Raw genomic sequence first — 56,242 nt, 5'->3', positions numbered from 1 at the left:
GCGTACGGCAACCACCAGGTAAGGCGTGTAGCCGTGATCGGAACACCACTCGTGAATGGCGCGCATCAGGTAAGGCTTGATCGGAACAGGTTTCATCGGGCTACCGCTAACAGAAGGCAACAGGAGCGGCCTGGCCGCTCCACCAGACCATGCTTACTTGCGCATGGCCTTTTCGTTCGGCGTCATCGAATCGATGAAAGCCTGGCGGCCGAACAGACGCTCGGCATACTTCAGGATCGGTGCCATCGGCTTGGAGACTTCCACGCCATAGTGCTCCAGACGCCACAGCAGCGGGGCAATGGCCACGTCCAGCATCGAGAACTCCTCACCCAGCATGTACTTCTGCTTGGCGAACAGCGGGGCGATCTGACCCAGGTTGTCACGAATGGTGGTACGTGCCTTTTCCAGGTCCTTCTTGCTGGAGGCACTGCTCTCCAGGGTACGGACATGCACGAACAACTCGCGCTCGAAGTTGAACAGCATCAGACGGGCACGACCACGCATGATGGGATCAGCCGGCATCAGCTGCGGGTGCGGGAAGCGCTCATCGATGTACTCGTTGATGATGTTCGACTCGTACAGGCACAGGTCACGCTCGACCAGTACCGGTACTTCGTTGTACGGATTCATCACCGCCAGGTCTTCCGGCTTGTTATGAATGTCCACGTCGACGATCTGGAAATCCATGCCCTTCTCGAACAGAACAATGCGGCAGCGATGGCTAAAAGGGCAGGATGTGCCGGAGTACAGGGTCATCATAAAAGGGGGATCTCCATCAACAGCGATTATCAAAACGCTCGATTTTAGCATTTTGCCTAGGGCAAAAGCCAGAAAAGCATCATAAGTACATGATTATGAAAAGAAAAACGGAAGGCAGAGCCTTCCGTTTCCTCTTCAAAACGATGCGAAATACCTGATCAATGAACGTCTTTCCAGTATTCCTTCTTCAGGAAATAGGTCATTGGCACCAGCAGGAACAACAGGAACAAGAGCACGCCGTAACCCACGCGCTCACGGGTCACCTGGGCCGGTTCGCCCATCCACACCAGATAGTTGGTCAGGTCGGCAACCTTGTTGTCGTAGTCGAAGGTATTGGCCTTGCCATCCGTCAGACGGGTCAGTTGGCCCGCCTTGGTCAGCACCAACTGATGGGTCTCGATCTTGGTCTTGCCGTCGACATGCTCCTCGGTCTCCCAGGAACGGGTCACGGCACCCTTCGCCTCGGCCTTGCCTTCCACCACGCGCAGCTCCTGGTCACCTTGCAGCTGCCAGAACACATGCGGCATGCCGACCTTGTCGAACACGGCATTGTTCCAGCCGGTCGGGCGGCTAGGATCGCGGTAGAAGCTGCGTAGATAGGTGTAGAGCCAATCGGCGCCGCGCGAGCGGGCAACCAGCGTCAGGTCCGGCGGCGTAGCGCCGAACCAGAGCTTGCCGTCCTTGGCCTGCATGGCCACGCGCATCGGCTCACCGACCTTTTCGGTGGCGAACATCAGGTTATCGCGGATCTGCTGCTCGGTCAGGCCGAGATCCTGCAGGCGGTTGTAGCGCAGCGAGCTAGCACCATGGCAGGAAAGGCAGTAGTTCACGAACAGCTTGGCGCCACGCTGCACCGATTCGGCATTGCGGACATCCAGCGGCGCCTTGTCCAGCGCAACTTCGGTATTGGCCTGTGCAGCCAGCGGCAGCAGCATGGCACAGGCGGTGAGAATCTGAGCGATCTTGTTTTTCATCTTGTCCGTCTCCCTTGATCAGATCAGCTTGCCGAACACGAACGAACCCACGATGGCGATGCCGGCATAGGCCAGGAAAGCCAGTTGACGCTGGGTGTTGGTGTCGGTGGTACGCGACGGAACCGGTACGCTGCCTACATCGTTCTTGGTGTAGAACGGCATCAGCAGGAAGAAGCCGAAGTAGATGAAGCTGAATACCTGTGCGAACAAGGTCCGGGTATTGGTCGAGGGCTTGGCACCCAGGATACCCAGGCCGATGAAGGCGATCAGGAACAGCACCAGGGCGATCTTGAAGTTGCGGCCACGGTAACGAATGGACTTGATCGGGCTACGATCCAGCCACGGCAGGAAGGCAATGATCACCACGGCGGCGCCCATGCCGATCACACCCCATACCTGGGTACCCAGGAAGGACGGGATCGCACGCAAGATGGCGTAGAACGGGGTGAAGTACCAGACCGGCGCGATGTGCGGCGGGGTCTTGAGCGGATCAGCCGGATCGAAGTTCGGGTGCTCCAGGAAGAAGCCGCCCATTTCCGGGGCAAAGAACAGCACATAGCTGAACACGGCCAGGAACACCGCCACGCCAAAGATATCCTTGATCGTGTAGTACGGGTGCATGGCGATGCCATCCAGCGGGATACCGGTCTTCGGGTCCTTGTTCTTCTTGATCTCGACGCCATCGGGGTTGTTGGAGCCGACTTCATGCAGGGCCACCAGGTGGGCCACCACGAGGCCCAGTAGCACCAGCGGCACGGCAATCACGTGCAGCGCAAAGAAGCGGTTCAGGGTGGCATCGGACACCACGAAGTCACCACGGATCCAGACCGACAGGTCAGGGCCGATAACCGGGATGGATGCGAACAGGTTCACGATCACCTGCGCACCCCAGAACGACATCTGGCCCCATGGCAGCAGATAGCCCAGGAAGGCTTCGGCCATCAGGCACAGGAAGATCAGCATGCCGAAGATCCAGATCAGTTCGCGTGGCTGCTTATAGGAGCCGTAGACCAGGCCGCGGAACATATGCAGGTAGACCACCACGAAGAACATGGAGGCGCCAGTGGAGTGCATGTAGCGGATGATCCAGCCGCCCGCCACGTCACGCATGATGTACTCGACCGAATTGAAGGCGACCGAGACATTGGTACCGGGGATCAACGAGCCATCCGGCTTGTAGTTCATCGTCAGGAAGATACCGGTGACGATCTGGATGACCAGCACCAGGAGGGCCAGCGAACCGAAGTAGTACCAGAAGTTGAAATTCTTGGGCGCATAGTACTCGGACATATGCGCCTTCCAGGAGGCCGTCACCGGGAAGCGGTCATCAACCCAACCCACTACGGACTTCGTCAGGGCTTGCAGCTTGCTCATGTCTGTCTTTCCCTCTTATTTGTCTTCGCCAATCAGCACCGACGTGGCGCTGAGGTACTTGTAGGGCGGGATGACGAGGTTCTTCGGGGCCGGCACGCCGGAATACACCCGACCGGCCAGGTCGAACTTGGAACCGTGGCATGGGCAGTAGAAACCACCCACCCATTCCGAACCGAGGTCGGCCGGAGCCAGGTCGGGACGGTAGGTCGGCGAGCACCCGAGGTGAGTACAGACGCCCAGGGCGATCCACAGGCTGGCGTGATCGGCCCGCGAACGCAGCTTGTTGTGCGCGTATTCGGGCTGCTCGCTGGCGTCCGAGGCCGGATCGACGAGCTTGGACTCGATCTTGGCCATGTTGTCGATCATCTCTTTGGTGCGGTTGACCAGCCATACCGGCTTGCCACGCCATTCGACATCGATTTTCTGACCGGGCTCGAGCTTGCTGATATCCACTTCCACCGGTGCGCCTGCTGCCTTGGCGCGCTCGGAGGGGAAGAAGCTGGCGATTAGGGGGGTGGCGACCCCGACCACGGCCACGCCACCCACAGCGCCAGTCGCGAGCGTCAGGAAGCGCCGCTTGCTGTTGTCCACTTGATTCGTCATACCCAGTCCCTGACTTTCTGACTTTTTAAGAATGTGGTGATAACCATCGGTTGCGGCCGGCAGCGCCTCAATTCGGTGCCGACAGAACCTAAACTAGACGATTTTAACCGATTCCCCCAGCTTGGATAAGCCTTTGCCGGAAAGGGGTTATTCGGCGGGGCTGCAATCAGATCGGATTACCCAGTTCCTGATAGCGATATTCGAGTGCAAAGCGCTCGGCAAGATGGGCCGCAAGCGCCTGTACGCCATAGCGTTCCGAGGCATGATGGCCTACCGCCATGAAGCCGACGTCGTACTCCAGCGCTGCATGATAGTTGGGTTCGGACGCTTCGCCGGTGAGATATAAGTCACAACCGGCATCGATCGCCGCCTGGAAATACCCCTGCGCGCCACCACTGCACCAGCCTATCCGCTGCAAGGAGCGGGCCGGGTTGCCGATCACCACCGGCCTGCGGCCCAGTGCCGCCTCGGCCGCTTCGGCAAATGCAGCCACGGTCTGCGCCTTGACCGGTCGCCCCAGCCAGACCATGTCCTGCTCGCCGGTCCGTCCCTCGGCCTGCAGGCCCAGCCGCAGCCCCAGCTGTGCGTTGTTGCCCAGCTCAGGATGGGCATCGAGCGGCAGGTGGTAGGCCAGCAGGCTGATATCGTGCCCCAGCAGCTTGGCCAGCCGCCGCTTCTTGCTGCCGATGACCCGAGCATCCTCGTTGCGCCAGAAATAGCCGTGATGGACCAGGATCGCATCGGCCTGCCAGGCGATGGCAGCATCGATCAGCGCCTCGCTCGCGGTCACGCCGCACAGCAGGCGCCGCACCTCGGCGCGCCCCTCAACCTGCACGCCATTGGGGGCGTAGTCCTTGTAGCGGTCTACCAGCAACAGTTGTCCGGTATAATTTTCTAATTCGCGCAATAACATAGCAGCGGCCCCGATTCGTTCGTCATACTCGATCCTGCCACTCATCCATTCCCGCGCGACAACACGACGACGAGCATTTCCCAGCAGAAACATGAAAAAACTTTGGCTGATTTTCGCACAAACCACCACGGCAGGCCTGGCGCTCTGGTTCCTGCTGACGCTGCTCAAGCCGGCCTGGTTGCCCAAGCAGGTAGCCGAAGTCGTGACGCTGACCCAGGCGGTGCCGACGGTGCCGGTCGGCGCAGGTGGTAGCACCAGCTATCGGGATGCGGTACGCCATGCCATGCCCAGCGTGGTCAACATCTACACCAGCAAACAGATCAAGAAGAAGTCCCACCCGCTGCTGAACGATCCGCTGTTCCGCCGTTTCTTCGGCGACCGTATCGACAATGGCGAAGGCCAGCGCACCGCCAGCCTGGGCTCGGGCGTCATCGTCTCGGCGCAGGGCTATATCGTCACCAACAACCATGTGGTCGCCTCGGCCGACGAGATCCAGGTCGCCCTGTCCGACGGCCGCAGCGCCGAAGCCACCGTGGTCGGCACCGATCCGGAAACCGACCTCGCCGTGATCAAGATCGAGCTCGACAAGCTGCCGGCCACCACCTTCGGCCAGGTCGAGAAGCTCAATGTCGGCGACGTGGTCCTCGCCATCGGCAACCCCTTCGGCGTGGGCCAGACCGTCACCATGGGCATCGTCTCCGCCCTGGGACGCAGCAACCTCGGCATCAACAACCCGGCCTTCGAGAACTTCATCCAGACCGACGCCGCGATCAACCCCGGCAACTCCGGCGGCGCCCTGGTCGATACCGCTGGCAACCTGGTCGGCATCAATAGCGCCATCTATTCGCAAACCAGCGGCAGCGTCGGCATCGGCTTCGCCATTCCCGCCAGCATGGTCAAGAACGTGATGGAGCAGATTATCAAGGACGGCGCGGTTACCCGCGGCTGGATCGGAGTCGACACCCAGGATCTGACGCCGGAACTGGCCGCCAGCTTCAATCTCAAGAGTGCTGATGGCGTGCTGATCAATGGCGTGGTGCGCGGCGGGCCGGCCGAGCGCGGTGGGGTGAAACCCGGGGATGTGTTGGTGGGGGTCAATGGGCAGCCGGTGGTGGACTTCACGGCCATGTTGAACCTGATTGCGGCTCAGCCGCCGGGGCAGGAGGCCAGCATCAAGGTGTTGCGTAATGGCAAGCCGACCGAGTTCAAGGTCAAGATAGGCAAGCGGCCCCGGTTTGAGATTCCGCAGCAGGAAGAAGAATAAATGCCGTTTGCATAGCAACAAGGCCACCTTAGGTGGCCTTGTTTTTTGGGCGGCGATCCAGTGCCGGGGATGCTTATTCTGGGGTAGCTTGCGGTCGCGGGGTGATCAGCCAGGCCGACAGCAGGACGCCCAGCTCGTAGAGCAGCCACAGCGGTACGGCCAGCATGACCTGCGACAGGACGTCCGGTGGCGTGACGATGGCGGCGATCACGAAGGCGCCGACGATCACATAGGGCCGCGCCTCGCGCAGCTTGGCTACGCTGACGATGCCCATGCGCACCAGCACGATCACCACGACCGGGGTCTCGAAGGTCACGCCGAAGGCCAGGAACATGCCGAGCACGAAGCTCAGGTATTTCTCGATATCGGTCATCATCGCCACGCCCTCTGGGGTGGCGGCATTCATGAAGCCGAATACCACCGGGAACACCAGGAAGTAGGCGAAGGCCATGCCGATGGCGAACAGCAGGAAGCTGGACGCGATCAGCGGCACGACCAGTTTCTTCTCGTGCTGGTACAGCCCTGGCGCGACAAAGGCCCAGGCCTGGTACAGCGTATGCGGCAAGGTGATCAGGAAGGCGGTCATGGCCGTGACCTTGAGCGGTACGAAGAAGCTCGAGGTCACGTCGGTCGCGATCATCTGGCTGCCGGCCTTCATGGTATTGAGCATGGGCAGCGCCAGGAAATGGTACAGATCGCCTGACCAGTGAAACAGGATCAGGAACACCACCAGCATGACGGCACAGGCTTTCACCAGGCGGGCACGCAATTCGATCAGGTGTTCGATCAGGGGTTGCAGGTCTTCTTGCATGGGGGCCTGTCAAATACGGCGCGTCAGCGCCGGTCTCGCTCTGGACGGGCCGTCTCGGACACCGCCGCCGGCGACGCGAACAGATCGAACTGCTTGTCGTCGACCGCCGGCGTGGCGACCGAGCCGGAATGGGTGGCCGGTTCACTCAAGGCGTCGTGCGTAGCCGTCGCGGTGTCCTGCAGACCTTCCTTGAGCGGCGTCAGACCATCGCTCAGATCCTGCCTCAGGTTGCGGCCCGCCTCGTTCATCTCGGCCTCGATCTGCCGCAGGTTATCGAGTTCCACCTCGCGCTGGATATCAGCCTTCACGCCGGCCACATAGCGCTTCATGCGCGCGACCATGGCGCCGGCCGTCCTGGCCACCTTGGGCAGCCGTTCGGGACCGATCACCACCAGTGCGACGGCACCGATGACCGCCAGCTCACCAAAACTGAAATCAAACACGGCTTAGCGCTTGTCCTTGGTCGTGTCGTTGTCGAACACGCGGCTGCCCTCGACCTGCTTCTCGGCGATCTTGGCCTGGTCTTCCTCGCCCTTCATGCCGTCCTTGAAGCCCTTCACGGCCGAACCGAGGTCCTTGCCCACGTTACCCAGCTTCTTGGTACCGAATACCAGCACCACGATCACCAACACAATCAGCCAATGCCAAATGCTGAACGAACCCATGGAATTACCCTCTCAAATCTGAAGAAAACCTGCTGCCTTGCGGCAAGAACGGGGGCGACGGTACCACCAACCCATGGCGGCCGCATCCCTCCATCCGGTTATTGAATAAGCTGCGCCATCATGCTCTCGGCCTTGCCGCCACCGCCGAACACGTGCAGGTGCAGATGGAATACCGACTGGCCACCCTTGGCGCCGGTATTGATCATGGTCCGGAAACCTTCGTCCAGGCCCTGTTCGCGCGCAAGCTGCGGCGCCAGCGCCAGCAGCTTGCCCAGGATGGGCTGGTGCACGGGTTCCACGCTCAGCAAGGATTCCACATGCAGCTTGGGCACGATCAGGAAGTGAACGTTCGCGATCGGATGGATATCGTGAAAAGCGATGACGTCATCGTCCTCGTAGACCTTCTTCGAGGGGATGTGTCCCGCTGCGATCTTGCAGAACAGGCAGTTGTCGCTCATGTCTTACTCTCCACGTGCCTTTTTTTCGTCTATGCCTGAGATCCCTTCGCGCCTGGCCAGTTCCGCCAGCACATCGTCGGGGCCCAGGCCCTGTTGCGATAACAGCACCAGGGTGTGAAACCACAAGTCAGCCACTTCGTAGACCAGGTGGCGCTGGTCCCCGTCCTTGGCCGCCATCACCGTCTCGACCGCTTCCTCGCCTACCTTTTTCAGGATGGCATCGAGGCCTTTGTGCATCAGCTTGGCCGTGTACGAACTCTCGGGGTCGGCCCCCTTGCGGTCTTCAAGCGTCTGCGCGATGCGATAGAGGATGTCGGGATTAACCATGACGGGTCTCGGAAGGACGGGCGATTATAGGCGTGGAAAAAGACAGTTGGGTGACAAGTCTGACGAGACTAGTGCCCATGCCCGTGGGTATAGATCTGGTTCGGGTCCTTCAGCACCGGGTCGGTCGTGACCCAGCGGCCCCCTTCCAGCCTGCGGTACAGGCAGCTCTCGCGGCCGGTATGGCAGGCGATGCCGCCCGCCTGCTCGATCTGCATGACGATCACGTCGCCATCGCAATCGAGGCGGAGCTCGCTGACCGTCTGCAGATGACCGGACTCCTCGCCCTTTTTCCACAATTTCTGGCGCGAGCGCGACCAGTAGTGGGCAATGCCGGTCTGTGCCGTCAGCATCAGTGATTCGCGGTTCATGTACGCCACCATCAGGATACGCTGGCTGCGACCATCCTGGGCAATGGCGGTGACCAGGCCCTTATCGTCCCAGCGGACCTCGTCCAGCCAGTTGCTCATAGCCGTACCTCGATGCCCTGCGCCTGCATCAGCTGCTTTGCCTCGCCGACCGTATGGTCGCCAAAGTGGAAAATGCTGGCGGCCAGCACGGCGTCAGCATGCCCCTGGGTGATACCGTCCACCAGATCCTGCAGCTTGCCCACCCCTCCGGAGGCGATGACCGGAATATCCACCGCATCGCTGACCGCACGGGTCAGCGCCAGATCGAAACCGGAACGGGTGCCATCGCGATCCATGCTGGTCAGCAATATCTCGCCCGCACCACGGCGCTGCATCTCCAGCGCCCATTGCACGGCGTCAAGGCCGGTCGCATTGCGGCCGCCGTGGGTGTAGACCTCCCAGCGCGGCGTGGCGCCCGGTTCGCTGACGCGCTTGGCGTCGATCGCCACGACAATCGCCTGCGAGCCAAAATAGCCTGCGGCATCCTCCACCACGGCCGGATTGGTCACCGCCGTGGTATTGATACCCACCTTGTCCGCGCCGGCATTGAGCAGCCGACGCACATCCTCGACCTTGCGCACCCCACCACCCACCGTCAACGGGATAAAGACCTGCTCGGCCACCGCCTCGATGATGTGCAGGATCAGGTCGCGATTGTCCGAACTGGCCGTGATATCCAGGAAGGTCAGTTCGTCGGCCCCCTGCTGGTCGTAGCGCCGGGCAATCTCGACCGGATCACCCGCGTCACGCAGGCCGACGAAATTGACGCCCTTGACCACGCGGCCATCGGTGACGTCGAGACAGGGGATGATGCGTTTGGCGAGCGGCATGGCGGCAATCAGGAAAAAGAAACAGAAGGGTGACGGATCAATCTTCGCCGTCCCAGTAGTCGACGGCGCCATCCTTGTCGAGGGCACGGAAACGGAAGCGGTGGGTGCCGCTGCCGTCGGCCGCGGCCATGCTGGAACGGACGCCGACCTTGCCTGAGTCCGGGTATTCGACGATCTCGGTCGGCGACCGCGTGCTGATCGAGAGGTAGACCAGGTCGGCCGCACTGTCGTTGATCAGGTGATGGGCCGTTTCGCGGCCACCGGTCGGCGCCGCGATGATGTCGCCAGCGCGCACCGGAAACTGATCCTCGCCCAGCCGGTAGGTGCCGGTACCGGACAGGACGATGAACAGCTCCTCTTCCTCCCAGTGGTTGTGGAAAGGACAGGAGCGCTTGCCCGGCGGTACCACGGTATGCGCGTAACCCAGCTTGCGTGCGCCGATCAGCTCGCTGATCCCCACATCAAACGACTCATAGCGGCTACCGTGCACATTGTGCTCAGGGGCCGGCAAGGCATCGAGATTGATGATGGGTGGCTTAGCCATTGAGTTCATCCGCCAGTTGCTGGGCCGCGGCGAAGTCCAGCGTCCCTTCGTAGATGGAGCGGCCGGCGATCACGCCGGCGACGCCCTCGCCTTCCACCGCACAGAGACGCTGCACGTCATCGAGATTGGTCAGCCCCCCGGAGGCGATGACCGGCACCGTCAGGTGCTGGGCCAGCTTGACCGTGGCGTCGATGTTCACGCCGCTGAGCATGCCGTCGCGACCGATATCGGTGTAGATGATCGACTCGACGCCATAATCCTCGAAGCGCTTGGCGAGATCGATCACGTCGTGGCCAGTGATCTTGCTCCAGCCATCGATCGCCACCTTGCCGTCCTTGGCATCGAGGCCGACGATGACCGAGCCTGGAAAGGCGTCGCACGCCTCATGCAGGAAGCCCGGCGTCTTGACCGCGGCGGTGCCGATGATGACGTAGCGCAGACCGGCTTCGAGGTATTTCTCGATGGTCTCCAGATCGCGGATACCACCGCCAAGCTGGACCGGAATATCGCTGCCGACTACCTCGAGGATGGCCTTGACCGCCTCCAGGTTCTTGGGCTTGCCGGCAAAGGCGCCATTCAGGTCAACCAGATGCAGGCGGCGGGCGCCAGCATCCAGCCAGCGCCGGGCCATCTCGGCGGGATCGCCGAAGACGTCGGCGGAATCCATTTCTCCCTGACGGAGACGTACACACTGACCATCCTTCAGGTCGATGGCGGGAATAATGAGCATGGTTTTTATCTAGCTGAACAGGTTAGGCCGTGCCATCCCAGGCAACGAAGTTCTTGAGCAACTGCAGGCCGGCAGCATGGCTTTTCTCGGGATGAAACTGGGTGGCAAAGATATTAGCGCGGGCCACTGCCACGGTGAAGGGGAAGGGGTAGCGGCTGGTTCCGACCGGCAGGGCGGCATCTGGCGTCTGCATGTAGTAGCTGTGGACAAAGTAGAAGCGCGCACCGTCGGGTATGTCGGCCCACAAGGGATGAGACCGGCTTTGCCAGACCTCGTTCCAGCCCATGTGGGGCACCTTGAGCTTGTTACCGGCCTCATCGTGCATGCGTGCTGCCGGAAAGCGCACCACCTCGCCCTCGAAGACACCGATGGCCGGGGTGTTGCCACCCTCCTCGCTCATTTGGAACAATAGCTGGGCGCCCACACAAATGCCGAGGAAAGGCTTGCTGGCTGCCGCCTGCTTGACCACCCCGCGCAGGCCGCGCTCGTCCACCTCGCGCATGCAGTCCCGCATGGCGCCCTGGCCGGGGAAGACCACCTTGTCGGCGCCGGCGATCACGTCAGGATCGCTGGTCAGGATGATCTGGTGCTCAGGGGCAACATGCTCCAGCGCGTGCGTGACCGAACGCAGATTGCCCATGCCGTAGTCGATGACGGCGATTTTCATAGCGTGTTCCCGGATGACATGGTCGGATCAGGCAGTCAGCGTGCCCTTGGTGGACGGCATGGCACCCGCCGCGCGCTCGTCCACCTCGATGGCCATGCGCAGGGCACGACCGAAGGCCTTGAAGATGGTCTCAGCCTGGTGGTGGGCGTTCGCCCCCTTGAGGTTGTCGATATGCAAGGTGACCATGCCGTGGTTGACGAAGCCGTGGAAGAACTCGCTGAACAGGTCGACATCGAACTGGCCGATGCTGGCGCGGGTGTATTCCACACCGTAGCTCAGGCCAGGCCGACCCGACAGGTCGATCACCACGCGGCTCAACGCCTCGTCCAACGGCACATAGGCGTGGCCGTAGCGGCGGATGCCCTTCTTGTCGCCGATCGCCTTGGCCAGGGCCTGCCCCAGGGTAATGCCGATATCCTCCACCGTGTGGTGGGCGTCGATATGCAGGTCCCCCTTGGCGACGATGTCCAGGTCAATCAAGCCGTGGCGCGCGACCTGGTCCAGCATGTGCTCCAGAAAGGGCACGCCGGTATCAAAACGGCTCTGGCCGCTGCCATCGAGATTGAGGCTGACGGTGATCTGGGTTTCCAGCGTGTTACGGGTGACAGTGACTTGGCGCATGGCAATGACTCAGAGACAGTTGGGAAGCGCAGCCAGCACGCGGTCGTTTTCGGCCGGTGTGCCTACGGTGAAGCGTAAACAATGATTGAGCAGCGGGTGACCGCCGTGCAAGTTCTTGATCAGGATGCCCGCCGCTTTGAGCGCAGCGAAGGTGCGTGGGGCATCCGCCACGCGGGCCAGCACGAAGTTGGCTTCCGACGGAAACACCATGACGCCCGGCAGCGCCGCCAGTGCAGCAGCCAAGCGGGCACGCTCCTGCCTGAGGATGGCGGCCTGGGTGTCGAACACCGCCAGGTGATCGAGCGCGAAATGGCTTGCGGCCTGGGTCAGGACATTGATGTTGTAGGGCGGCCGCACCTTGTCGAGTTCGTTGACCCAGTCGGCGTGACCGGCGGCATAGCCCAGCCGTATGCCGGCCAGGCCAAGCTTGGACAGGGTACGCATGACCAGCAACTTGGGATGGCTGCCGGCGAGGCCCATGAAGCTATCGTCGGCAAAGGCGGTGTAGGCCTCGTCGACCACCACCAGCCCGGGTGCCCGCTCGAGGATGACCTCGATATCGGCCCGCGCAAAACGGGGGCCGGTCGGGTTGTTCGGGTAGGCCAGGAACACCACGGCCGGCGCATGCGCCTCGATCGCCACCAGCATGGCCGGCAGATCCAGCGAGAAGTCCGGCTTGAGCGAAACACCGACATAGCGCAACTGGCTGAATACTGCGTTCATGCGGTACATCACAAAGGACGGCTCCGCGGCCAGCAAGGTGGCGCCGGGCTTTGCCAGCGCCTGGCAGACCAGGGTGATCAGCTCGTCCGAGCCATTGCCCAGGATCACGCTCGCCTCCGCCGGGATCTGAAAGGCCGTCTTCAGCTTGTCCTTCAAGCCGCCACCGTGCGGGTCCGGGTAGCGGTTCAGCGCCGCCGCCGCCAGTCGCCCGGCCAGTTGCTGCTGCAACTCGGGCGGTAGCGGGTATGGGTTCTCCATTGCGTCGAGCTTGATCAGACCGCTCGCATCGGCCACATGGTAGGCCGCCAGTTGCAGGATCTCAGGACGTACGAACTGTTGGGCGAGGCTCATCTCAACGCTCCCGCAGCCGGTATTCGGCCGAGCGGGCGTGGGCAGGCAGGCCTTCGCCCTCCGCCAGTTCACTGGCGATGCGACCCAGCGCCTGGGCGCCCACCTCCGACACATAGATCAGGCTCGAACGCTTCTGGAAGTCGTACACCCCCAGCGGACTGGCGAAGCGAGCGGTACGGGAGGTCGGTAGCACATGGTTGGGCCCGGCACAGTAGTCACCCAGCGATTCGGAAGCAAAGCGGCCGAGGAAGATGGCACCGGCGTGACGGATCAACGCCTGCAGCGCCCAGGGATCGGCCACCGACAACTCCAGGTGCTCCGGCGCGATCTGGTTGGCAATGGTGGCGGCCTCCTCCAGGTCACGCACCTGGATCAGCGCACCACGGTTGGCCAGGCTGGCGGCGATGATGTCGCGGCGCGGCATCTCCGGCAGCAGGCGTTCGATGCTGGCAGCGACCCGCTCGATATAGGCCGCATCCGGGCACAGTAGGATGGACTGGGCAATCTCATCGTGTTCGGCTTGGCTGAACAGGTCCATGGCGATCCAGTCTGGATCGGTGCCGCCGTCGGCGATCACCAGTATCTCGGACGGGCCGGCCACCATGTCGATACCGACGAGGCCAAATACGGCGCGCTTGGCGGCCGCTACGTACTGATTGCCCGGTCCAGTGACCTTGTCGACCTGCGGAATGGTGGCGGTACCGTAGGCCAGCGCGCCCACGGCCTGCGCGCCGCCGATGGTGAAGGCCCGGTCCACACCGGCGATATGGGCGGCGGCCAGCACCATGTCGTTGCGCTCGCCACGCGGCGTCGGTACGACCATGATGATCTCGCCCACACCGGCCACCTTGGCGGGAATCGCGTTCATCAGCACCGAACTCGGATAGCTGGCCTTGCCGCCCGGCACGTACAGGCCGACCCGGTCCAGCGGCGTGACGGCCTGGCCCAGTACCGTGCCGTCGTCCTCGGTGTACTGCCAGCTCACCTGCTGCTGCTTCTCATGGTAACGGCGGACCCGGGCGGCAGCGGCTTCCAGCGCCTCGCGCCGGGCCGCCGGCAGGCGGTGGTAGGCGGCAGCCAGCTCATCCTGGCTCAGTTCCAACTCGGCCATGCTCCGGGCCGCGACGCCATCGAAGCGGGCGGTGTATTCCAGCACTGCCGCATCACCGCGGACCTTGATATCGGCCAGGATGCGCGCGACGGCGGCATCGACCTCCGGGTTCTGGGCAGACTCGAAGGCCAGCAGCGCATCGAGTTGCGGCTGGAAGTCGGCTTCTTGGGTACTGAGACGTTTCATGGACTGGGCTCACTGTTCGTCGGGGCTGTCCCGACGTGTCATGTAACACGGACGGGTCGGCGAAAAGCGGACCCGTTCAGGCGTGGTGGTGGGCGCTCGCCGAGGCGAACGCATCGATGATCGGTTGCACGCGACTGCGCTTGAGCTTCAGTGCCGCCTGGTTCACCACAAGGCGCGAGCTGACCTCCTGCACATGCTCGACGGCTTCGAGGTTGTTGGCACGCAGCGTACCGCCGGTACTGACCAGGTCGACGATGGCGTCGGCCAGCCCGACCAGCGGCGCCAGCTCCATGGAACCGTACAGCTTGATCAGGTCCACGTGTACGCCCTTCTTGGCAAAGTGCTCGCGTGCCGATTCCACATACTTGGTGGCGACGCGTAGCCGGGCGCCCTGCTTCACGGCGGTGAAATAATCGAAGCCCTCGCGTACCGCGACCATGAGCTTGCAGGCAGCGATGCCCAGATCCAGCGGCTGGTAGAGACCGGCGCCGCCGTGTTCCAGCAATACATCGTAGCCGGCGATGCCGAGGTCAGCCGCGCCGTATTGCACATAGGTGGGTACATCGGTCGCGCGGACAATGACCAGCCGGACATCGTCACGGTTGGTGGACAGGATCAGCTTGCGGGAGGATTCCGGGTCTTCGAGCGGCACGATGCCCGCGGCGGCGAGCAGCGGGACGGTTTCTTCGAAGATGCGTCCTTTGGACAGGGCGATGGTGATCATGGTGAGGCGACAAACGGCAGAAGGACGATTATGCCGAGCGGCGGCCCGGCTGGCGAGCACTAGTTGTCTATCGAATAAATAGCCAATTGTTATTTACCCATCAGTTGCTTAGACAACATGGATGGCAACTTGTCTAGTCTAGCTACCCACCCAGGCCCGAACCGGCTCAGGCACGGCGATATTCCGGGTGCTTTTCGACAAAGCGCTGCAAACGCTGCCCCGCCGTCTTGCGCACCTTGTTCAGCAGCAACGGCGTCCAGCCCAGCAGCAGGCCGGACGTTCCCAGTGCCATGCGGCTCCAGGCCCAGAAGTCGAAGACATCGCGGTGGCGATAGATCAGTCCGTCCTTGAATTCGAAGCTGGCGCTGATGCGGTTATGCACATTGCGGCCGGTTTGCGAGAAGGGATAGACCGCCTCCCAGCGCGCTGAGCCCTGGCCCGCGTCGCCACTTACCTCGCTGAAACTGACCTGCAGGGAGGTCGCGCTTTCCAGCAGCATGCGCCACATGGCGCCGGGTTCCGGCCCGCGCAGGTCGGGAAAAACCGGGTCGCCGAACTGCACTTCCGGGTGGTAGCAGGCGGCCATGGTCGCCCAGTCCTTCTGCTGGAAGGCGGTGTAGAAGCGTTCGATCAGTTGGGTTTCGGCGGACATGGCGTTCTTTTATCGGGGCGGAAAACCTGCTTAAACCATAGACCACACCCACCACGCAAAGAAAACAGGCCGGGTTCAGCTTACTGACCCGGCCTGTATCGATTACGCACCAGTTGTTGCACTGGCGAGTCGGTGTTTACTGCACGCGCTCGATATGGGCGCCCACGCCGCCGAGCTTGGCTTCGATGTGTTCGTAGCCACGGTCAAGATGATAGATGCGGTCGACGATGGTCTCGCCTTCGGCCGCAAGGCCGGCAATGACCAGCGAGGCCGAAGCCCGCAGGTCGGTCGCCATCACGGTCGCGCCGGAGAGCTTTTCCACACCACGGACGACGGCGGTATGACCGTCAACGTGGATGTCGGCGCCCATGCGGGCCAGCTCGGAGACGTGCATGAAGCGGTTCTCGAAAATGGTCTCGGTAATCACGCCCGTGCCCTGAGCCAGCGTATTGACGGCCATGAACTGCGCCTGCATGTCGGTCGGGAAAGCCGGGTAGGGCAGCGTACGCAGGTCTACCGCCTTGGGACGCTCACGCATTTCAATGGCAATCCAGCCGTCACCGGCCTCGATATAGGCACCGGCTTCGCGCAGCTTGTCCAGCACGCTTTCCAGGATGCCGGCGCGGGTGTTGCGCAGCACTACCTTGCCACGAGCCAGCATGACCGCGCACAGGAAGGTACCGGTCTCGATCCGGTCCGGCATGACCGCATGGTCGGCACCATGCAGGCTGCTCACGCCTTCGACGGTAATGGTATCGGTACCGTGCCCACTGATCCTGGCCCCCATCTTGATCAGGCACTCGGCCAGATCGACGACTTCGGGCTCACGGGCGGCGTTCTCCAGCACGGTGACGCCATCCGCCAGCGTGGCGGCCATCAGCAGGTTCTCGGTACCCGTCACGGTCACCATGTCGGAACCGAAGCGGGCACCCTTCAGGCGCTTGGCGCGGGCATGGATGTAGCCGTGCTCGATATTGATCTCGGCGCCCATGGCCTGCAGGCCCTTGATGTGCTGGTCCACCGGCCGGCTGCCAATGGCGCAACCGCCGGGCAGCGAGACACGGGCTTCGCCGAAGCGGGCCAGCATGGGGCCGAGCACCAGGATGGACGCGCGCATGGTCTTGACCAGCTCGTAGGGCGCTTCGAGCTTGTCGATGCTGGCACCGGTGAGTTCGAACTCATGGACGTTGTCGGTCATCACCCGCATACCCATGCCCTGCAGCAGCTTCTGGGTGGTCAGCACGTCACGCAGTTGCGGAACGTTGGTCAGGCGCAGCGTGTCCGGCGTCAGCAGCGAGGCGCACAGGATGGGCAGCGCCGCATTCTTGGCGCCGGAGATGACGATCTCGCCGCTGAGCGGGCCGTTACCGGTGATCTTGAGTTTATCCATGTCGTTTCAATCTTTTAGGTCGGATCAGGTCCGGCGATATAAGGGCGGGCAAGGTGCAGGGATGGTTGCGTTCAGGACGCCGACCACCAAAGCCACCACACCAGCAGCAGAAGCAGCCAGGGCAGGTTGATCAGCAGGACACCCAGCCGATCGACACGCTTGGGCCGCACCGGCGCGGCAGGCTTCAGGCCCGGTTTTTCCATTCGTGCGGGCTGTAGGTTTTCATCGACAGCGCATGGATTTCCTCGCGCATGCGCTCACCCAGCGCCTGATAGACCAGCTGATGCTGGCGTACCCGCGGCAGGCCGTCGAACGCACGGGCAACGATCACCGCTTCGAAATGGTGACCATCGCCACTGACTTCCAGCACCTCGCAGGCGAGGCCGGTGGCAATGTACTGTTTGACTTGTTCAGGAGTAACCATGACGTTTCTTATCAATATGCCAGGCGGGGGCTACCCACCCGGGTTCAGTGTTTGAGCTTGTAGCCGGTCCGTAGCAGGTGCAGCGTAAAGCTGGCCAGCAGGATAAAGGTACCGCCCACCACGGTCAGGCTCAGCCAGGGCGAAACATCGCTGGCGCCAAAGAAACCGTAGCGGAAACCGTCGATCGCATAGAAGACCGGGTTCAGATGCGATACGCCCAACCAGAATGATGGCAGGGAATGGATCGAGTAGAACACCCCACTCAGGAAGGTGAGCGGGACGATGATGAAATTCTGGAAGGCCGCGAGCTGGTCGAACTTCTCCGCCCAGATACCCGCGATCAGGCCCAGTACCGCCATCAGGCCGGAGCCCAACACGGCAAACATCAATATCCAAAGCGGGTATTTGAAATCCGGCAGCGCGAACAGCAGGGTGATCAGCAGCACGCCACAGCCTACCACCACGCCACGCACCACAGCCGCCAGCACATAGGCCGAGAAGAATTCCAGGTGCGACAGGGGCGGCAGCAGGATATAAATGATATTGCCGGTGATCTTGGACTGGATCAGGCTGCTGGAACTGTTGGCAAAGGCATTCTGAAGCATCGACATCATGGCGAGGCCCGGGATCAGGAAGGCCGTGTAGGGCACGCCCGGATAGGCCTCGACATGCGAATCGAGCACATGCGAGAAGATCATCAGGTAGAGCACGGCGGTCAGGACCGGTGCCGCCACGGTCTGGAAGCTGACCTTCCAGAAGCGCAGGATCTCTTTGTAGAAAAGGGTGCTAAAGCCTTGCATTGTTGTCTGGCGTCGCCATTGCCGCTGCGGTTTGCTTACCGCGGCGTCGGCATTCAGGCGCCACGCTTCCTTCCCATCACGTCGAGGAATACCGATTCAAGATCGGGTTTGAGGATTTCAATATCGCGTACGCTGATGCCAGCCTCACGCAGGCTGGCCAGTATCGCTTCCAGCGTCGAGGTGTCGTCCAGCTTAAGGTGGTAGTTGCCGTCACGCTCGGCGACCAGCATCGGTTGCAGCGCGGCCGGCAAAACATCCGGGAACAGCTTCAGCGACAGGGTACGGGCCAAATGCGAGGCCATCAAGGCCGCCTTGTCGTCCAGCGCAACCAGTTCACCGTGCTTGAGCATGGCGATGCGATTGCACAGTGTCTCGGCTTCTTCGAGGTAATGCGTGGTCAGCACGATGGTGTGACCGTCGCGATTGAGGCGCTGGATGAATTCCCACAGCGTCTGCCGCAATTCCACGTCCACCCCGGCCGTCGGTTCGTCGAGCACGATGACCGGCGGCTTGTGCACCAGCGCCTGCGCCACCATGACGCGGCGTTTCATGCCACCCGACAAGGACCGCATATTGGCGTTGGCCTTGTTGCTCAGGCCCAGGTGCTCCAGCAGCTCGTCGATCCAGGCGTCGTTCTTGCGCAGGCCAAAGTAGCCAGACTGGAACTGCAAGGTCTCGCGCACGGTAAAGAACGGATCGAAGGTCAGCTCCTGCGGCACGATGCCGACCTTGCGGCGGGCTGCGCGATAGTCGCGATGCACATCGCTGCCCAGCACCTCGGCGCTGCCGCTGTCCGGGCGTGTCAAACCGCCCAGCACCGAAATCAGCGTGGTCTTGCCGGCCCCGTTGGGTCCCAGCAGCGCGAAAAACTCGCCTTCGCGCACTTCGAGATCAACACCCTTGAGGGCTTCGAGCTCGCCGAAACGCTTCTTGACGGCAGAAAAACGGATGGCAACAGACATGATGGCGGGCGGTGGAAAACGCTGATTCTACCCGACTTGCACCTTGCTAAGGTGCTGGCCGGAAATGGAAAAGCGGCCCAAGGGCACTGCCAGCAACCCCACTTTCGTCGCGATGCGGCGTTGCTCATGAAAAATTTCTACTCACATATCAGACCTATGCTGCGTAGAAATTTTTCACTCGCGCCTTGCCTCGCTTAGAAACTGATGCTGCTGGAAGCGCCCTCACGAGCCGCTTCGGGATTTGCTCAACTGCTGGCTTGCTGCTGCGGATCGGCCTCAGCCTTGGGTTCCAGCGGTTTTTCCGCAGCGGGCGCCGCCGCGGTATCGCTGGGTGCCGCCGTGACATCGGCAGGTGCGACCGAACTGGTGGCAGCGGGTACGGCCGGTGTAGTAGCCGGTGGCGTGGCTGCATCCGGCGCGGCCGGATCAAAGTCGTCGTCATCACCCAGTGGCAAGGGCTTGGGCGGCGCACCGTCCCAGACCAGGTTGTAGCGGCGCTGCAGATAGCTGTCACGCACAAAGCTGTACTCGTCGCCCACATTGGCCGACTCGATCAGCGATTCGGCCGCGAACAGCTTGGTACGGGTATCTACCAGGCGCAACACCGTCAGCGCGTTCTTTGCGCCCTGGTCCTGAATCGCCTTGAGCGGATCCAGGTAGTAGCTGCCGACCACATCGCTGGTATCACGCAGCGTCTTCGGCCCCATCAAGGGCAGTACCAGGTAGGCCCCCGAGGGCACGCCCCAGGCACCCAGCACCTGGCCGAAGTCCTCGTCATGCTTGGTCAAGCCCATTGGGGTTGCCACGTCGATCAGGCCCAGGATACCGAAGGTGGTGTTGAACACGACCCGGCCGGTATCGCTGGCGGCATCCTTGACCTTGCCTTGCAGCAGGTTGGAGACGCCGACATAGACATCGCCCAGGTTGCTGAAGAAGTTGGACACACCGGTACGCACCGGTTGCGGCGTCACTGCTTCGTAACCCTTGGCGACCGGCTTCAGTACCGCCTTGTCGATCGCGCTGTTGAAGGCGTAGACCTTGCGGTTGACCGGCTCGATCGGATCATAGTGATTGGCCGGCGTGGCACAGGCTGCCAGCAATAGCGGGCTGAACAGCAAGGGAAGCGAATAACGCATACAGGGGCTCCGGAGCAGGCATGCCTGCAGCTTGGACGACGGTGAACTCAGGCTTGCGCCTTGGGCAGAAAATCCTCGACCCCATACAGGGCCGCCAGGCTGGTCAGGTTGTCCGGCGCACGGGCGAGGCTGAGGCTACGACCCGCCGCCGCCGCATCCCGCTGCCAGTGCAGCAACATGCTGATCGCGGTGGAATCGATCTCGGTCACCTCGGCCAGGTCCAGCACCAGCTCCGGCAGCGCCAGGCGGTCGGACAACTCGCCGTGCACCCGGCAAATCGAATCCAGCGTCAGCGCGCCGCTGAGTTTGACGACTTCAGCCATGATTACTTGCCAGCCGCCTTGGAAGGCTGGGTGGCATTGCGATCCGCCAGCGCCTTGATCAGGCCGTCGATCCCATCCTTCTGGATGGTCTGGTTGAAGTTGGTACGGTAGTTGGTCACCAGGCTTACCCCTTCGACTGCCACATCGTAGACCTTCCAGTCGCTACCGGTCTTGGCCAGACGGTAGTCGATCGGGAAAGGCTGGCCGGTGGTGGCCGACACTTCGGTACGGACCACGACATCGGTATCGGCATCGGCCATCTTGACCGGCTTCACTTCGATACCTTGCAGCTTGTTGGCGCCCACGGCGTTGGAATAGGTACGGATCAGCAGGGTCTTGAACTCGCGAATCAGTGCGGTCTGCTGTTCAGGCGTAGCCTGGCGCCAAGACTTGCCGACGGCGGAGGCCGTCAGGCGGTTGAAATCGAAGCTCGGCAGCACCTTCGATTCCACGAGGTCGCGGAAACGCTTGTCGTTTGGCTGCAGGTTGTCTTTCTTGATGACGTCCAGCACTTCCTTGCTGGTGTTGCGCACCAGTTGCTCCGGCGCAGGTACATCGGCCGCGGCGACGGCCAGACCGGCTGCCAGCATGATGAGTGCAAAAATTTTACGCATGATGTTTTCCTGTTATGGGGCAGGTTTTGCCTGAGCGGGATTCTCCGCTGCCTTACTGAACATGAACTGACTGATCAACTTTTCCAGCACGATGGCCGACGAAGTCAGGTTGATTCGATCGCCGTTCTTGAGCATGGTTTCATCAGCGCCTGGATCGATCCCCACGTACTGGTCGCCCAGCACGCCGGAGGTCAGGATCTCGGCCGAGGAATCACGGCTGAACTTGTAGTCCTGCTCGATATCGAGCGTCACCAGGGCGCGGTAGGTTTGCGGGTCCAGATGGATACCGGCCACGCGGCCAACCAGCACGCCAGCGCTCTTGATCGGCGCACGGGCCTTCAGGCCACCGATATTGTCGAAGGCCGCCGTCACGCGATAGGTCGGCTTGGCGCCGCCGCTCGACACATTGCTGACACGCAAAGCAAGAAACACCAGGGCCGCCAGGCCCAGCACCACGAATACCCCGACCCAGAAGTCGTAAATGCGCCGATTCATCAAATACCCCTAAACATGAATGCAGTCAGGACCACGTCCAGACCCAGAATAACCAACGAGGACGTCACCACCGTACGGGTCGTCGCCCCTGACACACCTTCTGCCGTGGCGGGGGCATCGAAGCCCTCGAACACCGCAATAATCGATACCGCAATCCCGAACACCACGCTCTTGACGATGCCATTGCCGACGTCGTTGTACAGATCAACCTGGGATTGCATCTGCGCCCAGAAAGAGCCGGAATCCACCCCGATCAGCACGACGCCGACCAGATAACCGCCGATGATGCCCATGGCCGAGAACAGCGTTGCCAACAGCGGCATGGACAGCACACCTGCCCAGAAGCGCGGGGCGATGACCCGGGCTACCGGATTGACCGCCATCACTTCCATGGCTGCCAGCTGCTCGGTTGCCTTCATCAGGCCGATCTCGGCGGTGATGGCCGAACCGGCACGACTGGCAAACAGCAGACCGGCCACGACCGGGCCCAGTTCACGCAACAGGCTCAGCGACACCAACACGCCCAGCGCCTCAGAAGCGCCAAAACGCTGCAACGTGTCGTAACCCTGCAGGCCCAGCACCATGCCAACGAACAGGCCAGACACCAGGATGATCACCAGCGACAGCACGCCAGTGAAGTACACCTCGCGGATGACCAGACTGAAGCGCCGGAACACGCCCATCGAATGCCACAGCACCGCCATGAAGAAGCGAAAGCCGAAGCCCAGCTTCTCCAACGCGTCGACGACCGGGGCGCCGAGTGCACGCACTCGCCTATCCATCCATTCAAGCACTGCGCACTCCCATCAAATCTTCGGCATACGGTTTGGCCGGGTATTGGAACGGCACCGGACCATCGGGCAAGCCGCCAACGAACTGGTGCACGAAAGGCTCGTCCGAGGCGCGGATCTCATCCGGCGTTCCCTCGGCGACGACTTTGCCTTCCGACACGAAATAGACGTAATCCACGATGGCCAGCGACTCCGGCACCGAATGCGTCACCATGATGGTGGTCGCACCCAGCGCGTCGTTCAGTTCGCGGATCAGCTTGCCGATCACGCCCAGCGAGATCGGATCGAGCCCGGCGAAGGGCTCGTCGTACATGATCAGCATGGGATCAAGCGCAATGGCACGGGCCAGCGCCACCCGGCGGGCCATACCACCCGATAGCTCGGACGGCATCAGCTTGGCAGCACCGCGCAGCCCCACGGCGTTGAGCTTCATCAGCACCAGATCGCGGATCATCGACTCCGGGAGCTCGGTATGCTCGCGCATCTGGAACGCCACATTGTCGAACACCGACATGTCAGTAAACAGCGCGCCAAACTGAAATAGCATGCCCATCTTGCGACGCAGGTGGTACAGGCCTTCGGAATCGAGCTCATGTACGACCTTGCCCGCCACCTTGACCTCACCCTTGCCAGGCTTGATCTGGCCGCCGATCAGTCGCAGCAGGGTGGTCTTGCCACAGCCGGAGCCGCCCATGATGGCCACGACCTTGCCCTTGGGGATGGACAGACTGATCCCCTTGAGGATGGGACGACGATCATAGGAAAAGGAGACGTTGTCGATGGTGACAAGCGGTTCGGCAGACACTGGCGCGGCACTCGGGTGCATGTGGGGTCGTAATTCTAATGTAAGCGGGGTCTGACAACAATTTTCATGCCAAGTTCTGGTTGCAGTGCAACAACGCGGGGAGCCCCGATAAACCTGGCGCGGCGCGACGGAATATGGCGACGTCATGACCGGAAAGCAACTACAACTGGCGCCCAACCAGCCGCCGTCACCCTCCTATATAGGGGCCATGCCGGGATAGTTAAAGTGATGGCTTGCAGAAAGCCGACAAATTCCCGCAGTGCAGCAGATAACGCAACAACTGCCACCATCAGCGAATTCCACCGCGCTGGAACACGGTCAAGTCAGGTTTTGGCGAGCGGCACGATTGGGCAGCCGCGCGGCTTGATTCAAAATTGGCGCCGCACCCAAAAAAAATTTTGGGCCCTGATTCATTACCAAACAAATAGTTAGCTATCGCTCACGAAAAAACCTGCATTTCATGCCGCAGGCAAGCTTGACGCTCCGTCGGCTTTCCTGTTTAATGCGCCCTCCTCAAGGGGCCAGTTAGCTCAGTTGGTAGAGCAGCGGATTGAAAATCCGCGTGTCCGTGGTTCGATTCCGCGACTGGCCACCAAGTATTCCGGACGGCCTTCAGCAATGAAGGCCGTTTGTTCTCCCAGGCATGACTTTGCACCGTCCGGTGCAGATCACACCCAGATGGAAGCCCATGTAGCTCAGGGGTAGAGCACTCCCTTGGTAAGGGAGAGGTCGGCAGTTCGAATCTGCCCATGGGCACCAGGCCCATAAAGCCAAACACAAAGCCCGGTACGCAAGTATCGGGCTTTGTCGTATCTGTAAGTCACGCAAGCCCGCACCGCTGATTGGATATGCTCAGGCCATCAACGTACGGCCCTTGGACTCCGAGACATAGATCTCGCGGCTCAAAATACGTAACTTGAACGCCTGCTCTAGTGTCCTCTGAAAATCGGGGCTGGCAATATGCTCGTCCAGATCAGCCTGACTAGCCCAACCTTCCGACAGGTGAAAGACACCCGGCCGCGCTACATCTTGCGCCGCGAGAAAGTAAAGACAACCACGCTTGTTGACAGTCTGCGCAACAGATTCCGTCGCAATTTTGGCGAACGCCGAAACATCCTGAATATCTACCTGGTAAGTGCCGACGATGCTCACGAAGCTGGTAGTGATGGTAGTGCTCATGTGTATTCCCAAAGAGAGTGGCAAGTCCGCTGGCTACGTTTCTGCCCGCCATCAATGCGGCAGCGGGAACGATTGCGCGAAACCGTGACAAGGCCAGCGCGCCCAGCGTAGAGGCTGGCACCTTACCCTCTGGTTACGAAATGACCAATACGTACCTTTTTGTAAGTGCAATGCAATAACCCACACTTAGCACCGTGAGCAACTTACTGCTAAGCGTTGCGGATGGCGCGGGCGTTAGAGATCGCCTTGATTTCCTCCATATTCGAAACACCCCATTCACAGACAGGTCGAAAGGTCTCACCGAGGTCTTTGCCAAAGGCGGTCAGCGCATACTCGACATGAGGAGGTATGGTCCGGAAGTCGATACGTCGAACAAGTCCGTCGCTGGCCATCTCCTTGAGCTGCTGGCTCAGCATTTTCTCGCTCACATTGCCGACAAGCCGTCGCAATTCGCTGAAACGCATTTGATTGCCATGCATCAGGTGATAGAGGATCAAAAGCTTCCACTTGCCACCGATGAGATCGAGTGCCGCCTCCATCCCGCAACTGAACGGAAATTCACGCATCAGGCCACCTTCTTTAATACTTACAAGATAGCAAGTACTGTATCAAACATCATGACCAAGCCCTTATGGCAATTAAACTTGGCGTATTAAGCTTGATATGAATTAGTCGACTAAGACAGGCCCTATCGGTCCCGGGTAAACCATAGTGTCGATTGTCCCCAAGGCAGACTCAGCGCACTCCCTTGGTAAGGGAGTGCTCGGCAGTTCGAATCTGCCCATGGGCACCAGGCCCATAAAGCCAAACACAAAGCCCGGCATGCAAGTGCCGGGCTTTGTCGTTTCCTGCTTCCGTCCAATGACACGATATCGACACCCGCCCGGCCCCTTTGGCCGTGGCGACGCGGCTGATGCCATGGCCCCTTCGCGTTATCGATCTCCCCGTTCACCGACAGCGTCAGACTTGGCGCCTTGCCCATGCGCCTCTTGATCTCATCGGTCATCTGCTACCCGACGTGGTGCCCTGGACCGACAAAAAAACGGCCGCCCAAAATGCGGCGGCCAGAGGAGGAGGAAATCGGTATTTCGATGGCGTGATCTTAGCGCCGCTTCCTTATGCGAAGATGAAGACGCGCTATTCCGGCGACGGCTCATCCGCCACCACAATCGTGGGTTCGGCGACCACCAGCGAGCCACCGGCCAGCACGATGCGGTCCCGCCCCAGGCGCTTGGCCTCGTAGCAGGCCCGATCCACGCGGGCAAAGACGCTGGCGGGTGATTCGTCCTCCACCCATCGGACCGCGCCCACGCCCATGCTGGCGGTCATGGCAATGGACAGGACATCATGGCGATAGGGTGTCGCCCGCAGATGCTGCTGGAAATCCTCCGCCAACTGGAGCGCGAGACCTGCATTGCAATCCTGCAGCAGCACCACGAACTCCTCCCCGCCGTAACGGACCAGATGATCCCCGGCCCGCCGGAAGCATTGCCGCATCTGCGCGGCAAAATGCTGCAGGCAGGCGTCGCCCACCTGATGGCCGTAGTCGTCGTTGACGCGTTTGAAGTGATCGATATCGAGCACGATCAGGCTCAGGTCCGCCTGCTGCCGCGCCGCCAGCCCCCACACCTGCCAGAAGCGGGACTCGTACTCGCGCCGGTTGGCCAGCCCGGTCAGGCTGTCCTGGCGGGTCAGCTTCTCGATCTCCGCGCGGCTTTGCAGCAAGGCGTATTCGGCCTGTATATGCGCGTCGTACTCCCGCGCCGCCCGGCGCAGGTTGAGCGCCAGATAAATGTTGTAGATACCCAGCGTGATGCCAATGGCCCGCAGCGACGGCGTGGCCAGCAGCAGTGCCACCGCCGGCAGGAACAGCAGCGAGATGGTCAGCAAGGCATGGCGCGGATCGAGCGAGAAGGTATTGCTCGCCGCGGTGCCGTAAGCAACCGTGCAGATGACGGCGATCAGCAAGGGGATGGTATTGGCCTGCTCCAGTTGGCAGACCCGCACGAACACCACAGCCCAGAGTACGCAGCCGGCATGGATCAGCAACCATTGGCGCCGACGCCAACCCTGGAACCGTGCCGTCTCGGCCGGCAGGCGATTACGGCGCCGCAGCAGCCACAGCACAACGAACAGGACCGCCGGTAACCACACCAGGCCAAGGTGGCCATAGCCGCCGGTGATGCAGATCAGCAGATAACCCAGCAGATAGAACACCGGCCCGTCCAGCGCGCGGGTGTAGAGATCCGCCCCCATGCGCTGCATGCGATATACCGCGGCCTCGGGCACGTTGGCGGGTTCTGGTGATGGGCTTGCAGCGTGGTGCTTAGGCATCGGATCTGGCTCTGGGTGAGGCAAGGGCAGCCAGCAGGCCGCCCAGGTTTCCAGCCCTGCAATGTACGGGATTTCCGTCCTCCGCCCCTACCCTTTGCCCACGCGACAGCCCTAAGCCACACGGCCTGTGGCGTATCGACGACGCTGACAACAGGTAAAAAAACGGCCGCCCGTACAGCGGCGGCCAGAGGAGGAGGAAACTTGTACTGCGATGTGAGGATGATACTGGAACAAGCGTACCAATGGTCAAGTAAGGGTAACTACGTAACGCCGCAGGGGCGATCAAGCCGAAAATCCCGGCAAGCCGCGCAGATGCTGGATCACAGCCTCGACACGCTGTGCCGGTGTTCCGCTGACTGTGCAATAAACAACACCGGACTGTTGCAACGCCGCCTCGTAAAGCGCGAATAACGCCGCCCTGTCGTGCGGATGCTCACGCAGTGGGTCGGGCTCCCAGGCGATATCCGGCGAGGGCAGCACATGCAGCAGATAGTCGTCCGCCGGCCACGCTGCGCTGATCGCCGCCGGGCAGTGCCCATAGCGCACCTCCGCCCAGATCTTGCACACCAGCGCATTGGTATCGCACACCAGGCCGTCCACGGCCCCTGCTCCTCGCCAGCGCGCCGGGTCTGATTCGCCCGCCCGCTGCCCCTCGGCAATGGCGACGACATCATCCAGGCCATAGATCAGCCCCGGTCGGGCCTCGAAGTAATCCCGCGCGTATTCCGGCAGCCAATGGCAAGCGATCGCCTGCGCCAGATCACGCGCCAGCGTGGTCTTGCCGGACGATTCCGCCCCCACGACGGCGACCTTAAACATGCACACTCGCCCGCAGCAACCGACGCCAATCCCACCAGCCGTAGGCTGCCAGTAGCGCCAGCAGCACATACAGCGCGCCGGTCACCTGCAGGGATTTATGGAAGTAGATCCCCGCCGCCAGCAGATCCAGCGCAATCCAGACCGGCCAGTTCTCCAGCTTGCGTCGCGCCTGCAACCACTGCGCCAGTACGCCGAACACGAACACCGTGGAATCCAGCCAGGGCAGATCAGTCGGCAGGAAATGCACCTGCAACTGCGCCACCAGCACCGTGCCCAGCACGCCCAGACCCCAGAACCAGCCGTGGTCCCACCAGCCCATGCGGCTGATGGGTAAGGCCGGGTGATGGGTACCCGCCCGCCATTGCCACAAACCATATGCCGCCAGCAGCACATACAGCGCGTTGAGCGCGGCCTCGCCAAACAGCTGGAACTGTACGAACAGGCCTACGTACAGCACGCCGGCCAGCATCTGCAGCGGCCAGGTACACCAATGATTGCGGGCGGCCAGCCCGATACCCAGCAGGGTCAGGACAAAGCCGACGACCTCCAGCCAGGTGAGCGCGCTGAGTTGGGTAAGCAGGGATTGCATGGGTGACGGGGAGAGCAACAGTGGCCCGCAGTATACCCGCGCCACCCACCCCTACCGCCGACCCGGCCATTGCGTGTTACGCGCAACAAGGCCACGACGACCTTGCTTTCCCCCCTGCCACGTACTTTGCTGGTGGGCACTACCTGCACCTAACTACCGCGTGCTTGGTGTCATCCAGGCTTCACGATACCGCCACACAGGGGCAGGAGAATTTCGTTCCGGGCCATCCGGCCCACAAGAGAACAGAGGAGAAGCAAAGCAATGAAACTCGCTCGCCTTATGGCTGGCGCGGCAGTAGCTTGTTGTCTCGCCGCACCTGTCCACGCATTCCAGCAAGAAACCCACCGCCGCATCGTGCTCGATGCCGTCGCCTACATGCAGGCCAACCCCAGCACCACCAACTTTGCCAAGCTGCAAGCCGGCGCGACCCGTGCCGGCTACACCATCGAACAGTTCGCCGCCGCCCTCGGCCAGGGCGCCTACGACGTCGACGACTTTGCCGACACCTACCTGTGCGGCGCCACCACCGGGGATTGCCAACTAGCGCCGGTCTGGGGCCTTGGTGCCAGCATCGTCAACTACACCAGCTACCAGCACTTCCAGAACCACACCGGCGGCGCCGACGTGCACGGCAACAAGCTCGGTGGCTACAACTATCACAAGCTGACCGTCTGGGGCGACATCGACACCCTGGCCGCCGGCTGGTTGTATGGCGACTATCTCGACGACGGCAAGGGCGGCATGAAGGGCTGGTTCGGCGACAACTCCAAGTACAACAGCTACGGCATTACCGAAGCCAACTACCGGATCGGCGGCTACTCCACGCCCTCCATGTATGCCGACTTCGAAAAAATGCCGTTCCAACCGATCGACAACCTCGCCCAGTACTGGTGGCAACAGTTCCTGGCCCGCCCGACCGCCCAATCGCTGGGCTTTGCGCTGCACAGCACCGACCTGCTGCAACCGCACCACACTTGGACCACCTCCGCGCTCAACCATTCGAGCTGGGAAGGCTGGGTGAAGGACTACTACGACAGCGAACGCCTGAACGACCCGGCGCTGGTGAAAGCGGCCCTGGCCGACTTCACCCCGCTGGCCAAGGACGCAACGGACATCCGTCCGCTGCTGACCCGTGGTGGCGATATCTCGTATGCACGCGGCGGTGCCGTCCTCTCGGCCACCGACCAGGCCACCCGCAAGACCGTGGCCAAGGAAGTCGTCCCGCACGCCATCGCCATGGTCGTGCATGTCCTCAACCGCGCTGCAGAGCGCCTGTAAGCATGGGCCAGACCGTTCAACAACGGCTGGCCCTGCTGGTTCTGCTGGCCACCCATGTAGTGGCCAGCGCCAGCAGCAGCCGCAGCCTCGACGACCCCACCCTTGCCGCCCGGATCGACGGCCAACCCGTGCCCATGGCCGGCCTGCGGGTACTGCATACCGCCTCCGCCTACCGCGACATGCGCACCCCGCTCAACAAGATCCTCGCGTCGGTCATCGACAACCGTTTGCTGGGTGACTACGCCCGCCAGCACTACGACGATGTCACGCTCTTCCCCAATATGGGCGTGGCCTTCAGCCGGGATGTTGCGGTCGAAGACCAACTGGTTGCCACCCTGCGCCGCGCCTACAAGCAGCCGCTGGACGCCGTACTCGCCAAGGCGGGCGGGCTCGACAAGCTCGTCAGCAAGCGCAGCAGCCCCAGCGCCGATGACCTCGCCGCGGTCTTCCCACCCAGCGCCGGCCTGCAACTCACCACCGAGCTCAATCCTGCCCGGCTCGATGCCGCCCGGCGCATCCCCCTGCTCGCCTACCGCCTGCCCAATGGTGACACCGGCAATATCAGCCTCGCCGATGTCTGGCAGCGGCAGAACATCCAGGGCAAGACCATGCTCGCCGGCGGCGATGCCGGCTACCGCGACCAGCAGGCCATGCAACTGCTCGCCGGTCGATTTGTCTTGAGCTGGGCCAAGCGCGACAGCGGCCTCAGCGAGGCCGACCTGCAACTGCTGCGACGCTCGGTCGAAGACCGCGACCGGCGCGGCGCCCTGTTGCAACTGCTCGGCATCGAAGCCGACATGCACTACGCCAGCGCCAACCTCAAGCGCCTGGCCGATAGCGTCACCCCGGCCGAGATCCGCACCTACTACGAACGCAACCCGGCCGAGTTCAAGCAGATCAAACAGGTCCGCGCCCAGCACATCCGCTGTGCCGAAGAAGCCAGTTGCCAGCGCGCCTACGCCCGGCTGCAGGCCGGCGCCAACTTTGCCGACATCGCCGCCGAATTCTCCAACGCCGACGATGCCAAACAAGGCGGCGACCTGGGCTGGCTCAAACCCAAGGACGGCCGTGCGCCCTGGCTCTATGAACTCGCCTTCGCCCTGCCGCCCGGCAAGCCATCCCGCCCGGTGCGCGAACCCAGTGCCGAGAACGGCCAGGCCAGTTGGCAGATCATGCTGGTGACCGAACGCCAGGAAGGCCTGCAAGCGCTCGATAGCGAAGCCGTCCGCTACACCGCCAGCCAGGCCATTTCCCGCCAGAAAGCCGTAGCTGAATTCAAGGCCCTGCGCGAGCAACTCTACCGGGACGCCCATATCGAACTGAACGCCAGCGCCCTGGGCGTGCGCAGCGTCGACAAACTGGAGTAAGACCATGACACCGCGTGGCTGGACCCTCACCGCCCTCACTGTCGCCGTTATTGGCGGCACCGCCTGGTACCTGTGGCCACAGGCTGATACGACACTCGCCAGCCACGCGGCCACTCCGCAGACCCAGGCAGCAAGCCAAGCCACATCGGAAGCCTGGCCCCCCAGGGATGCCAGCGGCAACGCACCAGCACTGGAGGCCACCAGCACCGTACCGGCCATCGACCAATCCACCCCGGCCGTACTGAGCATGGCCGAAGCCCGCGAACACGGCGACGACCGCGCCCCACCCCTGGCCCACAGCAACGGCGACTGGCGCGAACCGCCCACCGCCGCCGAGCTCGCCAACCCCGACCGCTATCAGGAATACGCCGATCGCCAGCAACGGCGGCTCTACAGCGCCTACGTGAAAGCCGCCGACACCCTGCTGCCGCAACTGGATAAAGACCTCGCCCGTGCCAAGGCCGAAGGCGGCATCAGCCCCGAAGAAATTGCCAAGGTAGAAGAAAAACGCCGCCGGATTGCGGCGGCGCAGGCGGAGCTGGCGGCGAAGCTGGCTGGCGGCTAAGCCCCTATTTGCAGAGCGGCGGCAGGCAGGACAGCAACTCGACCGGCTTGGGGTTCGCAGGATCGGTCATATCCATGAAGCGGGAATAGCAACTGGTCGTCGAGAACGGGAATATCCCGCTGGACCCTGTCGCTGCCTCCACCAGATACACCCCGTCCGGCACCGGCCGGAACTTATAGTGATAGGCGCAATGCCGGTCCCCGACCGAAATCATCGCCGACAACATCGCCGGCCTGCCATCTGCCGCCGGCACCCGGCGCACCACCGGCCCCTGCCCACCGTCGCGCTTGCCGGTATAGATATCACTCGCATAGCAATCCTTACCGATCAGCAGATTGCAGTCCGCATAGGCGTAGCGGATGGTGATGGCATCGCGCCGGCTGCCGCCCGTCTTGTCGACGACCTGAATGCTGACCATCGGGCCACTGGTTGGGTCCACATGCGGTGGCGAGGCACAGCCGGCCAGCAGTGCCGCAGTAATCAGGGGAATGAGGTATTTCATGATGATATCCTTAGCGGCACGACGGCTCAGCGATGTAGCCACTACACGTAGTAATAGACGATGTCCTGCAGTACCTGCTCATCGGCCGGCGTGATGGTCCCGGCGAAGTAAGGGGAGAGCGAGGCAAGGATGGCTTTGGCGGGTATCGGGTCGCGCGTCAGCAGACCTAGCAACTCCTTGGCCACGTCGGCATCGGATACATAGGTCGTGTTCAGGTGGGAGAGGTGGGTGGTGAGGTCGGTTTGGTTCATGGGGCTAGGTACGGCGCCTGCTCAATCCGTGGGCTTTAACCAGACACCAGCAAAGCCTGCTCCGTAAGGACGCACTTGCCGCCGGCCTGCCAAAGTCTGAAATAGGGCTCCAGATCGATTTCAAATGCAAACAATGGCTGCCCAATATACCAGGCAAGATAGTAATCGGCGGCCAAACCATAGAGCGCTTCAAACAGTGCATGGGTCTTTTCATCAGTAAGCAATTTGCTCGCCCTGATCGCATCCCCAATCTCATCAAACAGCCAATAATGAGGCACGTCCTGCTGTAGCGCACGCTGCAGATCGGACTTGCTTACAAAGCACACTTGGCCGCCATGGCAAATCTCCTCGATCTCAGTATTACCAAGCAGAATGCACACCTTTTCCTGTTCTTTGAGCCATTCCGCGCCCTTCTGAACAAGCACCGTTTTATCCGTGCCACCCTTAGGCAGTAGGTAAAGCGAGTCTTCTAACGTCCCTGCAGAGACGACATTTTCAGCTCGGCTTATCAGCTCCACCGAATGGGGGAAATAAGCAAATATGCGCTGAAGATCCTCCTTACTATGGTGGGCTTTCAAAAGCCCCAGAAAATGGGACTTGTCGAACGCTGCTCTGCCCTCGCAAACAGCGCACCAATCCAGCAACAAAGATTGCATACCATCCCTTCTAGACTTTGGTCGAGAACCCCCATTTTTCCCCGACTACTCCCCACGACAGATCAAGTTCTTTATTACCCTAGAAGCATCACCCAGCACGTAGATCTTGGCTGCCATGCCGGAGTATGCAATCTCGAACTCTCGCTCCCACGATCTGATTTTTTCAATCACGAGATCGATCAAGATTTCTGAGTCTTTATCCTCCGACACGGAGCCATCCTCCATGTCGACCGTAAAGGAAATAGCGACTGTCAAGTGAGCTCCAGTCGGGATATCGGTGATGCATCTAACCTCCATCGCCCAAAGTCCATTGTCCTCTAAAACAGGATCAGTTCCCACAACCAGTTCTATCATTTTCTATCCTTCTTGCAAAACATATCCTTTGCTCTATCAACTATCTCTGTAGCTGGCGAGTCAGTAGTCAAATAGAAATAGCAAATAGGGGACAGACCACGATTTTCTACGTAAAAATCTTAGTCTGCCCCTACTTACTGCACTTTAATTAAACTCAATACCGCACTCGGACAGCAAGAAACTCCTTCCATCCGAAATTAACAACTGCTCGTTCTCAACTTTGGCCGATAACAAACCCAATCCCTTAACACCTGACTCGACATCAACCATCCATCCGCTCACATCACCGTGGCAGGAAATCGCGTAAAAGTCTGGACCAAGAGGCGGCGTAATCTTGCAACCTCGATCATTTACCCCCCTCGCGTGGCCATTGGCGGATTGGTATAACACGTCACCAGTTTGAACAACTTCCGGAAAGGCGTCTTCCCATGGGAGGAAATATAAACGACACATTGGCCTTCAACAGGAATCACCCCAGGAATAGCGCGGCTATCAGACGTTGCAACCTTCCCACCTAGAATAGCCTCCAAGCTCTTTTCTTCAGCGCTCACATACCACCTCATTTATTGACTGAACTTGCCGCTTGCGACAATTGCTCGGTCGAAACCGCTGTGCAAATAGGGGACAGACTAAGATTTTTATGTGGAAAATCGTGGTCTGCCCCCTATTCTTCTCTCCCTATTTTTTCTTCCTCTATGACCTAACCGGAGACCAATCAGACCAATCACCTTCAAATGGCGTAAAGAGATCAAAGTCTCTCAGGAAAGTATAGGGCTCGTCATAGGAATCCAAAGGCGCCATGGGCAACCAATCGGTAGGTATCCAGGGAGTATCCAAATTTAATTGATAGCCGTGCCTTGAAGCGATCTTGGCATATACCACTCCAAAGGTAGATATCAATCGCTCAGTCAAACCAAAAGCTGGTTCAAAGTTTCGGACCTTACTCACGGTTGGGCTTGTCAGCTCAGACAACGCCGCTTCCATACCTGCTACATCCGCTTTAGCCAGGGAGAGATAGAAGCGATGATCAACCTGATACTTTTTCATCCTCCCTGCGGGACTGGCCAGTACACGCTCACAGCGCTCGGCGAGCTCAGCCCACTCACCTTGCAGCGCCAATATTGCCTGATATGCATGGAACGCGGGATGCTGCGATGAGTCTTTTTTTTCCCACGTCGAGACACAATTCTGGCTTGACCAACTCACCAGTTCTGGATGATCACTCAATAACGGCATTAGATGTAGATAGGCTGGATACCATTCCCACGGCCGATGTTGCATATATAGGCGCTGGAGTTTTCCAGTGACATAGGCGTACTGTTTCATCTGGACAAGATCGTTGTCTCGGAACCAGGCAAGGAGGGTCTTAGCCTCATAGTACTGACCTAGGACCAATAAGCACCCTGTCGCACTCCCCTTCCCGGCTTCAAGCATCTCAGCCCCACTCTCAGCACTTTCCTTACTTGCTCCCTCATCTCGCCCGAGCAAATGAGTCAAGCCATCCGGAAAAATGTTCTCGCTTCCCATCGAATATGGCTCCACTCTCTTATTTCTTCGGTAGCTTGGGCGGCTTCGGTGCCGGAGTTACATTTGCGTCAACATTAACAACCACAAACTTCCCTGTGGGTTTGTCAACACCAGCAACAGCGGTCTTCAACGAGCCATCTAGCAACGCTTTCTCAATCGCAGCTTTAGCAGGATCGCCATTTGGCAGTTTAGCCTGTACAGATCGAATCCAACTATCCGACAACTGCATATTTCCACCGGCAGCGGAGCTATCAAGCTTAATGGAACCGCCGTTGATTTGCTTCCCATCAAGAACAAGCGTCATCGTCGTCGTGCCATCTGGGCTTCTCACAACCATCACACTGTCATACCCATTGTCGGTGCCGTACTTACCGCCACCAATGCAAAAATTGGGATCAGGTCTTGCAATCCAACAAATCCATGTGTGATTGCAAGGCCTGACCCCAATTTTCCAATCTTCCGTGACACGGACTCCAATTTCTTAGCCTTTTGCATACCTGAAATTTGTCCTAACCTGGTCGCCAAGCCTATAGGACATAACAAAGGAAATCCAATGCTCGCCGCGCCCTCCGGCACTTTCCTTTAATTTTTTCACCAACCCATACAATATTGCATCATTGATGTTTGTCCTTGCGTTAGGGATCTCAACTCCGTCTCGATCAACCTTCAGGTTCATGTCCATATAACCCTCTCCAACCTCAACCTCGAAGCTGAAAGCGTCATAGCCATCAACGATACCTTCGTCGATGATCGCGAAAATCTCTTTAACTAACTCAAAGTCTTCAGTAATCATTGGGTCACCGGAATTTTGTTTACCTATCCTCAAAGACTCTAGTCGTGATCTTACCATCAACTATAAATATTACAGTCAATGTGTCAGCCCTCGCGAAACTGGGGTCAGATCTTGTATTTTGCATGAGAAAACAATGCGAAATACAAGATCCGCCCCCGAATTACGCAAATCGAGACACCCCAAACACGACTCAAATCTCTTCCAGATACTGAACCCCTGTTTTCCCAGCAATGGCATACACACCTTCATATTGGAAAGAAAGAATGCATTCCATTCCCAAGCAGGCAAAGATACCTTCAACAATTCTTCTAATCTCAACTCGCCCCAGCTCGTAGCTTTCACTAGACATATGGAACACCACGCGAGCCCCTACAGGCCAATCTAGCCCAAAATCCGCAGCACCAACAGTGACCAACGAATCCATTTCAACCCGATTGATCACCGCAAACATGCCGAAATCGAACTCCACGTCCCAGCAATCGCCACCCCGTTCTACGACAACGCCACGGCCATCGCTAACCAGAGAAGCAAGCTCACAAGCATCGACCCCGGCTTTGATTTCAATCACAAACATCAATGACATTAGCCACCTCCAAGCACAACAACTTTGCCATCTTTTATGAGTATCAGATTCTTCATTCCAGGAACCGGGTTCTTTTGAATGAACTGGGAAGAAATTGGGGTCAGGCCTTGCAATCCAAAAAGCCTATGTGTGATTGCAAGACCTGACCCCGACCTTCCCTTTATCTCGCACTTATCTCACCTCGGGACAAAAGGAACAGCTTGTGTACAAGCAGCCCATATTTGACTCCAAAAACTCGGACAACTGAGTTGGCATCATAGTCGTCGCTGAGTTCCCAAATATATTTAACGGCTTATTCTGAAAGCCAGGATTAAGAAGTGTGCTAGTAATTAAGTAATTAGGGTCAGGTCTTGCAATCCAACAAATCTATGTGTGATTGCAAGACCTGACCCCAATTTTTTGCTGGCGGCCTTTATCGGCCTGACGCCGCGACAACGGCTATCCGGCAGCTCGGTAAAGGGCCGCACCATCATCAGCCGCACCGGCCACAAGGATCTGCGCCGCGCTTTGTACATGCCGGGCCTAGTAGCGCGGCGGCACAATCCCATCCTGAAAACCTTCGCAGACCGGTTGGCAACAACCGGCCTCGCCCCCAAGGCAGTGATCGGGGCCGTCATGCGCAAACTGGCCCACCTGATCTATGGGGTGATCACGTCTGGCAAGCCGTTTGACTCGAATCACGGACAAACGGGGCTTGCTATTCAAGACGGTATCTGACCCCAATTTTTCTTCAACGTGCAGCCTTTGCAACCTCGGTAATTTCAAAAGAGTCGAGAATGTGCTCGAATGCTTGTCGCGATCTCAAGTATTGCTCGGCCGGACCATTCTTCAAATCAACAGATTTGTAGGTAAATCCAACCTTGTAGTAGTAACCACTCTCGCCTATCGGCAAGTACCAGTACTCAGTTGAATCCGAGAGATAGTCCAAATAGTTCCACGTTCGGGACACGCGCCAGCGGCTTCCGCCTCTTGCTTCCGTTACTAGCGGTTCCCATTTCGAATATCCCTTGTAGGCTCGATCGAGCAACTGCTGTTCTGCCTGAGCATCCTGCTCAATAGTCAAAACCTTGGCTGCCTGCAGGTAGACCGAATAGTCCGAGCTGCCGACGCGGTCAGAGCAAAGTGGGGCGAACTGATTATAATCAAAGTGAACGGTCTCTCCCTTGATCCCCGTCGTTTTGTCGATCAGTCCACCCAGCATGCCTTTACGCCTCATACCGACTGCATAACGATCCATGCTCATAGTGCTTGGACCCTTGGCGTTTATCCCGTCCTGATAAAGCCGCCCGTCACGCTCATACATAGGTCCGGCCCGATCATCGTCCAAGGCATAACCACAGCCCCCCCGAGCAATTGGCTCACGGGATGTACCAAAGGCGAAATACTCGTGGTGGATGTGATAGCGCCCATTAAGCACGAAATCGTAGATCGCCCAGCGCGGCGTATAGACCTTAACCACAGGCGCAGCACTATTCGATGTAGTGCTCGCACAACCCGCAGCCAGCAAGCAGGCTGCGAGTGCAAGGCCAAGCGTGATTTGGCGCATTAGCCGCCACTCCCCGACTTCAGCTTACTCATCAACAACTCCAGGTCAGTCACCCTTTGATCCTCCACTTTTGATGGGGTGGTCGAAGGGACCGTAACCACGGGCACCGGAGACGAACCGACAGGCTTGACGGCGGTTTGGTCACGCAGATAGCTCTGTTCCATCAATTGGTTATTAAACCCCGGCAAGAAAGCATTAGGTACCGGCGTAGCCCCCTTCAGCAGTTGGTCGACCTTGCCCTGCCTAAGCTGCTGTAGATGAGCCATCTCGTCCCCTCCGTAGCTGTGGCTAAATTCGACTGCTGCACACCCCGCCGTCCCTATGCCATAGCAGCTATGCGCACTGGTCGATCGATCATGGCCGGAATTTCCTTAACAGAAATCCAGGTCTCGCCGTTAGGGCTGTGACCAATCAAGGTTGCTACCGGGTCGTTGGAGAACGCCGTGTAGCTATAAAACAGCTGATTACTGTCCTTCTTCACAGGCTGAATGTTGCTGTTAACCTTGCTGGCTGCTTCCGATAGTTCCAGGGTCTTAACCGCCGGACCTTTAGCTTGCACCGTCAACGTCGGATTGGTAAACCCTTCGCCTGTCAGCAATACATTGGGGTCAGGTCTTTTATTTTGCACTGCCTATAAATACAAAATACAAGACCTGACCCCAAATTTTTATTTCCAGGGTGCATATCGCGGCGTTTATTAACGCCTTAGCGCCGCCCCCTAGCCTCTCACGGCAGAGGCCACCCGAAGGCCATCATCCATCGCAAACAGCAAGGGGGAAGATTCTACTCAGCCCGTTATGTAATTGAAATGTAAGGATTCACGCATGCCCTCACATCCGACTCCCGTGGGTGCACACGACGCCGCATACGGATGAATATCGAGCAAATAGGGGTCGGACCACGATTTTTACGTAGAAAATCGTGGTCCGGCCCCTATTCCCCCCAACAGAGCGTGGAGTTATACAGCCATTAACGTAACCAGCACAATTTTGTCCTCACGAGAGAATTCAAATCGTAACGCACCTCCTGTCACGCTATACCTAAACCATTTATTCAAATACCCCATCAGGCCATCTTGCTTATCACCACCAGCTCTGTCGGGGTTTCCGAATCTAGATAAGATGTCTGCTACCCCATCTTCGGACTTCATCTCAACAGGCAGAACACCCGAATACGGCAAGTATCCGTCAGCTTTCACCAAATAGAAGTGCATATGGTTTAGCACCCCCCCCACGAAACCCAAACTCCAAACCACTCGCATAGAACGACATGTACTCCGTGTAATTCAAGGGGTCGCTCTCTTCACCAGGCCCTTCCTCCATCACAGGAGCTTCACCTATGGCTTCAACTAGATGCTGAATCTGTTCGGAAGGTTTTGGCTTCCCAATCGCATTTAGATAAATATTCCAGTCGCTAATCATAAGGCACCTTAATTCCTAATATCCCCTGTGCAACCCGCTAACACTTCCATCATCAAGGTTCAGCGTCCCAGCAACTTCGATCCATCGCCCTTTGTCTTCCTGATAGCCTATTGTCACCTCAAGCGCCGCACCCACCTCTCGTACAGAGCCAAACCGGGCGCCCTCCCCTAGGGAGGGTGCTTGGTACCTACGCCACAGCGTGCCCCCGGACGAATAGACAAGGAGATTCTCAGCGCCAAACTCTTCGAAGTCTCCAATGATTGCCATCTGCCCTCGGGTCACAAGCGGGCAGACAGCAACTGGTGGCCTCTGGAAAGCTACCTGAGCAGAGACGCCGCCCCATATCCATGGGACGACGGATTTGCCGTCCCACACAGACCAATCGATAACAGGTGCACTCGACATATACGAAAGAACATCAATCAGTGTGGTGGCAGAGGCTCAGGGCTACCAACGGGTTTAAGGAACTGAGTTCGCTGGTTCCACGGAAGCTGGAGATCCAGTTGGAGGATTGATTTGCTACCAGGTAGCAAGCGCCCCGTGACCTGGTCAATCTGCGGTCCAATCGGGCCACTAAGAGCATCAAATGACCGCACCACTTCATACCTTTGAACAAACGAAACATCAGATTTAAATTGCTCCGCAAAATTGGGGTCAGGTCTTGCAATCCAACAAACCTATGTGTGATTGCAAGACCTGACCCCATTTTTTCCAGGGCTATACTTTTAACTATGCAACTTAGCAGTATCACCGTCAAAACCATGAAACGATACCTCGTTCTCGCTCTGGTGCTTGCCCTGATAGGCTGCTCCCAACCCCTGCCGCAAGAGAAATGGAACTACGTAGGGGAATGGCGAGGTACTGGCATGACGCTGCTGATTAGCAAGGGCGGTGACGTAGCCTATCGACGCGTGACCGGAAACGTCAACACCATGATCAATGCGCCCTTGCAGCAATTTCAGGGCAACAATTTCGTAGTTGGGGTTGGGCCGATGGTTACCACTTTTGTGGTGTCTGCTCCACCACATAACGAGGCAGGAGTGTGGAAGATGACGGTAGACGGTGTTGAGTTGACGCGGCAGTGACAGGAGTTAGTTTTTCCGTGAACCACAGTCCATATAAAAGACGAGACGGTCAGGTCTTGCAATCCGACAAACCTATGTGTGATTGCAAGTCCTGAGCCCAATCTCTCGTTCTCGCTGTCGATCATGTGTCTGGGCACGTCGGTGACGACGACCCTGACCGGCTCGTAAACATAGCCGGGATGAGCCTTGGGGAGCAAATAGGGGACAGATCACGATTTTTACGTAGAAAATCGTGATCTGTCCCCTATTTTCCTTCCCGCAAAAATTACCTAGGGAAATTCCAACCAGAATTTACTAAGGCATTCCAATTCACAGCGCCATATCCATACGATGCATCATATCTCCCATCAGCCCAAAGATGGATCGTGCATGATGAGAACCGCTCCCTCCCCCCGTTGGCGAGATGATGCTGCAACCTTCGAAGAAGCACGTCCAATTCGTAAAGAAATGGAAGTGCTCGTTCCTCCACACCTCTTTCTGTAGCAAGAAGGTAGCTGTTGCAAAACTCGCTCTGCTCCTCGTCTACATAATATTTAATTATTAGCTCTGACCATCCTACTTCGGTGACAGATAAGGCTGTACTGACGATTTCTTGAATGATCTGAAATTGATCCAATTCTTCCACATCAGCCTCCCGGTTGATTTCTGAAAACACGCGTTCTGGGTGCCCCACCATTAACGCTATAAGTGACGCTAAATGCATCGGGACGCTGGGTCGTATTCCCAGGACTGAAGATAGCACGAAAATCCGCATAAACCCGATTTCCCGGTGTATTAGCGAGGTCTCTCAGCTGATTTTCAAGCTGCTTATATGCTCCCTGATTCAAATTTGGCACACCAGGGAAATCATTTGGCATGGGCTTGCCATTTCCAGGATTTACATTCAAAGCTCCTCCAGGAAAGCCCAAAGCATCACCGCCGCGATGAAAGCCAACGTCAAAATTATTCGATCCGGCCGCGTTACCAATTCCCTTGTCAACGGATGGAAGGCGCTGACCGGTGCTGGACGTATCAATGAAACCACGGGTACTAATCGAGCGTCCTAGCGTGTCAGTCTCAAATTCACTCCCTTGATACTGGTAAACAGTGTTGGGCTGCAGCGTACCACCACTAATGGCCTTATATTCGCCAAAGTTGGCAATTTGAACATTACTCGGTGGTAGCAGAACCAAAGATCTCGAATCCGCCCCGATCAAAGCAAGGGGCGCACTGGTGGCGTTGTTAGTTGAAACTGGTAGTTGAGAGCTGGAACTACCAGCACCAGAGCCTACGATCCTGACACCGCCGCCACCGACGGCCGGTACATTACCAGTCAGGGCATCAACTGGAACCTCGTACCTCCCAGTCTTGCTGTTGTATACAAAATCAAGAACTGGTCCGTTGCCCCCAGAACCCTTGCTGATACTGCCATTAGCAGGTTTTGTAGTATTTTTAAGGTTACCGATACCCTCTTCGACAACCCCAGTTCCCTTGACAGACGCAACTCCCCCCACAGTGCCCAAAGCAATATTCAACCAGCCCCAGCTATTACCCTGACGAACCTGATTGACCCCTTCGCCAGCCTGCGCACCGCTAAGGCCTGCACACACTATGGACGACAGGATGCAAGTTCCCATGCCAACGGCAGCATGATTTGCTGCGTCCTTCAGGCGGTTGTAGTCTTGCAGTTGACCGCGCCAATAGTAGCCAGGCAAATAAGTACCAGCCTTACTTTGAGTGTCCTTAGAGTAATAGCCCGCAATTTCCACATACGCGTCATGCACATCCTTCCGGCCTAGATATTCACTGAATATCTTGCTGTTGAGATAACTGGATGGGCTAATGCCGTTACCAAACAGGACCTCATTTGTTCCGACAATCAATTCGCTCGCGTTATTGCTTCGGGAGTAGTCGCGTGCGATGGTTTGCAGGAATTGATTCGCTTTACCATCAAAGAACAGGTCGCTATTGGCGTTTACGTTCCGATTAACTTGGCTCAATAGACGTGCTTCAGCATCGGCTACTTGCTGCACAGTTGGCTCTTGGCCATTATTCAGCAAGCGAGCAAAGTCCTTCGCACGCGCTTTGGCCAGAGCGATCTCGGTAGGATGAAGCTGACGGTTATAGCGCTCGCCATCGAGTGCCGTAGCGGCACCCGCACCAACGCCACCTGCCAAAGATCCCACCGCACCACCGACAAGGACGCTAGCCCACTGCTGGGTATCCTTGTCCAAGCTTCTGGTCAGATCGCGTGTGCCCTCTGCGGCTCCGGCACCTAGAGCACCTGCAAGCGCGTTACCACCGCCTGCTGCAGCTTGTACGCCGCCCATGACCGTATGCAGGGCAACCTTGCTTGCGCCACCTTCGCTCCACGTATCGATATCCTTTTGCGCGACGGCCACTGCTTCGGCGTCGCCACGCGCCTCTGCATCTGCTTTTCGTTTTTGCGCATCCAACAAATTGGACTTGGCGATATCTCCAACCAGCTTGAAGCCAATCTCACCAACAATCTGGCCGAGTTCCTGCTGCTCCTTCACCTTCTCGGCGTCGAAGATCTTGTTGATGCTGCCGTCGTTGGCGTGCTTGGTGTCGCGGCTCAAGCCAGCGGTGCTGTCCTTGCCGGTCGCCTTGTCACCGCGCACTTCGATGCTGCCATCGGCGATTGCGCTGTGCGTGGTGCCGCTGGCGTTCTTGCCAGCCGGCAGGCCAACGCTCGGCGTAATGCCACCGCCGCCGGTTCCGCCGCTCACACCCACGCTGATGGCGCTGTACTTGGCGTCGTTGCGGATGTCGTTGAAGGCCAGGCTTTCCGTGCTCAGCTTGTTCTTGCTGGCATCGGCCTCGCTGGCGATCACCGCACCGGTCAGTTCGGTCTTGCCACCGACATTGACGTCGAAGCCACCCTTGCCTGCGAACAGGCCGGATTGCTCCATCACGCTCTTGTAGTCGCTATTGGTCTTACTGAAGTTGATGCTGCCACTGGCGCTGGCGCCCACACCAATCACGGCTTGGCCGGAGACGCTGATCTGTTGCTGCTTGTAGCGGTCTTCGTCCTGCTCGCTCTTGATGGTCAGGTCGCCGCCGATATCGGCCTTGATGCTGTCACCCTTCACCACGGCGCCAATCAGGTTGGCATCGCCACCGCTCGCCAGCGTGAGCTTGTTGCTGGCGTTGATGGTGGTTTCCTGGTGGGTGGTGCTGCTGCCATCGCCCTTGCCCTTGCTGGCGCTACCACCGATGTAGAAGCCGATACCGTCGGTACCGATGTTGATACCCACGGCCGCACTGGCACCGCTGTTCTTGCTGTTTTGCTGCGTGGTATCCGCCGCGCTCTTCAGGTTCAGATCACCCGCTGCGTCCAGGGTGATGTTCTGGCCGTTGACGTGGCTGCCGATGATGCTCAGGTCGCCGCCTTCGGTCTTGCCGTCGGCACCCTTGCTGCCGGTGGCGACGACCTTGATGTCGCCGCCCGCGGTCAGGCCGCTGCCAACCGAGGTGCTGCTGCTGGCATTGGTCTCGCTCTTTTGCTGGCTACCACCCACGGTGATACGCAGGTTGATGCCGCCATTGGCGTCCTTCTTGTCCGCTGGCGCTTCCGTATTCGGGTTCTGCAGTTGCTTGCCGATGCCGCTGAGCTGATCACCCGCCGCGCTCATACCCTTGATAGCTTCCAGCGTGGCATTGCCCGCCTTCACCGCACTCATGGCCTTGAGCTTGTCGTCCTTGGCGCTATCGGCACGCTTGGCGGCGTTGATGGCGGTTTCCAGCGCGCTGACCACACCGCCGGTCAAGGCGAGGGTCAGGCCGCTTTGCTTCATTTCAAAGGTCTGGCGGCTTTCGCTGGTGTTGTAGCTGCTGTCGATCAGGACGTTCTGGCCTTGCAGGCTCATGTCGCCCTGGCTGGCCAGGTTGCTGCCCACCACGGTCAGGTCGGTACCGGCCTTGACGTTGAGGTTGCCCAGCGCAGAACCAATGGTGCTGCCGGTGTTCACCACGTTGTGCATGGTGTCGGTGCTGGTCTGCTTCTGGGTGCCGATGGTCACGCCAAAGCCACCGGTGCCGCCCAGGCCGCTCTTCTTGACGGACTGGTAGTGGCTTTCGTCCAGCAGGGTCTGGCTGGCGGCGAGGTCGATCTTGCCACCGGCCACGAGGTTGACGTCACCCACGCCGGCCACATTGCTGCCGATGATGCTGAGGTCACGGCCGGCGTTGATGTTGACGAGGTTGCCGGTGAGCTGGCTCTGTTCTGCTTGGCTGTATTCGCTCCGCTCGTGCTTCTCGGTCGTTTTCTTGCTCAGGGCGTTGCCGCTCTTGCTGATGCTGTCGAGGTAACTGCTGTGCTCGGTGAGCAGGGCCTGGACGTTGACGTCCTGCTTGGCCTTGATATCGAGCAGGCCGCCACTGGCGAGCTGGGCGCCGAGCAGGTTGATGCTGCCCTCAAGGGCGTTGACGCTGAGGTTGCCCCCGGCGATCACGTTGCCGCCGCGGGCGATTTCGTCGCTGCTGCCGTAGGCTTGCCAGCTCTTCTTGTCGCTGGTGCGGATGTCCTGCTTGGTCAGATCCTTGATGGCACTGATGTCGATGGTCTTGCCGGTGAGGGCAATACCGCCTTCGGCCGCGAGGTTGGCACCTTGCAGCTTGAGGGCGTCGCCCGCACGTACCACCAGGTCCTTGCCGGCATTCAGCTCGGACAACTGGTGGGTGATCTCGTCCTGGCGCAGGTAGTTGCCGCGGCCCAGGTTCACGTCCAGCTTGTCGCTGCCAGCGATGGCGTTGAGGTCGATCTTGCCCTTGGCAATCAGGGCCAGGTCGCCCGTGGCGTCTACCTTGCCGCCGTTGATGGCGATATCGCGGCCGGCGTTCAGTACTACATCGGCGCCCTGTACGGTGCCGGCGCGGTCCACGTTCACGCGGCTGCCAGTGAGGCCCTGGGTGACCAGGGTACGGGTGTCGATCACCAGATCACGGCCGGCGTTCAGCACTACCTGGTTGCTACCGGCGATGGTGCCGGAGCGGTTGATCAGGTCTTGCGTGGTGGCGATGCCGATATTGGTGGCCTGTACGCGGCCGCCTTCGTTGACGAAGTTGCCGGCGTTGACGATCAGCGTGCCGTTGGCACCGATCTGGCCACTGTTGAATATCTGGCCGTCGGTCTTGAGGTTGACGTTGTTGCCGGCGATCAGCGCGCCGGTGGGGCGCAGATCGGCATTGGCGCCACGTACCAGGTAGACCTTGGGCACGAGTACGGTCTGGCCGTTCACGACCTGCTCTTCCATCCAGACCATGTCGGATGTCAGGGCGGCCATCTGCTCGGCGCTCAGGGAGACGCCGGGGCTGATGTTGAATTGCTTGGCGTACTGCACGCCCGCATCCATCAGCGCCTTGTAGCTGGCTTCGTCGTTGGTCTGGCCTTCCAGATAGCGGCGGCCGGTGAGCTGCATGATCTGTTGCGAGACCTGCTGCTGTTCATAGAAGCCGTCGCCCAGCCGCTTCATGGTGCGGCTCGGGTCCAGCGCGATCTGCTTCAGGAAATAGTCCGAGCCCAGGAAGTTCTGGTAACGGGTAAAGCGCGGGTCGGTCTCGACCAGGTAGTTCGCGCCTGGTTCGTTGTGCTGCTGGTAGAGCTTGCTCTGTGGCAGTTGTACGTCGCCGGTGGTGCGCACGACTTCGGTCGGGCCCTTGGGCTTGTTCGGGGTGTTGACGGCGTCGACGCCGCCCTTGGCCACCTGCGGATCGCTGGTGCTGCCAGGGCCGCCGGCCTTCTCTACCACGGGTTTGTCGGTACTGCCGGTGGTGCCTTGCGCATCAGGCGTCTGGCCGATCGTCGGGCCAGTCACGCCAGCGGGCGCATTGGGGCCATTGACCGTGGGCGTACCGGTGCTGCCCGCGCCATTGGCGGTCTGCAGGTTCTGGTTGGTATTGCCGCCATTGACCTGTTGCTGCACCTGCTGGCCGCCAGGACCGTTGACATCGGCCGCGTTGATCGCGTCCGGGTTGGCCTTGTTGACGGCCACATTGCCGGCGCCGCCCGTGGGGCCGCCGGAGGTGGTATTGGCCTGATCGGCCGTGGTCTTGCCCAGGCCGGCGTTGCCGTTACCGGCGGTGACGGTGTTGCCGTTGCCCTGGCCGGTCTGGCCGCCGTTGGCGACCTGGCCGACGTTGCCCGCGGTGGTCCCGCCGGCGCTGCCGCCCGCACCCGAACTGGTGTGCTTCTCTACGCGGGAAGGCTGTACATCGCTGCGCACCTTCACCGCGCCAGGGTTGTAGGTCTGGGCTCCGTCCCAACGACGGCAATGCTTGTTGCCAAAGGTGCCGCAGCTATCCACATGGGTGAACTGCGCAGTACCCAGCTTGCTGGTTTCCTTGTAGCCCTCGATGCCGACGTTCTTGACGTTGCCTTCACCGTTGATGTCGCCACCGGCGATGATCCAGCCGTTGTCGTTGTTCAGCGGGCCGGCAATGCTGAGGTTGCCGCCGGCCAGGATCTGGCCAGGGGTACCCACGGTCGCGGCCAGTTCCTTGGTGGTCTGGTCGTACTTGATCCAGGTGTAGTCCTCGAACCACTCCTGACGGTTGTCTTCGTTCACTTCGGCGTTGTAGCCGTCGATCTTGGCATTGAGCTGGCCGTACGCGCTGTCACGGCTGGCCTTGTAAGCGTTCCAGGCGCTTTCCTGGGCGCTGTCGCAAGGGCTGCCGCTATCGCTCCACTGGACCGTGCAGTCCATGGGTGGCTGCGCGATCGGCGGGGTGACGCCAAAGCGGGCGAAGATCGGGTCGGTGGCGCTGTAGTTGTAGACGTCCTTACAGACGTTGTTGTCGCCGTTGGATTCGCAAACGTACTCGTAGGCCACGGTGAGCGTGGTGCGCTGACCGTACTTGTCCGGGTGGACGATGCGGCCCACCTTGTCGCCGCTGCCGCCCAGACCGGTGAACATGGAAGCGTCATAGGCCTGGCTTTGGCCGGCGATGATGACTTCTTCCTTGTGTACCGGTGCGCTGGTAATGACGGAAGTCTGGACGTTCAGGCCCTGGTTGGTGATGTTGCCACCGACCGTGAGGTTGCCCATGGCCTGGATGGTGGAGCCGCTGTTGAGCAGGTTGCCGGCCGAGATGGCGCCGTCGCGCAGGCTCAGGATGTCGCCACCATTTTGGTTGGTCAGCGAGCCGACATTGATATTGAGGTAGTTGCGGGCCGCGATGGCGCCACCGTTGTTGTTGACGTTGCCGCCACCGATGTAAAGGTCGTTGCCGTAGATGCTGCCAGTGTTGTCCAGCGTGCCGGCGTTGACGCGCACGGTGCTGCCGTCGATGGTGCCCTGGTTGTCCAGACGGCCGCTCACATCGAGCTGGGTCTGGGTGGCAACGATGAGGGCGCCGTTCTGGTTGTTCAGGTTATTGGCGTGGATGGTGAGGTTGTCTGCCGCGCTGATGGTGCCGGCGTTGGCGACATTGCCATTCACGAAATAGGTGACCGAGCCATCGGCCGCGACTACGCCGGTATTGGTGTAGTCGGTATCGATGTGCAGCTCGGCACCGCCGTGCGACTTGATGGTGCCGTCGGCACTGAAGCGGGCAGCCGCCAGCTTGACCTGTTGGTCGGCACTGATGGCGCCGCCGGTGTTCTTGAGTTCCTGTGCGGTCACATCCAGCACGCCGACGGCGGAAAGCTCGCCGCCGCGGTTGTCGATATTGGTCGCCTTGATGGTGGTGTTGCCGGCCGAGCGCACGCCGCCGCCCTGGTTGTCCAGGTCGGTGAGGGTGAGGCTGACGTTGCCGCCTTCGACCTTGCCGGCCGCGGTGTTGTCGAGCTTGGTGGCGGTGACGGTCAGGGTCTGGCCGGCACGCAGGGCACCGCCCTGGTTGTTGATGTTACCGGTGGTGATACCGACATTGCCGGTCGATTCGACCAGGCCACCACGGTTGTCGAGGTTGGCGGCCGAAAGGGTGATGCCACCGTTGCTGAGGAGCTTGCCGCCGGCCTGGTTATCGACCAAGCCAGTGGTGGTGACGGTGAGGCTGCCGCCGGCACCGACGGTGCCGCCCTGGTTGTCCAGGCTGGCGGCCTTGAGGGTGGCGGCGCCGTTGGCCAGCAACTGGCCGGCGCGGTTGTTCAGCGCCTGGCCGTTGGTGTCCACGGTCAGGCCGTTGACGGCCTGTACGCTGCCGCCGCTGTTATCGACGCCCTGGGCGTTGATGCTGGCGCTACCGCTGGCGGTGACATGGCCGTTGCGGTTGTCGAACAGCCCCCCGTTGCTGAGGTTGATCTGGCCACCGTTCAGGTTGCCGCCAACGTTGCTGAAAGCACCGGTATTGATGTTGAGGCTGCCGCCGGCTTGCAGGGTACCGCCCTGGTTGCTGAAGGCCTGGCTGCCGGTGTTGATGTCGAGGTTGCCGTACAAGGAGGCGATGGTGCCGCCGACGTTGTCGACCGACAGCGGGTTGAAGACCAGGCTGTTGCCGGCCACCAGCGAACCACCACGGTTACCAATGCTGGCGACATCGAGCACCAGCTGGTTGCCGGCCGAGACCTGGCCACCACCGTTGGCGAGGCTGCTGCCGTGCAGCGCCATGTTGGTGTTGGCACCGAGGGTACCGTTGGTGTTGTCGATGATGCCGCCGCTGTATACGTCCAGCGCATTGGCGACGATGCTGCCGCTACGATTGTTGAGGCTGCTGACATTGAGCGTGAGCGCACTGCCGGCGCCGATGCTGCCGCCGACGTTGGTCAGCGCGCCGCCACGCGGGTCGAGCGTGACGCTGCCGTTGGCGGCGATCTGGCCGCCGCTGTTGTCCATGCCGCTGGCTGCGACCTGCAGGTTGTGGCCGGCCACCAGCTTGCCGCCGGTGTTTACCAGCGCGCCCGGCAGCGTCAGGGCCAGGTCCTGGCCGGCGCTGAGGGTACCGTTCTGGTTGCTCAATTGCGCGGCGTTGACGGTCAGCGACTTGTCCGACAGCAGCTTGCCGCCGGTGTTGTCGAGCTGGCTGAGGTTGAGGTTCAGGTCGGAACCCGAACCCAGCGTGCCGTTGCGGTTGTCGATGCGGCTGGCGTTGAGGCGCAGCGTGCGGTTGGCGTTGATCACGCCGTGGTTGGTGATATCGGTATTGCTGAGCTCGATATCCTGCTGGGCTTCGATACGGCCTTCGTTGCTGAAGGCGGCGCCGGGCAGCTGGATGCGGATGCTGTCACTGCTGGCGATGCGACCGGTGCCGAGGTTGGCGAACTGCTGGGTATCCAGCAGCATGCCGCCGACCGAGACGATCTGGCCGCCATTGTTGTTCAGCGCGTCGGTACGCAGATTGAGCGCAGCGGCCGAGCTGAGGGTGCCGCCCAGGTTGTCCAGGCGGGTGGTGTTGATGGTGAGGCCGTCATTGGCGGCGATGCTGCCGTTGGCGGCGTTGGTCAGCTGGGCAAGTTTGAGGTCCAGCGTCTTGCCGGCAGCCAGTTGGCCACCCTGGTTGTTGAGTTGCTGGGCGTTGATGGTGAACTGGCCGCCCGAAGCGAGGCTGGCGTGGTCCACGGCGATGCTGTCTGCCTGCACGGTCAGGTTCTGGCCGGCCTGGATGGCGGCGCCACCGGCATGCTGGATCTGACGTACATCGAGGTTCAGGTCGCCAACGGCCTGTACTTTGCCGCCATTGCTGTTGAACTGATCGAGCTGCAGCGCGAGCTTACCGTTGCTGGCCAGCGTGCCGCCGGCCATGTCGAGCTGCTTGGCGTGGAGGTCGATATCGCCCTCGGCCAGCAGTTGGCCGTTGCCGTTGTCGAACAGGCCATTGCCCAGTTCCACCTTGGCCTTGCCGGCGGTGTTGATCAGGCCGCCGCCATTGCTGGCAGCGCTGGCGTCGATCTGGATATCGCCATTGGCCAGCAACTGGCCATTGCGGTTGTCAAGCTGGCCGCCGAGCGTGAGCTGCAGGCCGGCACCGCTGGCCATGCTGCCCGGGCCGTTACGCAGTTGGTCGGCGGTGAGGGTCACACCTTCACCGGCGATGATCTGGCCACCGTTGACCAGGTCCTTGCCCTGGATGTCGAGCGTCTTGGCGACGCTGATCTTGCCAGTGCTGTTGTCGAGGCTGGTCAAGGCCAGCTTGGCGGCCTCGCCCACGGCGACGGTGCCCTTGCCGTTATTGAACTGACCAGTAGTCAGATGCAGGCCACCTTGGGTCTGCAGCGTGCCGCTACGGTTATCGAACTGGTCGGCGTTGAGGGTTGCATCCTTGGCGGTGGCGATGCCGCCGCCCTGATTATCGAGCTGGCGGGCTGTCAGGCTGATGGCGCCATTGCTGGCGATCAGGCCACCGGTACCGGTGCGCAGGCTGTCCGCCTTGGCGATCAGACCGGTCTCGGCCAACAGGCGGCCGCCGGCGTTGTCGAAGCTGCCGCTGACGTCGAGCTTGAGTTGGTCCTGGGTGGTGATCACCCCCCCGTTGCTACCCTGGGCCAGTTGCAGGCTCAGGGCCTGGGTGGCGGCCAGGGTGCCGCCGGCGTTGTCGAGGGTGGTGGCGTTCAGCACCAGGGTCTGTGCCGCGTTGATCCCACCCTGCTTGTTGATCAGGTCACCCGTATCGAGCTGGATGGCCTTGCCGGACTGGATGACGCCGGACTGGTTGTTCAGTTGCTGGTTGGCAGCCAGACGGATGTCGTCATTGGCCGCCAGGATGCCGCCCTGGTTGAGCAGGGTCGGGCTGGTGATGTCGAGCGACTTGCCGGCGTAGAGCTTGCCGCTGTTGTTATCGAAGCGCTGAGCGGCGGCAACGTTGACTTGCTCGTTGCCGACCAGCACGCCGCCCTGGTTGCCGATCTCGCGGCCAGCCAGTTGCAGCAGGCCGGTGGCGGAGACGGTGCCCTGGGCGTTGTCGAGGGTGTTGGTCGCGGCCAGATTGACCTGGCCGGAACTGGCCAGGTTGCCCTGGCGGTTGCTGATATCGGCCGCCTGGACCTGGATATCACCCGCAGCCGCGAGGCTGCCCTTGTCGTTGTTGAAATCCTGGCTGATGGTGGCGGCGAAGTTGCCGTTGGCGGTCAGGCTGGCGTTCTGGTTCAGGAAGCGCTCGGCCACCACGCTGATGCCATGACCGGCGACGATGCTGCCGGCGGTCAGGTTGCGGATGTCGCGGCCACTGAGGTCCAGCGTGCCGGCGGTGGCGATCTTGCCGTTACTGTTGTCGAGCGTACCGTTCAGCGAACCCAGCTTGAGGTCGCCACCGGCCTGGATGCTGCCGTTCTGGTTGACCAGACCCTGGCCGCTGACCGTGGCATTGCCACCGGTCAGGAGACGACCACCGGTATTGTCGAGCGCGCCACTGGCGGCGATGGCCAGCTTGTCCTGCGCGCCGATCAGGCCGTTCTGGTTGTTGATCGCAGCGGACGTCAGGTCCAGTGCCTTGCCGGCAACGATATTGCCGGCGTTGTTGTTGAGGCTGCCGACGGCGATCTGCACATCGGTACCGCCATTGAGCTGGCCACCCTGGTTGCTGAGCTGGCCGCCCTGCACCTTGAGGGCGCCACCGGCCTGTACCACGCCGGCATCGTTATTGAGGCTTTGTGCCAGTTGCAGGCTGAGCGCACCACTGGCGCCGAGCTGGCCCTGGCGGTTGTCGATCTGGCCGGCCTTGAGCGTCAGGTCGGTACCTGCGAGCAGCTGGCCCTTCTGGTTGTCGAGCTTGGCAATATCGCCGCTGAGGCTGCCGGCCGTGGCGATGGTACCCAGACCGTTGGCGATATCGCCACCCTTGAGCTGCAGGTCCTTGCCGCTGCTCAACTGACCATTGCCGTTGTCAAAGCGGGTGGTTGCATCGAGCGAGCCCGTACCGGCACCCAGCAGCTTGCCGCCGCGGTTGTCGATGGTGCCGCCGGCGATCTGCAGGTCACCACTGCCGTAGATCTGGCCATTCTGGTTGTCGAGCAGGGTCTTGCCACTGATGGCGACGTTCTTGTCGGCGATCAGGGTGCCGCCGTTGTTCAGCACATTGTCGGCGCTGATGCCCAGGTCGCCCTTGGCCGTGATCACGCCGTTCTGGTTGGAGGCCGTCTGCTTGATATTGAGCAGCAGGCTGCCGGCGCTGGCGAGCGTGGCACCGTCGTTATTGAAGTTGTCCGCCGCCAGCTCCATGCCGGCGCCGGCTGTCATGCGACCATTGCCCTGGTTGTTGAGGGTCAGCGCGCTGAGCTTGAGCTTCTGGGCCGCTTCAATACGGCCGTTGGCGTTCTGCAGCTGGCCCTTGCCGGCGTCGAGGGAGATATCGCGACCGGCGGTCATGATGCCGGCGCTGTTGTCGACGCCCTCGGCCTTCACGCTCAGGTCACGACCGGCGACCAGGCGGCCACCGGCATTGCTGAGGGCCTGGCCGTCCAGGGTCAGGTCGACGTCGGTGGCGGATTCGATCTGGCCACCGCTGTTGTCGAGCTGGCTGGTGGCGATCTTGGTATTGGCACCGCTGGTCAGGATGCCGTCGTGGTTATCCAGCGAGGCGCTCTTGATCTGCAGGGTCTGCCCGGCCGAGATCACGCCCTTGCCGTTGAGCAGGTTGCGCAGATCGGCGTCGAGCGAGCCGTTCACCACCACATTGCCGCCGGCATTGTCCAAGGTAGCGGCCTGCAGGCCCAGGCTGCCGCTGGCAGTGATCTGGCCGCCCGCATTGGCGATATCGCCGGCGCGCAGATTGCCGCTGGCCAGCGCAATGGCGCCGCCCTGGTTGTCCAGTTGGCCGACGTTCAGATCAGCCTGGCCGTTGCTGGTAATCAGGCCGGTGCCGTTGGCGAGGTTGGCGGTCTGTACCGCCAGTGCCCGGCCACCGTAGATCGTGCCGTGCTGGTTATCGATGGAACCGGCATTGACGCTGGCGCTGCCGTCGGCAGCTACCAGACCGCCATTGTTGAGCAACTGAGCGGTGCTGACGCTGACGGCAGCGCCGCCATTGATCTGACCACCACGGTTGTCCAGCGCCGCAGCGCCGGTATCCACCGAAATGGCGCCGGCGCCACCGATCTGGCCCTGGCGGTTGTCGAGTGCATCGCTGCGGATGAACAGGTTGCCATCGCCCAGGAGCTTGCCGCCCTGGTTGTTCAGGCTGGCGGCGTTGATGCTGCCCTGGCCCTTGCTGCCGATGAGACCGCCGCTGTTGTCGAGCGCCTGTGCGTTCAGCGTCAGGAGGTCACTGCTATATATAGCGCCGCCCGCGTTGCGGAGGGTGCCGAAATCGAGCTTGGCCACGCCGCTGCTGTTGAAGGTACCGCCGGTGTTGTCCACGCTGCGGGCACGGATATCCATGCCGGCGCTGGCGATGATGCCTTTCTGGTTCTTGAGCGTATCGAGCGTCTTGCCGTCCTGTGAGGTCAGCGTGATGGTCTTGTCGCTCAGGAGCTTGCCGGCGCTGTTGTCGAGCAGGCCGGTCTGGATGTTCACGCCCTGCTTGCCGGACAGCGTGCCGTCGGCATTGGTCAGGCCGGCATCGCTACGGATGTTGAGCTTGCCTTCGGCCACCAGGGTGCCGGCGCCGTTATCCAGGCGACCGGTGTTGATGTTCACGTCACCAATGGCACCCAGTACGCTGGCGTGGTTGTTGAACGCGTCGCTGGCGTTGACCGTGAGGTTGCCGTTGGCGGTCAGATTGGCCTTGCCGGCCTCGACCTGCGCCGCCGTCAGCGTGGCGTGGCCGCCAGCAGCGAGGTTGGCGGCGTTGAGGTTGATGCTGCGTTCGCCATCGAGCTGGATGTCGGCGCTGCTTTGGACGGTCGTGCCTTGCAGGCCCAGCGTGGGCGCGGCGAGCCGGATGTCGCCAACGGCCTGGACGGTCGCCTGGTTGAGGCTGATGTCACCGGCGCGGATGTCGAGCTTGCCCAGGCCCTTGATGCTGCCCTTGTCACCATTGAGGACATCGGCACGCAGGTTGAGGTCGCTGGCGGCGCTGATCTGGCCCTGGTTATCCAGCTTGCGGCCAAAATCCAGGGTCGATGCCTGGTTGCCCAGCACGACGATGGCGCCGCTATTGCTGAAACCGGTGGTGTTGAGCGCAAGGCCCTTGGCAAGGTACATCTCGCCGCGGTTCTCCACCGTGGCGGCGCTGAGCTTCAATTGGCCATCGGCATTGTTCTGGCCGGTGAATACCACGGCGCCGGGCGTGCTGATCTGCTGCTGGTCCTTGCTGTAGACATGGTGCAGGCGAACGTCGCCATTGGCGCTGAGCGTCAGCTCACCGCCCAGCGCGGCCAGTTGGCCTTCGCTGTTCACACCCAGGCCCTTTTCGGTACCGACCAGGTAGATGCGGTTGGCGTACATGCCGCCCAGGTTGGCCACGTCGAGGAAGAAACGCGGTGCCGCGCCACTGCCACCAATGCCGGTCGCACCCAGCGTATTGCGGTCGATCCGGTTGGTGCCGCCGATGACATTCAGCAGCGGCGCCCAGATCTCGCCTTCCACGCTCAGGCCGCGCGCGTACAGGTCGAGCTGGCTCAGGTTGCTGGCGTTGAGGCCATTCTTGCCGATCAGCAGCTGCCCGCCGCTGACGTCGAAGCCGGTAATGCTGCCGCCGTCGCCGAACAGGGTGCGACCGGTAGTCAGCGTGGCGCGGGTGGTGTTGATGAAACCGCACCCGTCACAGCTGATGCCGTTGGGGTTGGCGATGATGACCTCGGCCTGCTGGCCGGCAACTTCCATGAAGCCGCGCAGCTGGCTGTCGCGCGCGCCGGTCACTTCATTGAGGATGATCTGGGCCGGCTTGGTGCCGAACTGCAGGTTGGGCGTGATATAGCCGCCCAACTGGGTCTGGGTGTTCTGGGTGGCGTTGTTGAAGATCAGGCCACGCTGATCGACGTTGAACTGGTCGTACTGGTTGCGCGATACGCCGCCGGCCGAAGGCGGGGCGATATGCACGACCGGGACGCCGTTGCCGGCTGCATCGACGATGGGCTTGTTACCGGCCGCGGCGTTCGGGTCTGCCACGACGGAAGCCCAGGCGAGGTTGGCTTGCCAGAAGTAGGCGAGCAGTACCCCGCGTGCCACGAAGGCACGCCAGCGGGGGGTGGTTTCCGGAATGTTATTTTGATTCTGGTTCATGTCGGACTTGCCCATCAGAAGCTGTAACCGAGATTGATATAGGTATTGATCGTGCGGCTCTGGAAGCCGCTGGGACGCGATAGCGGGGTGCCGATCGCGGCCTCGTAATTGAATTGCCAGAGCTGGCCGCGCAGGCCGAGCATGCTGCCGACCAGCTTGTCGCCGATCAGGGCACCAGCGGACGGCCCCCAGACGCGACCGGCGTCGATGGCGAGGTAGACCGACTGGCCGAGCAAGGGCGTACTGAATTCATTGCGCCAGAACCAGCCGCGCTCGGCACTCAGGGTGACGAGGCCTTCGAAGCCGCGCACGGTGCCCTGGGTACCGATGGAGAGGTGGTCAGTGACCAGGGTGGCCTGGTGGGCGGCCTGCGCATGCAGGCGGGTACTGATGCCGACCGGGCGGCCGAACCACTGGCGCTGGGTGTTGTAGCCGATGTCGATATTGTCGATATCCGGGCGCAGCGTGACGCCGCCCTCGAAGGCGCTGGCCAGGTCATCCTGGGCGCCCATCCAGCTCATGCCTTTGCGACGGGTGTAGGACACGTCCAGGCTGCCGTTCTCGAAGCGGTGGCGGTAGCTGGCGCCCAGCTCCAGGTTGCTGGTACGACGGCGCTGGACCGTGATCTCGGTGTCGTCGATATAGCTGTGCGAGCGACGGCTGTTGACGCTGAGTGTCAGCGCAAGACGGTCGGCGTCGGTCCGCCAGACGACATACTGGTCGCGCAGCTCCAGCGTCTTGCTGTCGCCATGCGACAGGAAGGTCTGGGTCACGCCCTGGATGCGCTGGGCAAAGGTGCTGTAGGCGGCGGAGCCGGACACCAGCATGAAGCGATAGGGCACGCTGTAGCCCACTACCGCGCTCTGGCTGCGGTTGTCGTCCGCCAGTTTCAACAGGTTGCTGCTGAAGCTGAGATTGAGCTGG

General features: G+C 60.5%; 55 protein-coding genes and 2 tRNA genes (2 of these 57 cut by a window edge). 8 read left to right on the top strand and 49 right to left on the bottom strand.

Annotation, left to right across the window (positions count from 1 at the left end):
- The 6 genes from ACYVHK_RS20055 to ACYVHK_RS20030 all read right to left on the bottom strand — a co-directional run.
- Window positions 1-96 carry the 5' portion of a stringent starvation protein B gene (locus ACYVHK_RS20055; RefSeq protein WP_460535791.1) on the bottom strand. Its footprint begins 405 nt before the window's first position, so the window shows 96 of its 501 coding nt (coding positions 1-96); it begins with the start codon at window positions 94-96; the stop codon falls past the left edge of the window.
- Between the two features lie 57 nt (window positions 97-153).
- Window positions 154-759, bottom strand: a complete 606-nt coding sequence (locus ACYVHK_RS20050) for a glutathione S-transferase N-terminal domain-containing protein (protein ID WP_460535789.1) — start codon at window positions 757-759, stop codon at window positions 154-156.
- A 158-nt stretch (window positions 760-917) separates the two neighbouring features.
- A complete protein-coding gene (locus ACYVHK_RS20045; protein ID WP_460535787.1) occupies window positions 918-1,733 on the bottom strand; it encodes a cytochrome c1 in 816 nt (271 codons plus the stop codon).
- An 18-nt stretch (window positions 1,734-1,751) separates the two neighbouring features.
- Entirely contained in the window at window positions 1,752-3,107 is a 1,356-nt protein-coding gene (locus ACYVHK_RS20040) for a cytochrome b (RefSeq protein ID WP_460535785.1), read from the bottom strand.
- A 15-nt stretch (window positions 3,108-3,122) separates the two neighbouring features.
- A complete protein-coding gene (petA, locus tag ACYVHK_RS20035) occupies window positions 3,123-3,710 on the bottom strand; it encodes a ubiquinol-cytochrome c reductase iron-sulfur subunit (protein ID WP_460535783.1) in 588 nt (195 codons plus the stop codon).
- Between the two features lie 166 nt (window positions 3,711-3,876).
- Window positions 3,877-4,623 (bottom strand): Nif3-like dinuclear metal center hexameric protein, encoded by a 747-nt coding sequence (locus ACYVHK_RS20030; protein ID WP_460535781.1) that lies wholly within the window; start codon window positions 4,621-4,623, stop codon window positions 3,877-3,879.
- 91 nt (window positions 4,624-4,714) lie between these two features.
- On the opposite strand from ACYVHK_RS20030, the gene ACYVHK_RS20025 reads away from it, so the two are divergent.
- A complete protein-coding gene (locus ACYVHK_RS20025) occupies window positions 4,715-5,887 on the top strand; it encodes a Do family serine endopeptidase (RefSeq protein ID WP_460535779.1) in 1,173 nt (390 codons plus the stop codon).
- Between the two features lie 73 nt (window positions 5,888-5,960).
- Here the strand turns inward: ACYVHK_RS20025 and tatC are convergent, their stop codons facing one another.
- The 25 genes from tatC to ACYVHK_RS19900 all read right to left on the bottom strand — a co-directional run bounded on the left by tatC (window position 5,961) and on the right by ACYVHK_RS19900 (window position 23,455).
- Window positions 5,961-6,698: a twin-arginine translocase subunit TatC gene (tatC, locus tag ACYVHK_RS20020; protein ID WP_460535777.1), complete on the bottom strand. Its 738-nt coding sequence runs from the start codon at window positions 6,696-6,698 to the stop codon at window positions 5,961-5,963.
- 23 nt (window positions 6,699-6,721) lie between these two features.
- Complete coding sequence (gene tatB / locus ACYVHK_RS20015) at window positions 6,722-7,141, bottom strand: Sec-independent protein translocase subunit TatA/TatB (protein ID WP_460535775.1); 420 nt, start codon at window positions 7,139-7,141, stop codon at window positions 6,722-6,724.
- Between the two features lie 3 nt (window positions 7,142-7,144).
- Complete coding sequence (gene tatA, locus ACYVHK_RS20010) at window positions 7,145-7,363, bottom strand: Sec-independent protein translocase subunit TatA (protein WP_460535773.1); 219 nt, start codon at window positions 7,361-7,363, stop codon at window positions 7,145-7,147.
- A 98-nt stretch (window positions 7,364-7,461) separates the two neighbouring features.
- Window positions 7,462-7,821, bottom strand: a complete 360-nt coding sequence (locus tag ACYVHK_RS20005; protein WP_460535771.1) for a histidine triad nucleotide-binding protein — start codon at window positions 7,819-7,821, stop codon at window positions 7,462-7,464.
- Between the two features lie 3 nt (window positions 7,822-7,824).
- Window positions 7,825-8,148: a phosphoribosyl-ATP diphosphatase gene (locus tag ACYVHK_RS20000; RefSeq protein ID WP_460535769.1), complete on the bottom strand. Its 324-nt coding sequence runs from the start codon at window positions 8,146-8,148 to the stop codon at window positions 7,825-7,827.
- Between the two features lie 68 nt (window positions 8,149-8,216).
- Window positions 8,217-8,615 carry a phosphoribosyl-AMP cyclohydrolase gene (gene hisI / locus ACYVHK_RS19995; protein ID WP_460535767.1) on the bottom strand — a complete coding sequence of 133 codons (399 nt, stop codon included), beginning with the start codon at window positions 8,613-8,615 and terminating at the stop codon, window positions 8,217-8,219.
- Window positions 8,612-9,385 carry an imidazole glycerol phosphate synthase subunit HisF gene (hisF, locus tag ACYVHK_RS19990; protein ID WP_460535764.1) on the bottom strand — a complete coding sequence of 258 codons (774 nt, stop codon included), beginning with the start codon at window positions 9,383-9,385 and terminating at the stop codon, window positions 8,612-8,614. Before hisF ends, hisI begins: the two co-directional genes overlap by 4 nt.
- A 37-nt stretch (window positions 9,386-9,422) precedes the next feature.
- A complete protein-coding gene (locus ACYVHK_RS19985) occupies window positions 9,423-9,929 on the bottom strand; it encodes a cupin domain-containing protein (RefSeq protein WP_460535761.1) in 507 nt (168 codons plus the stop codon).
- Entirely contained in the window at window positions 9,922-10,659 is a 738-nt protein-coding gene (gene hisA, locus ACYVHK_RS19980) for a 1-(5-phosphoribosyl)-5-[(5-phosphoribosylamino)methylideneamino] imidazole-4-carboxamide isomerase (RefSeq protein WP_460535759.1), read from the bottom strand. The genes ACYVHK_RS19985 and hisA overlap by 8 nt, the downstream gene beginning before the upstream one ends.
- Before the next feature lie 22 nt (window positions 10,660-10,681).
- The gene (gene hisH / locus ACYVHK_RS19975; protein WP_460535757.1) at window positions 10,682-11,326 is read right to left on the bottom strand and encodes an imidazole glycerol phosphate synthase subunit HisH; all 645 of its coding nucleotides are present in this window, start codon (window positions 11,324-11,326) and stop codon (window positions 10,682-10,684) included.
- Window positions 11,327-11,353: 27 nt separating this feature from the next.
- Window positions 11,354-11,947: an imidazoleglycerol-phosphate dehydratase gene (gene hisB, locus ACYVHK_RS19970; protein WP_460535755.1), complete on the bottom strand. Its 594-nt coding sequence runs from the start codon at window positions 11,945-11,947 to the stop codon at window positions 11,354-11,356.
- 9 nt (window positions 11,948-11,956) lie between these two features.
- The gene (gene hisC, locus ACYVHK_RS19965; protein ID WP_460535753.1) at window positions 11,957-13,021 is read right to left on the bottom strand and encodes a pyridoxal phosphate-dependent aminotransferase; all 1,065 of its coding nucleotides are present in this window, start codon (window positions 13,019-13,021) and stop codon (window positions 11,957-11,959) included.
- A 1-nt stretch (window position 13,022) separates the two neighbouring features.
- A complete protein-coding gene (hisD, locus tag ACYVHK_RS19960; protein WP_460535751.1) occupies window positions 13,023-14,318 on the bottom strand; it encodes a histidinol dehydrogenase in 1,296 nt (431 codons plus the stop codon).
- Between the two features lie 76 nt (window positions 14,319-14,394).
- Window positions 14,395-15,042, bottom strand: coding sequence for an ATP phosphoribosyltransferase (hisG, locus tag ACYVHK_RS19955; protein WP_460535749.1), 648 nt, complete (start codon window positions 15,040-15,042; stop codon window positions 14,395-14,397).
- A 166-nt stretch (window positions 15,043-15,208) separates the two neighbouring features.
- Complete coding sequence (locus ACYVHK_RS19950; RefSeq protein WP_460535747.1) at window positions 15,209-15,694, bottom strand: nuclear transport factor 2 family protein; 486 nt, start codon at window positions 15,692-15,694, stop codon at window positions 15,209-15,211.
- 136 nt (window positions 15,695-15,830) lie between these two features.
- The gene (murA, locus tag ACYVHK_RS19945) at window positions 15,831-17,084 is read right to left on the bottom strand and encodes a UDP-N-acetylglucosamine 1-carboxyvinyltransferase (protein ID WP_460535745.1); all 1,254 of its coding nucleotides are present in this window, start codon (window positions 17,082-17,084) and stop codon (window positions 15,831-15,833) included.
- A gap of 184 nt (window positions 17,085-17,268) precedes the next feature.
- Window positions 17,269-17,508, bottom strand: a complete 240-nt coding sequence (locus ACYVHK_RS19940; protein WP_460535743.1) for a BolA family protein — start codon at window positions 17,506-17,508, stop codon at window positions 17,269-17,271.
- A gap of 44 nt (window positions 17,509-17,552) precedes the next feature.
- Window positions 17,553-18,308: an ABC-2 transporter permease gene (locus ACYVHK_RS19935; protein WP_460535741.1), complete on the bottom strand. Its 756-nt coding sequence runs from the start codon at window positions 18,306-18,308 to the stop codon at window positions 17,553-17,555.
- 53 nt (window positions 18,309-18,361) lie between these two features.
- Window positions 18,362-19,270 (bottom strand): ABC transporter ATP-binding protein, encoded by a 909-nt coding sequence (locus ACYVHK_RS19930; protein WP_460535739.1) that lies wholly within the window; start codon window positions 19,268-19,270, stop codon window positions 18,362-18,364.
- A 245-nt stretch (window positions 19,271-19,515) separates the two neighbouring features.
- On the bottom strand, window positions 19,516-20,406 hold the full coding sequence (locus ACYVHK_RS19925; RefSeq protein WP_460535737.1) for an MlaA family lipoprotein: 891 nt from the start codon (window positions 20,404-20,406) through the stop codon (window positions 19,516-19,518).
- A gap of 47 nt (window positions 20,407-20,453) precedes the next feature.
- Window positions 20,454-20,729, bottom strand: coding sequence for an STAS domain-containing protein (locus ACYVHK_RS19920; RefSeq protein ID WP_460535735.1), 276 nt, complete (start codon window positions 20,727-20,729; stop codon window positions 20,454-20,456).
- A 2-nt stretch (window positions 20,730-20,731) separates the two neighbouring features.
- Window positions 20,732-21,343: an MlaC/ttg2D family ABC transporter substrate-binding protein gene (locus ACYVHK_RS19915; protein WP_460535733.1), complete on the bottom strand. Its 612-nt coding sequence runs from the start codon at window positions 21,341-21,343 to the stop codon at window positions 20,732-20,734.
- A 12-nt stretch (window positions 21,344-21,355) separates the two neighbouring features.
- Complete coding sequence (gene mlaD, locus ACYVHK_RS19910; protein WP_460535730.1) at window positions 21,356-21,838, bottom strand: outer membrane lipid asymmetry maintenance protein MlaD; 483 nt, start codon at window positions 21,836-21,838, stop codon at window positions 21,356-21,358.
- Window positions 21,838-22,608 (bottom strand): lipid asymmetry maintenance ABC transporter permease subunit MlaE, encoded by a 771-nt coding sequence (gene mlaE, locus ACYVHK_RS19905; RefSeq protein WP_460535728.1) that lies wholly within the window; start codon window positions 22,606-22,608, stop codon window positions 21,838-21,840. Before mlaE ends, mlaD begins: the two co-directional genes overlap by 1 nt.
- A 16-nt stretch (window positions 22,609-22,624) precedes the next feature.
- Complete coding sequence (locus ACYVHK_RS19900) at window positions 22,625-23,455, bottom strand: ABC transporter ATP-binding protein (RefSeq protein ID WP_460535726.1); 831 nt, start codon at window positions 23,453-23,455, stop codon at window positions 22,625-22,627.
- A gap of 498 nt (window positions 23,456-23,953) precedes the next feature.
- On the opposite strand from ACYVHK_RS19900, the gene ACYVHK_RS19895 reads away from it, so the two are divergent.
- Both ACYVHK_RS19895 and ACYVHK_RS19890 read left to right on the top strand, forming a co-directional pair.
- A tRNA-Phe gene (locus tag ACYVHK_RS19895) sits at window positions 23,954-24,029 on the top strand.
- Window positions 24,030-24,118: 89 nt separating this feature from the next.
- Window positions 24,119-24,193, top strand: a tRNA-Thr gene (locus ACYVHK_RS19890).
- A gap of 93 nt (window positions 24,194-24,286) precedes the next feature.
- On the opposite strand, the gene ACYVHK_RS19885 is transcribed toward ACYVHK_RS19890, so the two are convergent.
- From ACYVHK_RS19885 to pnuC, 5 genes are all read right to left on the bottom strand, one after another.
- Window positions 24,287-24,613 carry a putative quinol monooxygenase gene (locus tag ACYVHK_RS19885; protein ID WP_460535724.1) on the bottom strand — a complete coding sequence of 109 codons (327 nt, stop codon included), beginning with the start codon at window positions 24,611-24,613 and terminating at the stop codon, window positions 24,287-24,289.
- A gap of 209 nt (window positions 24,614-24,822) precedes the next feature.
- The gene (locus tag ACYVHK_RS19880; RefSeq protein ID WP_460535722.1) at window positions 24,823-25,179 is read right to left on the bottom strand and encodes a winged helix-turn-helix transcriptional regulator; all 357 of its coding nucleotides are present in this window, start codon (window positions 25,177-25,179) and stop codon (window positions 24,823-24,825) included.
- Between the two features lie 571 nt (window positions 25,180-25,750).
- Entirely contained in the window at window positions 25,751-26,947 is a 1,197-nt protein-coding gene (locus tag ACYVHK_RS19875) for a GGDEF domain-containing protein (protein WP_460535719.1), read from the bottom strand.
- A 282-nt stretch (window positions 26,948-27,229) separates the two neighbouring features.
- Window positions 27,230-27,766 (bottom strand): AAA family ATPase, encoded by a 537-nt coding sequence (locus ACYVHK_RS19870; RefSeq protein WP_460535717.1) that lies wholly within the window; start codon window positions 27,764-27,766, stop codon window positions 27,230-27,232.
- Window positions 27,759-28,355: a nicotinamide mononucleotide transporter family protein gene (gene pnuC, locus ACYVHK_RS19865; RefSeq protein ID WP_460535715.1), complete on the bottom strand. Its 597-nt coding sequence runs from the start codon at window positions 28,353-28,355 to the stop codon at window positions 27,759-27,761. The genes ACYVHK_RS19870 and pnuC overlap by 8 nt, the downstream gene beginning before the upstream one ends.
- Before the next feature lie 261 nt (window positions 28,356-28,616).
- Here pnuC and ACYVHK_RS19860 point away from each other — a divergent pair, with 261 nt between their 5' ends.
- From ACYVHK_RS19860 to ACYVHK_RS19850, 3 genes are read left to right on the top strand one after another with little or no spacing between them, the layout of a single operon-like run.
- Window positions 28,617-29,633: a phospholipase C/P1 nuclease family protein gene (locus tag ACYVHK_RS19860; protein WP_460535713.1), complete on the top strand. Its 1,017-nt coding sequence runs from the start codon at window positions 28,617-28,619 to the stop codon at window positions 29,631-29,633.
- A 2-nt stretch (window positions 29,634-29,635) separates the two neighbouring features.
- Window positions 29,636-31,000: a peptidylprolyl isomerase gene (locus ACYVHK_RS19855; RefSeq protein WP_460535711.1), complete on the top strand. Its 1,365-nt coding sequence runs from the start codon at window positions 29,636-29,638 to the stop codon at window positions 30,998-31,000.
- Window positions 31,001-31,004: 4 nt separating this feature from the next.
- Window positions 31,005-31,565, top strand: a complete 561-nt coding sequence (locus ACYVHK_RS19850; RefSeq protein ID WP_460535709.1) for a hypothetical protein — start codon at window positions 31,005-31,007, stop codon at window positions 31,563-31,565.
- Window positions 31,566-31,569: 4 nt separating this feature from the next.
- On the opposite strand, the gene ACYVHK_RS19845 is transcribed toward ACYVHK_RS19850, so the two are convergent.
- The 8 genes from ACYVHK_RS19845 to ACYVHK_RS19810 form a co-directional block, all read right to left on the bottom strand.
- Window positions 31,570-32,067 (bottom strand): hypothetical protein, encoded by a 498-nt coding sequence (locus ACYVHK_RS19845; protein WP_460535707.1) that lies wholly within the window; start codon window positions 32,065-32,067, stop codon window positions 31,570-31,572.
- 41 nt (window positions 32,068-32,108) lie between these two features.
- The gene (locus ACYVHK_RS19840) at window positions 32,109-32,318 is read right to left on the bottom strand and encodes a hypothetical protein (RefSeq protein ID WP_460535705.1); all 210 of its coding nucleotides are present in this window, start codon (window positions 32,316-32,318) and stop codon (window positions 32,109-32,111) included.
- 35 nt (window positions 32,319-32,353) lie between these two features.
- The gene (locus tag ACYVHK_RS19835) at window positions 32,354-32,974 is read right to left on the bottom strand and encodes a hypothetical protein (RefSeq protein WP_460535703.1); all 621 of its coding nucleotides are present in this window, start codon (window positions 32,972-32,974) and stop codon (window positions 32,354-32,356) included.
- A gap of 45 nt (window positions 32,975-33,019) precedes the next feature.
- Window positions 33,020-33,328, bottom strand: a complete 309-nt coding sequence (locus ACYVHK_RS19830; RefSeq protein ID WP_460535701.1) for a hypothetical protein — start codon at window positions 33,326-33,328, stop codon at window positions 33,020-33,022.
- A 693-nt stretch (window positions 33,329-34,021) separates the two neighbouring features.
- Complete coding sequence (locus ACYVHK_RS19825) at window positions 34,022-34,654, bottom strand: hypothetical protein (protein ID WP_460535699.1); 633 nt, start codon at window positions 34,652-34,654, stop codon at window positions 34,022-34,024.
- 220 nt (window positions 34,655-34,874) lie between these two features.
- The gene (locus ACYVHK_RS19820; RefSeq protein ID WP_460535697.1) at window positions 34,875-35,159 is read right to left on the bottom strand and encodes a hypothetical protein; all 285 of its coding nucleotides are present in this window, start codon (window positions 35,157-35,159) and stop codon (window positions 34,875-34,877) included.
- 177 nt (window positions 35,160-35,336) lie between these two features.
- Window positions 35,337-35,648, bottom strand: coding sequence for a hypothetical protein (locus ACYVHK_RS19815; protein WP_460535695.1), 312 nt, complete (start codon window positions 35,646-35,648; stop codon window positions 35,337-35,339).
- Window positions 35,649-35,838: 190 nt separating this feature from the next.
- Window positions 35,839-36,231 (bottom strand): hypothetical protein, encoded by a 393-nt coding sequence (locus ACYVHK_RS19810; RefSeq protein WP_460535693.1) that lies wholly within the window; start codon window positions 36,229-36,231, stop codon window positions 35,839-35,841.
- Between the two features lie 399 nt (window positions 36,232-36,630).
- Between ACYVHK_RS19810 and ACYVHK_RS19805 the strand changes: the two genes are divergently transcribed.
- A complete protein-coding gene (locus ACYVHK_RS19805) occupies window positions 36,631-36,948 on the top strand; it encodes a transposase (protein WP_460535691.1) in 318 nt (105 codons plus the stop codon).
- Window positions 36,949-36,961: 13 nt separating this feature from the next.
- Here ACYVHK_RS19805 and ACYVHK_RS19800 read toward each other — a convergent pair whose 3' ends face one another.
- Genes ACYVHK_RS19800 through ACYVHK_RS19790 form a run of 3 tightly spaced genes read right to left on the bottom strand, consistent with a single transcriptional unit; the run spans window position 36,962 to window position 38,405 of the window.
- Window positions 36,962-37,777 (bottom strand): DUF769 domain-containing protein, encoded by an 816-nt coding sequence (locus tag ACYVHK_RS19800; RefSeq protein WP_460535689.1) that lies wholly within the window; start codon window positions 37,775-37,777, stop codon window positions 36,962-36,964.
- Window positions 37,777-38,043 carry a hypothetical protein gene (locus tag ACYVHK_RS19795; protein ID WP_460535687.1) on the bottom strand — a complete coding sequence of 89 codons (267 nt, stop codon included), beginning with the start codon at window positions 38,041-38,043 and terminating at the stop codon, window positions 37,777-37,779. The genes ACYVHK_RS19800 and ACYVHK_RS19795 overlap by 1 nt, the downstream gene beginning before the upstream one ends.
- A 53-nt stretch (window positions 38,044-38,096) precedes the next feature.
- On the bottom strand, window positions 38,097-38,405 hold the full coding sequence (locus ACYVHK_RS19790; protein ID WP_460535685.1) for a hypothetical protein: 309 nt from the start codon (window positions 38,403-38,405) through the stop codon (window positions 38,097-38,099).
- 1,659 nt (window positions 38,406-40,064) lie between these two features.
- On the opposite strand from ACYVHK_RS19790, the gene ACYVHK_RS19785 reads away from it, so the two are divergent.
- Window positions 40,065-40,283, top strand: a complete 219-nt coding sequence (locus ACYVHK_RS19785) for a hypothetical protein (protein ID WP_460535683.1) — start codon at window positions 40,065-40,067, stop codon at window positions 40,281-40,283.
- 626 nt (window positions 40,284-40,909) lie between these two features.
- Here ACYVHK_RS19785 and ACYVHK_RS19780 read toward each other — a convergent pair.
- Window positions 40,910-55,318, bottom strand: coding sequence for a two-partner secretion domain-containing protein (locus ACYVHK_RS19780; protein WP_460535681.1), 14,409 nt, complete (start codon window positions 55,316-55,318; stop codon window positions 40,910-40,912).
- Between the two features lie 14 nt (window positions 55,319-55,332).
- On the bottom strand, window positions 55,333-56,242 hold the 3' portion of the coding sequence (locus ACYVHK_RS19775; RefSeq protein WP_460535679.1) for a ShlB/FhaC/HecB family hemolysin secretion/activation protein. 809 nt of this gene lie beyond the right edge of the window; the window shows 910 of its 1,719 coding nt (coding positions 810-1,719); the start codon falls outside the window, past its right edge — the gene reads right to left on this strand; its stop codon occupies window positions 55,333-55,335.

Source organism: Chitinimonas naiadis (assembly GCF_054780835.1).
Note: the sequence above shows the minus strand (reverse complement) of the source record. Positions and strands in the feature narration are given on the sequence as shown.

Excerpts from the sequence above, each read along its gene's own strand:
- hisH (WP_460535757.1), bottom strand. The coding sequence starts at position 11,326 with ATGAAAATCGCCGTCATCGACTACGGCATGGGCAATCTGCGTTCGGTC.
- pnuC (WP_460535715.1), bottom strand. The coding sequence starts at position 28,355 with ATGCAATCCCTGCTTACCCAACTCAGCGCGCTCACCTGGCTGGAGGTC.
- ACYVHK_RS19950 (WP_460535747.1), bottom strand. The coding sequence starts at position 15,694 with ATGTCCGCCGAAACCCAACTGATCGAACGCTTCTACACCGCCTTCCAG.
- ACYVHK_RS20050 (WP_460535789.1), bottom strand. The coding sequence starts at position 759 with ATGATGACCCTGTACTCCGGCACATCCTGCCCTTTTAGCCATCGCTGC.
- ACYVHK_RS20025 (WP_460535779.1), top strand. The coding sequence starts at position 4,715 with ATGAAAAAACTTTGGCTGATTTTCGCACAAACCACCACGGCAGGCCTG.
- ACYVHK_RS20000 (WP_460535769.1), bottom strand. The coding sequence starts at position 8,148 with ATGGTTAATCCCGACATCCTCTATCGCATCGCGCAGACGCTTGAAGAC.
- hisG (WP_460535749.1), bottom strand. The coding sequence starts at position 15,042 with ATGATCACCATCGCCCTGTCCAAAGGACGCATCTTCGAAGAAACCGTC.
- ACYVHK_RS19860 (WP_460535713.1), top strand. The coding sequence starts at position 28,617 with ATGAAACTCGCTCGCCTTATGGCTGGCGCGGCAGTAGCTTGTTGTCTC.
- mlaD (WP_460535730.1), bottom strand. The coding sequence starts at position 21,838 with ATGAATCGGCGCATTTACGACTTCTGGGTCGGGGTATTCGTGGTGCTG.
- ACYVHK_RS19830 (WP_460535701.1), bottom strand. The coding sequence starts at position 33,328 with ATGATAGAACTGGTTGTGGGAACTGATCCTGTTTTAGAGGACAATGGA.
- ACYVHK_RS20030 (WP_460535781.1), bottom strand. The coding sequence starts at position 4,623 with ATGTTATTGCGCGAATTAGAAAATTATACCGGACAACTGTTGCTGGTA.
- murA (WP_460535745.1), bottom strand. The coding sequence starts at position 17,084 with ATGGATAAACTCAAGATCACCGGTAACGGCCCGCTCAGCGGCGAGATC.
- ACYVHK_RS19820 (WP_460535697.1), bottom strand. The coding sequence starts at position 35,159 with ATGACGCTTGTTCTTGATGGGAAGCAAATCAACGGCGGTTCCATTAAG.
- ACYVHK_RS19925 (WP_460535737.1), bottom strand. The coding sequence starts at position 20,406 with ATGCGTTATTCGCTTCCCTTGCTGTTCAGCCCGCTATTGCTGGCAGCC.
- ACYVHK_RS19940 (WP_460535743.1), bottom strand. The coding sequence starts at position 17,508 with ATGGTTACTCCTGAACAAGTCAAACAGTACATTGCCACCGGCCTCGCC.
- ACYVHK_RS20005 (WP_460535771.1), bottom strand. The coding sequence starts at position 7,821 with ATGAGCGACAACTGCCTGTTCTGCAAGATCGCAGCGGGACACATCCCC.
- ACYVHK_RS19835 (WP_460535703.1), bottom strand. The coding sequence starts at position 32,974 with ATGCAATCTTTGTTGCTGGATTGGTGCGCTGTTTGCGAGGGCAGAGCA.
- ACYVHK_RS19810 (WP_460535693.1), bottom strand. The coding sequence starts at position 36,231 with ATGTCATTGATGTTTGTGATTGAAATCAAAGCCGGGGTCGATGCTTGT.
- hisB (WP_460535755.1), bottom strand. The coding sequence starts at position 11,947 with ATGCGCCAAGTCACTGTCACCCGTAACACGCTGGAAACCCAGATCACC.
- ACYVHK_RS19800 (WP_460535689.1), bottom strand. The coding sequence starts at position 37,777 with ATGCGCCAAATCACGCTTGGCCTTGCACTCGCAGCCTGCTTGCTGGCT.
- petA (WP_460535783.1), bottom strand. The coding sequence starts at position 3,710 with ATGACGAATCAAGTGGACAACAGCAAGCGGCGCTTCCTGACGCTCGCG.
- hisA (WP_460535759.1), bottom strand. The coding sequence starts at position 10,659 with ATGCTCATTATTCCCGCCATCGACCTGAAGGATGGTCAGTGTGTACGT.
- ACYVHK_RS19815 (WP_460535695.1), bottom strand. The coding sequence starts at position 35,648 with ATGATTACTGAAGACTTTGAGTTAGTTAAAGAGATTTTCGCGATCATC.
- ACYVHK_RS19915 (WP_460535733.1), bottom strand. The coding sequence starts at position 21,343 with ATGCGTAAAATTTTTGCACTCATCATGCTGGCAGCCGGTCTGGCCGTC.
- ACYVHK_RS19880 (WP_460535722.1), bottom strand. The coding sequence starts at position 25,179 with ATGCGTGAATTTCCGTTCAGTTGCGGGATGGAGGCGGCACTCGATCTC.
- ACYVHK_RS19885 (WP_460535724.1), bottom strand. The coding sequence starts at position 24,613 with ATGAGCACTACCATCACTACCAGCTTCGTGAGCATCGTCGGCACTTAC.
- ACYVHK_RS19780 (WP_460535681.1), bottom strand. The coding sequence starts at position 55,318 with ATGAACCAGAATCAAAATAACATTCCGGAAACCACCCCCCGCTGGCGT.
- ACYVHK_RS19850 (WP_460535709.1), top strand. The coding sequence starts at position 31,005 with ATGACACCGCGTGGCTGGACCCTCACCGCCCTCACTGTCGCCGTTATT.
- ACYVHK_RS20045 (WP_460535787.1), bottom strand. The coding sequence starts at position 1,733 with ATGAAAAACAAGATCGCTCAGATTCTCACCGCCTGTGCCATGCTGCTG.
- ACYVHK_RS19845 (WP_460535707.1), bottom strand. The coding sequence starts at position 32,067 with ATGAAATACCTCATTCCCCTGATTACTGCGGCACTGCTGGCCGGCTGT.
- ACYVHK_RS19795 (WP_460535687.1), bottom strand. The coding sequence starts at position 38,043 with ATGGCTCATCTACAGCAGCTTAGGCAGGGCAAGGTCGACCAACTGCTG.
- ACYVHK_RS19985 (WP_460535761.1), bottom strand. The coding sequence starts at position 9,929 with ATGGCTAAGCCACCCATCATCAATCTCGATGCCTTGCCGGCCCCTGAG.
- hisC (WP_460535753.1), bottom strand. The coding sequence starts at position 13,021 with ATGAGCCTCGCCCAACAGTTCGTACGTCCTGAGATCCTGCAACTGGCG.
- ACYVHK_RS19875 (WP_460535719.1), bottom strand. The coding sequence starts at position 26,947 with ATGCCTAAGCACCACGCTGCAAGCCCATCACCAGAACCCGCCAACGTG.
- ACYVHK_RS19840 (WP_460535705.1), bottom strand. The coding sequence starts at position 32,318 with ATGAACCAAACCGACCTCACCACCCACCTCTCCCACCTGAACACGACC.
- ACYVHK_RS19825 (WP_460535699.1), bottom strand. The coding sequence starts at position 34,654 with ATGAAACAGTACGCCTATGTCACTGGAAAACTCCAGCGCCTATATATG.
- tatA (WP_460535773.1), bottom strand. The coding sequence starts at position 7,363 with ATGGGTTCGTTCAGCATTTGGCATTGGCTGATTGTGTTGGTGATCGTG.
- ACYVHK_RS20040 (WP_460535785.1), bottom strand. The coding sequence starts at position 3,107 with ATGAGCAAGCTGCAAGCCCTGACGAAGTCCGTAGTGGGTTGGGTTGAT.
- ACYVHK_RS19935 (WP_460535741.1), bottom strand. The coding sequence starts at position 18,308 with ATGCAAGGCTTTAGCACCCTTTTCTACAAAGAGATCCTGCGCTTCTGG.
- hisI (WP_460535767.1), bottom strand. The coding sequence starts at position 8,615 with ATGAGCAACTGGCTGGACGAGGTCCGCTGGGACGATAAGGGCCTGGTC.
- tatC (WP_460535777.1), bottom strand. The coding sequence starts at position 6,698 with ATGCAAGAAGACCTGCAACCCCTGATCGAACACCTGATCGAATTGCGT.
- hisF (WP_460535764.1), bottom strand. The coding sequence starts at position 9,385 with ATGCCGCTCGCCAAACGCATCATCCCCTGTCTCGACGTCACCGATGGC.
- ACYVHK_RS19785 (WP_460535683.1), top strand. The coding sequence starts at position 40,065 with ATGACGCTGCTGATTAGCAAGGGCGGTGACGTAGCCTATCGACGCGTG.
- ACYVHK_RS19920 (WP_460535735.1), bottom strand. The coding sequence starts at position 20,729 with ATGGCTGAAGTCGTCAAACTCAGCGGCGCGCTGACGCTGGATTCGATT.
- ACYVHK_RS19870 (WP_460535717.1), bottom strand. The coding sequence starts at position 27,766 with ATGTTTAAGGTCGCCGTCGTGGGGGCGGAATCGTCCGGCAAGACCACG.
- ACYVHK_RS19900 (WP_460535726.1), bottom strand. The coding sequence starts at position 23,455 with ATGCACCCGAGTGCCGCGCCAGTGTCTGCCGAACCGCTTGTCACCATC.
- ACYVHK_RS19855 (WP_460535711.1), top strand. The coding sequence starts at position 29,636 with ATGGGCCAGACCGTTCAACAACGGCTGGCCCTGCTGGTTCTGCTGGCC.
- hisD (WP_460535751.1), bottom strand. The coding sequence starts at position 14,318 with ATGAAACGTCTCAGTACCCAAGAAGCCGACTTCCAGCCGCAACTCGAT.
- ACYVHK_RS19930 (WP_460535739.1), bottom strand. The coding sequence starts at position 19,270 with ATGTCTGTTGCCATCCGTTTTTCTGCCGTCAAGAAGCGTTTCGGCGAG.